General features: G+C 70.1%; 51 protein-coding genes (1 of these 51 running past the window's edge). 30 read left to right on the top strand and 21 right to left on the bottom strand.

Translation table 11 applies throughout. The features are described from left to right. Nucleotides 1-176: 176 nt before the first annotated feature. Together ACIQVI_RS23110 and ACIQVI_RS23115 are read right to left on the bottom strand one after the other, a co-directional pair. Complete coding sequence (locus ACIQVI_RS23110) at nt 177-395, bottom strand: DUF5326 family protein (RefSeq protein WP_351970601.1); 219 nt, start codon at nt 393-395, stop codon at nt 177-179. A gap of 381 nt (nt 396-776) precedes the next feature. Beyond that, entirely contained in the window at nt 777-1094 is a 318-nt protein-coding gene (locus tag ACIQVI_RS23115) for a cupin domain-containing protein (RefSeq protein ID WP_121830674.1), read from the bottom strand. Between the two features lie 51 nt (nt 1095-1145). On the opposite strand from ACIQVI_RS23115, the gene ACIQVI_RS23120 reads away from it, so the two are divergent. The 4 genes from ACIQVI_RS23120 to ACIQVI_RS23135 all read left to right on the top strand — a co-directional run bounded on the left by ACIQVI_RS23120 (nt 1146) and on the right by ACIQVI_RS23135 (nt 4372). Then, nucleotides 1146-1523 carry a phage holin family protein gene (locus ACIQVI_RS23120; RefSeq protein ID WP_121830675.1) on the top strand — a complete coding sequence of 126 codons (378 nt, stop codon included), beginning with the start codon at nt 1146-1148 and terminating at the stop codon, nt 1521-1523. A gap of 9 nt (nt 1524-1532) precedes the next feature. Beyond that, nucleotides 1533-2705, top strand: coding sequence for a cystathionine gamma-lyase (locus tag ACIQVI_RS23125; protein WP_403598904.1), 1173 nt, complete (start codon nt 1533-1535; stop codon nt 2703-2705). Between the two features lie 235 nt (nt 2706-2940). Next, nucleotides 2941-3837 (top strand): LysR family transcriptional regulator, encoded by an 897-nt coding sequence (locus ACIQVI_RS23130; protein WP_351970603.1) that lies wholly within the window; start codon nt 2941-2943, stop codon nt 3835-3837. A 55-nt stretch (nt 3838-3892) separates the two neighbouring features. Next, nucleotides 3893-4372, top strand: coding sequence for an NUDIX domain-containing protein (locus ACIQVI_RS23135; protein WP_030206841.1), 480 nt, complete (start codon nt 3893-3895; stop codon nt 4370-4372). Between the two features lie 79 nt (nt 4373-4451). Here ACIQVI_RS23135 and ACIQVI_RS23140 read toward each other — a convergent pair whose 3' ends face one another. Next, nucleotides 4452-5657 (bottom strand): globin domain-containing protein, encoded by a 1206-nt coding sequence (locus ACIQVI_RS23140; RefSeq protein WP_403598909.1) that lies wholly within the window; start codon nt 5655-5657, stop codon nt 4452-4454. A 366-nt stretch (nt 5658-6023) separates the two neighbouring features. On the opposite strand from ACIQVI_RS23140, the gene ACIQVI_RS23145 reads away from it, so the two are divergent. The 3 genes from ACIQVI_RS23145 (at nt 6024) to ACIQVI_RS23155 (ending at nt 8102) form a co-directional block, all read left to right on the top strand. Then, entirely contained in the window at nt 6024-6887 is an 864-nt protein-coding gene (locus ACIQVI_RS23145; RefSeq protein ID WP_403598912.1) for a GNAT family N-acetyltransferase, read from the top strand. 266 nt (nt 6888-7153) lie between these two features. Next, a complete protein-coding gene (locus tag ACIQVI_RS23150) occupies nt 7154-7612 on the top strand; it encodes a MarR family transcriptional regulator (RefSeq protein WP_351970606.1) in 459 nt (152 codons plus the stop codon). Nucleotides 7613-7649: 37 nt separating this feature from the next. After that, nucleotides 7650-8102, top strand: coding sequence for a GNAT family N-acetyltransferase (locus tag ACIQVI_RS23155; RefSeq protein WP_403598917.1), 453 nt, complete (start codon nt 7650-7652; stop codon nt 8100-8102). Between the two features lie 66 nt (nt 8103-8168). Here ACIQVI_RS23155 and ACIQVI_RS23160 read toward each other — a convergent pair whose 3' ends face one another. Beyond that, complete coding sequence (locus ACIQVI_RS23160) at nt 8169-9551, bottom strand: serine hydrolase domain-containing protein (RefSeq protein ID WP_403598920.1); 1383 nt, start codon at nt 9549-9551, stop codon at nt 8169-8171. 429 nt (nt 9552-9980) lie between these two features. On the opposite strand from ACIQVI_RS23160, the gene ACIQVI_RS23165 reads away from it, so the two are divergent. Then, nucleotides 9981-10274: a DUF6193 family natural product biosynthesis protein gene (locus ACIQVI_RS23165; RefSeq protein WP_403598922.1), complete on the top strand. Its 294-nt coding sequence runs from the start codon at nt 9981-9983 to the stop codon at nt 10272-10274. A gap of 434 nt (nt 10275-10708) precedes the next feature. Then, on the top strand, nt 10709-11959 hold the full coding sequence (locus ACIQVI_RS23170; RefSeq protein ID WP_403598925.1) for a hypothetical protein: 1251 nt from the start codon (nt 10709-10711) through the stop codon (nt 11957-11959). A 190-nt stretch (nt 11960-12149) separates the two neighbouring features. Here the strand turns inward: ACIQVI_RS23170 and dnaB are convergent, their stop codons facing one another. Continuing rightward, nucleotides 12150-13610 carry a replicative DNA helicase gene (gene dnaB, locus ACIQVI_RS23175; RefSeq protein ID WP_063885203.1) on the bottom strand — a complete coding sequence of 487 codons (1461 nt, stop codon included), beginning with the start codon at nt 13608-13610 and terminating at the stop codon, nt 12150-12152. A gap of 439 nt (nt 13611-14049) precedes the next feature. Here dnaB and ACIQVI_RS23180 point away from each other — a divergent pair, with 439 nt between their 5' ends. Beyond that, nucleotides 14050-15387, top strand: coding sequence for an MATE family efflux transporter (locus ACIQVI_RS23180; protein WP_403598928.1), 1338 nt, complete (start codon nt 14050-14052; stop codon nt 15385-15387). Nucleotides 15388-15549: 162 nt separating this feature from the next. Here ACIQVI_RS23180 and rplI read toward each other — a convergent pair whose 3' ends face one another. The 4 genes from rplI to rpsF form a co-directional block, all read right to left on the bottom strand. Beyond that, nucleotides 15550-15996, bottom strand: coding sequence for a 50S ribosomal protein L9 (gene rplI / locus ACIQVI_RS23185; protein ID WP_121830685.1), 447 nt, complete (start codon nt 15994-15996; stop codon nt 15550-15552). A gap of 18 nt (nt 15997-16014) precedes the next feature. Next, entirely contained in the window at nt 16015-16251 is a 237-nt protein-coding gene (rpsR, locus tag ACIQVI_RS23190; protein WP_005315025.1) for a 30S ribosomal protein S18, read from the bottom strand. Between the two features lie 57 nt (nt 16252-16308). Next, the gene (locus tag ACIQVI_RS23195) at nt 16309-16902 is read right to left on the bottom strand and encodes a single-stranded DNA-binding protein (protein ID WP_121830686.1); all 594 of its coding nucleotides are present in this window, start codon (nt 16900-16902) and stop codon (nt 16309-16311) included. Nucleotides 16903-16975: 73 nt separating this feature from the next. Continuing rightward, the gene (gene rpsF / locus ACIQVI_RS23200) at nt 16976-17266 is read right to left on the bottom strand and encodes a 30S ribosomal protein S6 (protein ID WP_015034882.1); all 291 of its coding nucleotides are present in this window, start codon (nt 17264-17266) and stop codon (nt 16976-16978) included. Between the two features lie 295 nt (nt 17267-17561). Here rpsF and ACIQVI_RS23205 point away from each other — a divergent pair, with 295 nt between their 5' ends. The 3 genes from ACIQVI_RS23205 (at nt 17562) to ACIQVI_RS23215 (ending at nt 20325) form a co-directional block, all read left to right on the top strand. After that, nucleotides 17562-17864, top strand: coding sequence for a hypothetical protein (locus ACIQVI_RS23205; RefSeq protein ID WP_121830687.1), 303 nt, complete (start codon nt 17562-17564; stop codon nt 17862-17864). 210 nt (nt 17865-18074) lie between these two features. Next, nucleotides 18075-19193: a peptidoglycan bridge formation glycyltransferase FemA/FemB family protein gene (locus tag ACIQVI_RS23210; RefSeq protein WP_351970613.1), complete on the top strand. Its 1119-nt coding sequence runs from the start codon at nt 18075-18077 to the stop codon at nt 19191-19193. Nucleotides 19194-19293: 100 nt separating this feature from the next. Continuing rightward, nucleotides 19294-20325, top strand: coding sequence for an alanine racemase (locus ACIQVI_RS23215; protein ID WP_351970614.1), 1032 nt, complete (start codon nt 19294-19296; stop codon nt 20323-20325). A gap of 43 nt (nt 20326-20368) precedes the next feature. Here the strand turns inward: ACIQVI_RS23215 and ACIQVI_RS23220 are convergent, their stop codons facing one another. Both ACIQVI_RS23220 and ACIQVI_RS23225 read right to left on the bottom strand, forming a co-directional pair. Continuing rightward, the gene (locus tag ACIQVI_RS23220; RefSeq protein WP_403598934.1) at nt 20369-21895 is read right to left on the bottom strand and encodes a glycosyltransferase family 87 protein; all 1527 of its coding nucleotides are present in this window, start codon (nt 21893-21895) and stop codon (nt 20369-20371) included. A gap of 149 nt (nt 21896-22044) precedes the next feature. Continuing rightward, on the bottom strand, nt 22045-24801 hold the full coding sequence (locus tag ACIQVI_RS23225) for a transglycosylase domain-containing protein (protein WP_403598937.1): 2757 nt from the start codon (nt 24799-24801) through the stop codon (nt 22045-22047). Between the two features lie 367 nt (nt 24802-25168). On the opposite strand from ACIQVI_RS23225, the gene ACIQVI_RS23230 reads away from it, so the two are divergent. The 3 genes from ACIQVI_RS23230 (at nt 25169) to ACIQVI_RS23240 (ending at nt 28314) form a co-directional block, all read left to right on the top strand. After that, complete coding sequence (locus ACIQVI_RS23230; RefSeq protein ID WP_351973811.1) at nt 25169-25849, top strand: helix-turn-helix transcriptional regulator; 681 nt, start codon at nt 25169-25171, stop codon at nt 25847-25849. A gap of 49 nt (nt 25850-25898) precedes the next feature. Beyond that, nucleotides 25899-26981 carry an inositol-3-phosphate synthase gene (locus ACIQVI_RS23235; RefSeq protein WP_351973810.1) on the top strand — a complete coding sequence of 361 codons (1083 nt, stop codon included), beginning with the start codon at nt 25899-25901 and terminating at the stop codon, nt 26979-26981. Between the two features lie 73 nt (nt 26982-27054). Beyond that, nucleotides 27055-28314, top strand: coding sequence for an MFS transporter (locus ACIQVI_RS23240; protein ID WP_403598942.1), 1260 nt, complete (start codon nt 27055-27057; stop codon nt 28312-28314). 89 nt (nt 28315-28403) lie between these two features. Here the strand turns inward: ACIQVI_RS23240 and ACIQVI_RS23245 are convergent, their stop codons facing one another. Further along, the gene (locus tag ACIQVI_RS23245) at nt 28404-29870 is read right to left on the bottom strand and encodes a CCA tRNA nucleotidyltransferase (RefSeq protein ID WP_403598945.1); all 1467 of its coding nucleotides are present in this window, start codon (nt 29868-29870) and stop codon (nt 28404-28406) included. Nucleotides 29871-30129: 259 nt separating this feature from the next. Here ACIQVI_RS23245 and ACIQVI_RS23250 point away from each other — a divergent pair, with 259 nt between their 5' ends. From ACIQVI_RS23250 to trxA, 7 genes are all read left to right on the top strand, one after another. Next, complete coding sequence (locus ACIQVI_RS23250) at nt 30130-32541, top strand: DUF6049 family protein (RefSeq protein WP_403598948.1); 2412 nt, start codon at nt 30130-30132, stop codon at nt 32539-32541. Between the two features lie 45 nt (nt 32542-32586). Further along, nucleotides 32587-34863: a murein biosynthesis integral membrane protein MurJ gene (gene murJ / locus ACIQVI_RS23255; RefSeq protein WP_351971894.1), complete on the top strand. Its 2277-nt coding sequence runs from the start codon at nt 32587-32589 to the stop codon at nt 34861-34863. A 117-nt stretch (nt 34864-34980) separates the two neighbouring features. Next, entirely contained in the window at nt 34981-36672 is a 1692-nt protein-coding gene (locus ACIQVI_RS23260; RefSeq protein ID WP_383410638.1) for a protein kinase family protein, read from the top strand. Further along, the gene (gene sigM, locus ACIQVI_RS23265) at nt 36669-37403 is read left to right on the top strand and encodes an RNA polymerase sigma factor SigM (protein WP_403599762.1); all 735 of its coding nucleotides are present in this window, start codon (nt 36669-36671) and stop codon (nt 37401-37403) included. Before ACIQVI_RS23260 ends, sigM begins: the two co-directional genes overlap by 4 nt. Further along, nucleotides 37400-38326 carry a hypothetical protein gene (locus tag ACIQVI_RS23270; protein WP_403598953.1) on the top strand — a complete coding sequence of 309 codons (927 nt, stop codon included), beginning with the start codon at nt 37400-37402 and terminating at the stop codon, nt 38324-38326. Before sigM ends, ACIQVI_RS23270 begins: the two co-directional genes overlap by 4 nt. Before the next feature lie 136 nt (nt 38327-38462). Beyond that, complete coding sequence (gene trxB / locus ACIQVI_RS23275; protein ID WP_351973837.1) at nt 38463-39446, top strand: thioredoxin-disulfide reductase; 984 nt, start codon at nt 38463-38465, stop codon at nt 39444-39446. Nucleotides 39447-39494: 48 nt separating this feature from the next. After that, complete coding sequence (gene trxA, locus ACIQVI_RS23280; RefSeq protein WP_403598957.1) at nt 39495-39827, top strand: thioredoxin; 333 nt, start codon at nt 39495-39497, stop codon at nt 39825-39827. Between the two features lie 113 nt (nt 39828-39940). Here trxA and ACIQVI_RS23285 read toward each other — a convergent pair whose 3' ends face one another. The 9 genes from ACIQVI_RS23285 to rpmH form a co-directional block, all read right to left on the bottom strand. Further along, nucleotides 39941-40558: a GNAT family N-acetyltransferase gene (locus ACIQVI_RS23285; protein WP_351973839.1), complete on the bottom strand. Its 618-nt coding sequence runs from the start codon at nt 40556-40558 to the stop codon at nt 39941-39943. 165 nt (nt 40559-40723) lie between these two features. Next, nucleotides 40724-41623, bottom strand: a complete 900-nt coding sequence (locus tag ACIQVI_RS23290) for a ParB/RepB/Spo0J family partition protein (RefSeq protein ID WP_351973840.1) — start codon at nt 41621-41623, stop codon at nt 40724-40726. 77 nt (nt 41624-41700) lie between these two features. Beyond that, nucleotides 41701-42795 carry a ParA family protein gene (locus ACIQVI_RS23295; RefSeq protein WP_403599765.1) on the bottom strand — a complete coding sequence of 365 codons (1095 nt, stop codon included), beginning with the start codon at nt 42793-42795 and terminating at the stop codon, nt 41701-41703. Nucleotides 42796-43078: 283 nt separating this feature from the next. Then, on the bottom strand, nt 43079-43819 hold the full coding sequence (rsmG, locus tag ACIQVI_RS23300) for a 16S rRNA (guanine(527)-N(7))-methyltransferase RsmG (protein ID WP_373682704.1): 741 nt from the start codon (nt 43817-43819) through the stop codon (nt 43079-43081). 93 nt (nt 43820-43912) lie between these two features. After that, on the bottom strand, nt 43913-44425 hold the full coding sequence (locus tag ACIQVI_RS23305) for a R3H domain-containing nucleic acid-binding protein (RefSeq protein ID WP_121829134.1): 513 nt from the start codon (nt 44423-44425) through the stop codon (nt 43913-43915). Between the two features lie 30 nt (nt 44426-44455). Beyond that, the gene (gene yidC / locus ACIQVI_RS23310; protein ID WP_403598962.1) at nt 44456-45787 is read right to left on the bottom strand and encodes a membrane protein insertase YidC; all 1332 of its coding nucleotides are present in this window, start codon (nt 45785-45787) and stop codon (nt 44456-44458) included. A gap of 3 nt (nt 45788-45790) precedes the next feature. Then, nucleotides 45791-46117 carry a membrane protein insertion efficiency factor YidD gene (gene yidD / locus ACIQVI_RS23315; RefSeq protein ID WP_053640024.1) on the bottom strand — a complete coding sequence of 109 codons (327 nt, stop codon included), beginning with the start codon at nt 46115-46117 and terminating at the stop codon, nt 45791-45793. Beyond that, nucleotides 46114-46485, bottom strand: a complete 372-nt coding sequence (rnpA, locus tag ACIQVI_RS23320) for a ribonuclease P protein component (protein WP_078489585.1) — start codon at nt 46483-46485, stop codon at nt 46114-46116. The genes yidD and rnpA overlap by 4 nt, the downstream gene beginning before the upstream one ends. A 21-nt stretch (nt 46486-46506) precedes the next feature. Then, complete coding sequence (gene rpmH / locus ACIQVI_RS23325; protein ID WP_015659252.1) at nt 46507-46644, bottom strand: 50S ribosomal protein L34; 138 nt, start codon at nt 46642-46644, stop codon at nt 46507-46509. A 397-nt stretch (nt 46645-47041) separates the two neighbouring features. Here rpmH and dnaA point away from each other — a divergent pair, with 397 nt between their 5' ends. From dnaA to gyrA, 7 genes are all read left to right on the top strand, one after another. Then, the gene (dnaA, locus tag ACIQVI_RS23330; protein ID WP_351969776.1) at nt 47042-48823 is read left to right on the top strand and encodes a chromosomal replication initiator protein DnaA; all 1782 of its coding nucleotides are present in this window, start codon (nt 47042-47044) and stop codon (nt 48821-48823) included. Between the two features lie 933 nt (nt 48824-49756). Next, on the top strand, nt 49757-50887 hold the full coding sequence (gene dnaN, locus ACIQVI_RS23335) for a DNA polymerase III subunit beta (RefSeq protein WP_030205035.1): 1131 nt from the start codon (nt 49757-49759) through the stop codon (nt 50885-50887). 188 nt (nt 50888-51075) lie between these two features. After that, nucleotides 51076-51954 (top strand): phosphogluconate dehydrogenase (NAD(+)-dependent, decarboxylating), encoded by an 879-nt coding sequence (gene gnd / locus ACIQVI_RS23340; RefSeq protein ID WP_351969777.1) that lies wholly within the window; start codon nt 51076-51078, stop codon nt 51952-51954. A 56-nt stretch (nt 51955-52010) separates the two neighbouring features. Continuing rightward, nucleotides 52011-53132 carry a DNA replication/repair protein RecF gene (gene recF, locus ACIQVI_RS23345; RefSeq protein ID WP_351969778.1) on the top strand — a complete coding sequence of 374 codons (1122 nt, stop codon included), beginning with the start codon at nt 52011-52013 and terminating at the stop codon, nt 53130-53132. Nucleotides 53133-53145: 13 nt separating this feature from the next. Continuing rightward, on the top strand, nt 53146-53715 hold the full coding sequence (locus ACIQVI_RS23350; protein WP_351969779.1) for a DciA family protein: 570 nt from the start codon (nt 53146-53148) through the stop codon (nt 53713-53715). Between the two features lie 640 nt (nt 53716-54355). Further along, nucleotides 54356-56386, top strand: a complete 2031-nt coding sequence (gene gyrB, locus ACIQVI_RS23355; protein ID WP_351969780.1) for a DNA topoisomerase (ATP-hydrolyzing) subunit B — start codon at nt 54356-54358, stop codon at nt 56384-56386. Between the two features lie 41 nt (nt 56387-56427). After that, nucleotides 56428-57267 carry the 5' portion of a DNA gyrase subunit A gene (gene gyrA / locus ACIQVI_RS23360; protein ID WP_351969781.1) on the top strand. It continues 1776 nt past the right edge of the window, so only the first 840 of its 2616 coding nucleotides appear in the window; the start codon lies at nt 56428-56430; the stop codon falls past the right edge of the window.

The following is a 57267-nucleotide window of genomic DNA, read 5'->3' on the forward strand; positions in this document are numbered from 1 at the left end:
GCCCGCCGGGCCTGGGAAACCGCTGGTCAGTAAGGAGGTCTACGCCTGTAGTCCCCATCGCGGCGGAGAGATTCCACTGTAGTGGCAGCCCTTGGGCCCCCACCCCGTTTAGCCCGGCCCGTTCCCCCGCCCGGGCTAACACTCCCCCGTCCCGCCATACCGATGAGTAGCTTGTGCTACCAGTCCTCGCGCGACCGGCCGGAGGAGCTGAACTTCCGTACGACGTAGATCAGTCCGGCGACGAGGGCCACGAAGAGCAGCACCTTGAAGAGGAGGCCGATCACGAAGGTCAGGACGCTGGTGATCAGTCCGCCGAAGACGAGCAGGGCGAGGGCGGGTATGGCGACCCACTTCACCCACCAGGGCATTCCCGCGAGCATCTCCTGTACGGCCATCGTCCTACCTCGCTTCCGAAGGTCCGTTCCGCGCACTCCGCGCCGAACACCTTCAAGGCTAGGCGTCCGAAGGGGCCGTGGGGGGCGCTGGGGCCCCCGCTCTCCCCTGATCCGACCCCTAGGGGGATCGAGCTCCGCTTCCCGGATGTGGGGGTGGGGTACTGGGGTTGGCCGGGCCTTCCCGGGGCCGAGTCCTGGGCCCGCGTCCTGGGGGCCCGAGTCCTGGGGCCGGGGTCGACTCGGTCCTGCGGAGTCCCGTGGTCGGCCCGGTCGTCGGGGGGCCTGGGCCCCAGGGTCTGGGGGCGGCCCGGCCCTCCGGGGTCCGAGGTCCCGGGGCCCGGGGTCCCGGGGCCCGCTCGGTCTTCCGGGCCCGCAGTCCGCTCAGCCCTCCGGCGGCGAGAAGACCACCATGACCCGCAGGTCCTCGCTGATGTGGTGGAACTTGTGCTCCACCCCGGCCGGCACATAGACCACGCTGCCGCGCGCCACCTGGGTCGTCTCCGTCCCGACCGTGATCGCCGCCCGGCCGCTCACCACGAAGTACACCTCGTCCTGCCCGTGCGGCCGCTGCGGGTCGAGCTCCCCCGCGTCGAGCGCGTACAGGCCGACCGACATGTTCCGCTCCCGCAGGAACTGGAGGTACGCGCCCTTGTTCGCGGCACGCTCCGCCTCCAGCTCGTCCAGCCGGAATGCCTTCATCGCCCGTCAGCCCCTGCCCTCGGCCCGATCACGTCTGCCACGATCAGACACATGATGAATTTCGTAGTCAAGACGCTCGCGAACGCGGGCGCCCTGGGAGTCGCCATCTGGCTGCTCCAGGACATCACCCTGACCGGTGAGAGCACCGGCAAGAAGGTCCTGACCCTCATTCTCGTCGCACTGGTCTTCGGGCTGGTGAACTTCTTGGTGAAGCCGGTCGTCCAGCTGTTCACGCTTCCGCTCTTCGTCCTGACGCTCGGCCTGTTCACCCTCGTGGTGAACGCCCTGATGCTGCTCCTCACCTCCTGGCTGGCCGACAAGCTCGACCTCAGCTTCCACGTGGAGGGCTTCTGGACCGCGGTCCTGGGCGGCCTGATCATCTCCGTCGTCTCCTGGGCACTGAACGTCGTGCTCCCCGACCAGGACTGAGCGGGCACCGTGACGCACCAGGAACACACCTCAGGACCCGGCCCGAAGGCCGCCGCGCTCGGCGACGGGACCCGCGCGGTGCGGGCCGGACTGCCCGAGCCGGTGAAGTACGAGCCGACCCTCCCGGGTCCGGTCTTCGCCGCGCACTTCCACCTGCCGGGCGAGCCAACCGGCCCGTACACCTACGGCCGTGACGAGAACCCCACCTGGACCCACCTGGAGCGGGCGATCGGCGAGCTGGAGGCGCCGGGGGAGGAGGGCGTCGAGACGCTGGTCTTCGCCTCCGGCATGGCCGCGATCTCCGCCGTCCTGCTCTCCCAGCTGAAGTCCGGCGACGCCGTGGTGCTCCCGACCGACGGCTACCAGGCGCTCCCCCTGCTCCACGAGCAGCTGCGGGCGTACGGGATCGAGGTCCGCACCGCGCCGACCGGGGGCGACGGTCAGCTCGCCGTCCTCGAAGGGGCCCGGCTGCTGTGGATCGAGACCCCGTCCAACCCCGGGCTCGACGTCTGCGACATCCGCCGTCTGGTCCGCGAGGCGCACGCCGCGGGCGCGCTCGTCGCCGTCGACAACACCCTGGCCACCCCCCTCGGCCAGCGGCCCCTGGAGCTGGGCGCGGACTTCTCCGTCGCGAGCGACACCAAGGGCATGACCGGGCACGGCGACGTCCTGCTCGGTCACGTGAGCTGCCGCGATCCCGAGCGGGCGGCGGAGGTGCGGCGCTGGCGCAAGATCGTCGGCGCCATTCCCGGCCCCATGGAGGCCTGGCTCGCGCACCGCTCGCTCGCCACGCTCCACCTGAGGATCGACCGCCAGTGCTCGACCGCGCTGGAACTGGCGCGGACGCTCGCCGGGCGGGCGGACGTCACCGGGCTGCGCTACCCGGGCCTTCCCGGCGACCCCTCGCACGCGGTGGCCGCCCGGCAGATGCGGCGCTTCGGGCCGGTGGTCTCCTTCGAGCTGGCGGACCGGAAGCGGGCCGAGCGGTTCCTGGAGGAGCTGCGGCTCGTGGACGACGCCACCAGCTTCGGCGGGGTGCGCTCCACGGCAGAGCGGCGCGGGCGCTGGGGCGGGGACGCGGTCGCGGAGGGCTTCATCCGCTTCTCCGTCGGCGCCGAGGACCCCGAGGACCTGATCGCCGACGTACTGCGCGCCCTCGACGAGGCCGGTTCGGTCGGCTGAGCGGCGGGTACGGGTCTCCCGTGCGGAGCGGGGCGCTCCGAGCCTCCCCCCTCGTGGCTCGGAACGCCCTCGGTTCCACGTGCGGAAACCGTCTGCACAAGGCTAGTTGACCGAGCGTCAGTGTCCAATCACGGTAGCGACAGAGACCTATCGACTTATTTATAGTTGGACGGTCCTGAGGCGCTGTCAGCCGACCGCCTGAGTCGAACGGCCGCACGGCCGGGAGGGGGCGGACGTGGATCTTGCCCTGCTGCGGACGTTCGTCACGGTGCACCGGGCCGGTTCCTTCACCCGGGCCGCGGCCCTCCTGGGCCTCTCGCAGCCCGCGGTCACCAGCCAGATCCGGACGCTCGAACGGCAGTTGGGCCGGCCCCTCTTCCTCAGACGGGCGCGCGGCGTCACCCCGACCACCATCGGCGACGAGCTGGCGCACCGCGCCGCCCCGCACCTGGACGCCCTCGTCGAGATCACCGAGACCGGGCTCGACGAGGAGAGCGGCGTCCGGACCCTCCACGTCGCCGGCCCCCCGGAGTTCACCGCGCTCCGCGCGCTGCCCGCCCTCACCCCGCTGGTAGGCCGGGGCCTCGCCGTGCGGACCTCCTTCCCCGTCACCACGGAGGAGATCCTCGACGGGCTCGCCGCCGGCCACCACGACCTCGCCATCACCACCGCCCGTCCGCGCGGCGGCCTGCTCGTCTCCACCCCGCTCTGCGACGAGGAGCACGTCCTGGTCGCGGCGCCGCGCTGGGCGGCCCGGCTCTCCCCCGAGGTGCTCCTGAGCAAGGGCGCTGTGGTCCTGGAGCAGCTTCCGGTGGTCGAGGTGCACGAGTCGCTGCCCTTCGTGTCCCGCTACTGGGCGAGCGTCTTCGAGACCAGGCCGGCCGCCGCCGCCACCGTGATCGCCCCCGACCTGCGGGCCGTGCGGGACTCCGCCGCCTCCGGATCCGGGCTCGCCGTCCTGCCGCGCTACCTGTGCGAGGAGGCCCTGGAGCAGGGGCGGCTCGTGGCGCTCCTCGATCCCCCGGTGCCCCCGCTGCGGACCTACTTCCTGGTCGTACGGACGGGAACGCTCGCGCTCGCGCACCTCGCCCGCGCGCACGAGGCGCTGCTGAGCGCCGCCGTGGACTGGTGAGCCCCCACGGGGACCGTCGCGTTTCAGCCCCCTCCGAACGGGCCATTTTCTTCACATGACCGAACGGCCCGTGATCAAGCGCACCGCACGCGCCATCCTGCTCGACGGGGACGACCTCATCCTCATCAAGCGGACCAAGCCGGGGATGGATCCCTACTGGCTCACGCCCGGCGGCGGCGTGGAGCCCACCGACTCCACCGTCGTCGAGGCCCTGCACCGCGAGGTGCTCGAAGAGCTGGGCGCCAAGATCACCGACGTGGTGCCCTGTTTCGTCGACACCGTCGAGCACATCGTGGACGGCGGGATCTCCGGGGTGAAGGTCCAGCACTTCTTCGTGTGCCGGCTCGGCTCCATGGACACCTCTCTACGGCACGGACCCGAGATCGAGGAGCCCGTCGGCGAGTACGAGATCGTCCGGGTGCCCTTCACCCGGGTCGGCATCGCGGCCGTGCACCTCGTCCCGCTCTCCCTGCGCCACTACCTCGACGGCAACATCGAGGGAGTCCGCGCGATGCACGCCCCGGACCTGGGCTGACGGGTCCGAGCCGACGGGCCCGGTACGACCGGGTCCGGGCCGGGCCGGTCCTGGCCGACCCGGGGCGGCCGGGGCCGGGCTAGCCGGAAGTCGCGGGGGCCAGCTCGGCGAGGAAGTCGTGGCGGATGCGCTCCGAGGGGACTCCCGCGCCCCGCAGCGCGTCGACCCCGCGCCGGACCATGCCCAGCGGACCCGAGAGGTAGGCGTCGCGCTCGCCCCAGGGCCCGTAGCGGCAGACCGCGTCCGGGAGGTGTCCCTGCGCCCCGGTGACCGGGTGGACGGAGAGCCACGGGAAGGTCTTCTGGAGCCTCAGCATCGTGTCGATGTCGTAGAGGTCGTGACCGCTGCGCGCCCCGTAGAAGACGTCGACCGGCCGCCGGTCCCCGTGCTCGGCGACGTCCTCGACCAGGGCCTTGATCGGCGCTATCCCCGTGCCGCCGCCCAGACAGAGCAGACCGGTGTCCGTGGAGTGGTCGACCGTCATGGAGCCGCTCGGCGGCCCGAGCCGCAGCACGTCCCCGGGACGCGCCCGGTGGACCAGCACGTTGGACACCCAGCCGGCCGGGACGGCCTTCACGTGGAGGGAGAGCAGTCCGTCCGGCCGCGGCGCCGAGGCGAAGGAGTAGTGGCGCCAGATCCGCGGCCACCACGGGGTCTCCAGCGTCGTGTACTGCCCGGCGAGGAAGGGGTAGGGCTGGTCGGGCCGGAGCGTGACGACGGCGACGTCCGGGGTGCGCAGGTCGTGGGAGACCACCTCGGCGTGCCACTGGGCGGGAGCGGTCCGCTCGTCCTCCGCCGCCGCGTCGATCATGATCTGGGAGATCGTCGTGTACGTGCGCACCCAGGCCGCCTGGGTCGCGTCGTCCCAGGTCGTCGCGTACCGGGCGAGGGCTCCGACGAGGGCCTCGCCGACGGCCGGGTAGTGGGTGGAGTGGGTGCCGTACTTCCGGTGCCCCCTGCCGAGGTTCTGCAGGTACGCGGTGAGGACCGGGGCGTCGTCCATGTGCTCGGCCGCCGTCAGCAGGGCCCTGAGCAGCCGGTCCCGCTGGGTGTCCATGGCGACGGGGAACATGTCGCGCAGCCCAGGATGCCGCACGAAGAGCAGGGCGTAGAAGTACGAGGTCACCCGGTCGGCGATCGGTGCGATCTCCGCCAGGGTGCGGCGGACGAGGACCGCGTCGGCGGAGGGTCCTCGGGAGATCGGGGGTTCCTTCCCGTCCACCGGCGGGGGTTCGTGCTCGTCCGCGTCCTTCGCGTCCGTCGTGGTGGTCGGAGCATCCATCATGTGCCTCGCCTCATGCCGGCCGGGCTTCCGTGAACGCAGCATGAGGGGTCCGACCGCCTTCGGGGACGGAAAGTGGTGTTCTCGGTCCATAGGGCCGGTTTTCTGGCTAGGCTGCGCTGTTTTGGGCCGGGGTTCTTCCGGTGGGCGGTCAGGGCTCCTCCGGTGGGTCGAGGTCTGGGGTCGAGGCCGGGTGGGCCACCGGGGTCGGGGCCGGACGGGCCAGGGTCGGCGCCGGGATCACCCGCTCCGGGTTTCACGTGAAACATCGTCCGTATGCCACGGGACGGGACGAACACACCTCTCGGGGCCGACCGGATCCGGTAAAGCAGTGGACGGAGGATCAAGGCGTCGGAGAGCCTGAAAGACATGCCGATTTCTCCTCCCGCCCTCGCCCAGCTCCCCGTTCGGCGCCTCACCCACGGCGACCTCCTCGCCTGCGCCGACCTCTCCGAGAACCGGGAATGGCCTCGCGAGGAGCACAAGTGGGGCTTCCTGCTCACCGCCGGCACCGGATACGGCATCGACGACCCCGCGGGGAAGGGGCTGCTCGCCTGCTGCGTGGTCACCTCGTACGGGCCGGGGCTCGCCGCGATCGGCATGGTGCTCGTCGCCGAGCGGTACGCGCGCCAAGGGGTGGGACGCCGGCTCATGCGGTACGTCCTGGAGGAGGCCGGGGACATCCCGCTCACCCTGCACGCCACGCCGAACGGGCAGCCCCTCTACGAGCAGCTGGGCTTCACGCAGACGAGTCGTGCGGAGATGGTGCGCGGGCGCTTCACCTTCACCTCGCCCGCCCCGGCCGTCCCGGTCCGCCCGGCGACGGCGGAGGACCTCCAGGCGATCCTCCGGCTGGACCTGGAGGTCTTCGGCCTCGACCGCACCCCCGTGATCACCCGGCTCCCCGCCTTCGCGGACCACCTCCGGGTCGCGGAGGAGGACGGCGAGATCACGGGCTTCGCGGCGGCCTGGCCCAACATGGACACCCATGTCGTCGGACCGCTGATCGCTCGGGACCCGGCCACGGCCAAGGCCCTGATCGCCTCCCTGGCCGCCGCCACCGACCGGCCTCTGCGCACGGACATCGACGTGCGCCACACGTCCCTGCTGAGTTGGGCGAAGGAGAACGGCATCGACTCGATCGCCACGAACGCGGTGATGGTCCGCTCCCTGCCGGACCTTCCCGGCGACTGGCGCCGCCGCTTCGCCCCTCTCACGGTCGCGGCGGGCTAGGCCCCGGCCCGACCACCGGCCCGAAACGACCTGGGGCGGACTGGAACGGCCCGGGAGCCGGGCGGTACGGCCCCGCCCGGCTCCCGACCCCGGGCCTCCGGGCCTCCGGGCCTCCGGGCCTCCGGGCCTCCGGGCCTCCGGGCCTCCGGGCCTCCGGGCCTCCGGGCCTCCGGGGTAGATTTACTTGCAGACGCGCATTATTGCGTTTCATCCTTTACCCTGGGATCCGAGCCACTCCGGTGCCGAGGAGAGACCGAGGAGAGACCATGACCGCGACGGACCCCGCCCTCACCGCGCTCTCCCAGCGCTGGTGCGCCCTCTCCCTGCTGCACGGCAGGATCGAGTCCCACATCGAGCGCGCCCTGGAGTCCCGTCACGGTCTGAGCGTGCGGGAGTACTCGCTGCTCGACGTCCTCAGCCGCCAGCACAGCGGCCCCGGCGGCCACCTCCAGATGAAGCAGGTCGCCGACGCGGTCGTGCTCAGCCAGAGCGCCACCACCCGGCTCGTCACCCGGCTCGAAGACCGCGGCCTGCTCACCCGGTACCTCTGCGCCACCGACCGGCGCGGCATCTACACCGACGTGACCGAGGAGGGCCTGAAGCTCCTCGAAGAGGCCCGTCCCACCAACGACAGCGCCCTGCGCGAGGCCCTCGACGAAGCGGCCACGAACCCCGAGCTGGCCCCGCTGGTCCAGGTCGTGGAGGGCGTGGGCGCCCCCGCCTGACCCCGGCGTGGAAACGGTCGGACGTACCCTGCATCGCATGAGCGATCTTGAGATACGTCCGACCACCGTCGAAGACCTCCCGGCCATTGTCGCCCTGCTCGCCGACGACCCCCTGGGCGCGCAGCGCGAATCCCCCGACGACCTCGCCCCGTACCTCGCCGCCTTCGAGCGTCTGGCGAACGACCCCCACCAGCTTCCCGTGGTGGCCGTCCGCGAGGACAAGATCGTCGGCACCCTCCAGCTGACGATCATTCCGGGGCTCTCCCGCCGGGGGACCACCCGTTCGATCATCGAAGCCGTCCGCGTCCACGCCGACGAGCGCGGCAGCGGCCTCGGGACGCGGCTCATCAAGTGGGCCGTCGAGGAGTCCGGCCGACAGGGGTGCAGCCTCGTCCAGCTGACCTCCGACGTCACCCGTACCGATGCCCACCGCTTCTACGAGCGGCTCGGTTTCGAGGCGTCCCACGTGGGCTTCAAGAAGTCCCTCTGATCCTCCCGCCCCGGCACGCCGTTTCACGTGAAACCGGGCGTTTCACGTGAAACAGCCGTCCGGGGTTCAGAGGCCGCGCCAGCCCGCCTCGTCCACACCTCCCGGCACCGCGTCACCCGGCGCGTACGGCTCGCGCGTGAAGACGAAGGAACCGAGGTCGAGATGGCTCACGCTTCCGTCGGGGCGCCGCACCACCCGGAGCGTCTCCCCCTCGTAGTAGCCGTTCAGACCGACCCAGCCGCCGTCGGGCAGCGCCCGGAACCGGGCCCGCCGTCCGGCGCCCCGCAGGGGTTCGAGCACCACACCCCGCTCGGGACCGAGCCGCAGCCCGTAGGCATACGTGCCCCAGTACCAGGGCCCGGTCAGGGACAGCAGCTCCTCGTCGACCTCCGCCTCGGGAAGGGGGCGCCACGGCTCCGGGAGCCTCGGCTCGGCCTCCGCCACGATCCGTACGAGATCGGCGGCCACGGCCCCTACAGGCGGCCCCGAGGTGGCGTTGGAGAGGGCGATCCCCGCGAGGCCGTCCTCCACGCTCACCCACAGGCAGGCGACGAAGCCCGGCAGGGAGCCGGTGTGGCCGATCAGGGTCCGGCCGTCCCTGCGCAGGAGCTGGAGTCCGAGCCCGTAGCCGCCCTCCCATTCCCCCTCGCCGGCCGGGGAGGCCGGAGCGCGCATCTCCGCCACGGAGGCCGCGCCGAGCACCCGATCGTCTCCCTCCGCGAGGAAGGCGGCGAACCGGGCGAGGTCGGCCGCCGTCGACCAGAGCTGTCCCGCCGGTGCCATCAGACCGAGGTCCTCGGACGGTTCGGGCAGCATCACGTCGGCCCAGGGGTGCACCGCCCAGCCCCCGGCGTGCGGAGCCACCGGATCGACCGTCGTACGGTCCATCCCCAACGGCTCCAGGATCTCGCGCCGCAGCACCTCCTCCCAGGGCTGCCCGCGCAGCTCCTCGATCAGTGAACCGAGCAGGGTGTAGCCGGGGTTGGAGTAGTGATGGCGGCGCCCCGGCGATCGCAGGAAGGGCCGCTCACCCAGGACGTCGGAGAGCTCCGGCCGCAGCGCTGCGGACGAACGCTCCCACCACGCTCCGGGCGTCTCGGCCGCGAGACCGCCGCTGTGGGTGAGGAGTTGAGCGATCGTCACCTCGCCGACGCCCGTCCCCTTGAGGTGCCGCTCCAGCGGATCGTCCAGGCGGAGGACCCCCTCGTCCCGCAGCCGCATCACCAGAACGGCGGTGAACACCTTGGTGATCGAGCCGATCCTGAACTGCGTGTCGGCGTCGGGCGCGTGGCCGTCCACGCAGCTGCGCGATCCGCTCCACACCAGCGCCCCGTCGCGGACCACCGCCCCCACGAAGGAGGGCGTCCGCCCTTCGGCCTGGGCCACCGCGACCCGGTGCAGCAGGGCCCGTTCGGTTCCCGGCAGCAGAGCTTCGAAAGATGTCGTCATGACCCCCATCCCACACGATCCCGCACCCCGGCGGCCCCGGGACAGGACGAGTGGCGTTCTCCCCCGGCCGCGCCAGAGGTCAGGGCAGATGCCCCGTCACGAGAAGCAGACTGCCCCGATGACCTCGAACGCGACACCTTCCGCCCGGCATGAGCCACGCCCGGCCGACGCTTCCCTGTATCCGGACCTGGTGTCCGCCGGCAGCTTCGCCGGAGCACTGGAGGCCGTGGCCGCCGAGCTCGGCCTCTCCCTGGGCGGGGTTCTCGTGGACGCTTCGAACCCGCTCCGGTCGGCAGGCGTCGAGAGCACGGCGCGGCCGACCGGGAGATGTGCTGGATCAGCCTGGGGTCCGAGGAACGGTGCTTCATCTTCAGCGGCTGGTCCAGGGGAGTGCGGTTGGTCTCGGGGGCGACTCGGGACCTGGGCGAGATGGCACGGGCCCTGGAGGCATGGCGGAAGGGCCTGAGCCTCGCGGAGATCCGCGAGGTGAGCCCGTTCGTCGAGGTCGGCGAACTGGCCGAGGCCCATGAGAAAGGCCCGGCCGAGGCGGTCGCGCTGGCCTGGCACCTGCTCGTGGAAAGGCTGCGCCAGGAGTCGGACCGTCTGGGGTTCGCCCCTCGGATGCTGAAGGTCGCCGAGCTCGCGCACGCCGAACCGCGCCTGCGCCGACTGCTTCCGTTCACTAGCCACTGGTCGCTTCACTTCACCAAAGGGAGCGAGTGAGCCTCCCCAAACTCCTCCAGCAGACCCAGGGCGATCTCCCACTCGTCGTGAACAGGTAGTCCCAGACGTCCCCCACCGTGATGTCATTCTCGGTGGCGGTCTCTTCCGGAACCAACAGGAAAGCTGCTTCGAGCAACTCAGGGACATCCATGCGCTCATTGTCGACCGCATGAACCTGCTGCCCGGTCCGGATGTCAGACCCTGCACTTAGAGTGCGATGAGATGGGGCCGGTACCGAGGCCGCCAGCACCGGAAAACGGCAGTCTCCCCGGTCTGCTCGGGGGTAGTTTCGGCCCAACCAGCGTCCAGGCATCGTTGAGGGCCACGAGTGCAGCCTGTCAGCGGCCCCCTTTGAGCACCTAATCGGAGTCAGTATCGAGCGCCCCGGTGCATCGCACCCGCCCCGGGTGCATTCACCGCGATCGGAGAGCATCGTGAAGAACAGCGCGTTGTGGCGAGTGGTTGACAACCAGAGTGGTACCCAGTCCATCGTCAGCACGCCCTCCGAGGCGGTCGCGTTCGTCAACAGCCAGTTCGACACCGATGACGACGACGAACCCTTCAGCATCACCGAGGTCGGCCCTCTCCTTCCGAAGCCGCTCGGGGTCATCACCGCATGGGCCGCCGAGAAGGACGGCGAGCGAGCCGACGGGCGTACTGCCCCGATCACCATCAGGCCGGTTGTGACGGACAACGCCAGCGAGTGCGATGACGTCGTGCTCTGGGGCAACGTGTACGTCTCCTGGGACCACGACATGTACACCGTCGAGGAGCCGGACAGCTGCGAGTACAGCGAGGCTTACAGCGCAGCCGAGTTGAGTGCCATCCTCGACGAATATGCCGACGCCTATGAGTACGCGCCTGAAGGGCCTGAAGTACCCGACAGCCACAGGTGGCCGAAACCGGAAGAGTTGATCACCTACGGCGCCCAGGAGTGTGCCAAGCGGTTCGGGCACCTCGACGACGACGCCCTGCTGTGGCTGGCTGCCACCCGCATCACGCTCGCCGTATGGCGCAACACACCCGTCGAGAACTGGCATGCCGGGAAGAGCCCGCTCCACGACGGCACGATGATGCGGATCAACGTGGCAACCACCCGACTCGTGCGCTCGATGCTTTCGTTCGACCATGTCGACTGGATCGGTCTCGGTCTCGCGATCGTCAACCCGTCTCGAGTTCTACCGACAGGGCAGTCCGTGCTCGAGCTCGGGCTGGCCTGCCACAACCCTGACGACCCGGCGCACGAGGTTGATCCGCGAGAAGAACTCGCGGAGATGGCACAGGTCGCGGTCTCATGGGGGCGACGGTGCTGCCTTCACGAGAAGGAGTTCGGCCTGCGAACCCTGATCGAATCCTTCTGCGCGTCCGACAACGGCTGGTTCGGAGCACCGAGTTGGGGGCGCATCGTCGATCGGTTCCTTACGGCTGTCGACGACCGGGAGAATGCGCACTGGCGCATATACCGGGACAAGCCTTGGTTCGACGAGTGGTTCACCAACCGCCCGGCCGACATTGCGGATACCACGGAATTTCGTCGGCTACTCCTTGCCGGGCCCGACCTGCTGTCCGAGGAGGCCGCCGAATGGTGCGTGGATGGTGCCATCCGGTACGTCTGCCAGGACGACCATGCGAACGACTGCTGGCGGTGCGGTATCCCGCTGGCAACGGAGTCTCCCAAGGAGTGAACGTGGGCAGTCTCCTCCGCAAGCGCTACGTTCGCATCCGCGTGAGGCGCCCACGCCGGACCTGAGGCAAGGCCATCCGAACGAGTGACGGTAGTGGCCAGCGATTCTCAATCCCGTGTCAGTTCGGCCAGTCACATGACATCGCGACTGAGAAAATGACACGGGATCTGAGGATCTACAGCTCGGCCCGTCAGGTCTGGGCCATGTCCACGAAGCGGGAGTAGTGGCCCTGGAAGGCGACGGTGATCGTGGCCGTCGGGCCGTTTCGGTGCTTGCCGACGATGATGTCCGCCTCGCCCGCGCGCGGGGACTCCTTCTCGTAGGCGTCCTCGCGGTGCAGCAGGATCACCATGTCGGCGTCCTGCTCGATCGAGCCGGACTCACGCAGGTCGGAGACCATCGGCTTCTTGTCGGTGCGCTGCTCGGGGCCACGGTTCAGCTGGGAGAGCGCGATCACCGGCAGTTCCAGCTCCTTGGCGAGGAGCTTGAGGTTTCGCGACATGTCGGAGACCTCTTGCTGACGGCTCTCCTGACGCTTCGACCCGCCCGACTGCATGAGCTGGAGGTAGTCGATGATGACGAGCTTGAGGCCGTTGCGCTGCTTGAGCCGCCGGCACTTCGCCCGGATCTCCATCATCGACAGGTTGGGCGAGTCGTCGATGTAGAGGGGGGCCTGGGAGACGTCCGGCATCCGGCGGGCCAGGCGCGTCCAGTCCTCGTCGGTCATCGTGCCGGAGCGCATGTGGTGGAGCGCGACCCGGGCCTCGGCCGAGAGCAGGCGCATCGCGATCTCGTTGCGGCCCATTTCGAGGGAGAAGATGACGCTGGGCAGGTTGTGCTTGATGGAGGCCGCGCGGGCGAAGTCCAGGGCGAGCGTCGACTTACCCATGGCGGGACGGGCCGCGATGATGATCATCTGACCGGGGTGCAGTCCGTTGGTCAGCGAGTCGAGGTCGGTGAAGCCGGTCGGCACACCGGTCATCTCGCCGCTGCGGGAGCCGATCGCCTCGATCTCGTCGAGCGCCCCCTCCATGATGTCGCCGAGCGGCAGGTAGTCCTCGGTGGTGCGCTGCTCGGTGACCGCGTAGATCTCGGCCTGGGCCGAGTTCACGATCTCGTCGACGTCCCCGTCGGCCGCGTACCCCATCTGCGTGATCTTGGTGCCCGCCTCGACGAGCCGGCGCAGGACGGCGCGCTCGTGGACGATCTCGGCGTAGTACGAGGCGTTGGCCGCGGTCGGTACCGACTGGACCAGGGTGTGGAGGTAGGAGGCTCCGCCGACCCGGGTGATCTCGCCGCGCTTGGTGAGCTCGGCGCCGACCGTGATCGGGTCGGCCGGCTCGCCCTTGGCGTAGAGGTCGAGGATCGCCGCGTACACGGTCTCGTGCGCGGGCTTGTAGAAGTCGTTGCCCTTGATGATCTCCACGACGTCCGCGATGGCGTCCTTGGAGAGCAACATGCCGCCGAGGACGGACTGCTCGGCGTCGAGGTCCTGCGGGGGGACGCGCTCGAACCCGGAGAGTCCGCCGTCCCAGGGGCCTTCGCCGCCCCGCTCGTGCTGGTCGTCGCGCCCGCGGCCGCGACCGCGTTCGCCCCGGGTACGGGTGGGCAGCCGGTCGCTCGGTCCGCTGTCGGCCCAGGGGTCGTCCAGGGCCTCGGGAACGCTCACCAAGCCACCTCCTCCGTCCGCTCCGCGGACCTAGCCGTGCCACTCTTTCACGCCACGGACCTGATCAGAGAGTGGCTTCGCGACCGCTTCCGGGACGTCGGGCGACGGACCAGGGTAGGCCTGTGGAGAGCTCCAGCCAATCCAGTTATCCACAGGCCCTGTGGGTGAACGCCCCAATGCTGTGGAGAACTTGCCGGATCCTGTGCACAGAGCGGGGGACAGCCTTGTGGACAAACTCATACCGCTCTCCACACCACCCATGTGACCTGGCCTTTTACCGTCCACCGGCTGTGGGAGAGAAAAACTTTTCCTCCCGGGCCAAGATCAGAACAAACGGCCCACATCCGAAGCCCTCCGTCCTCCACAGGTAAGGGTCATGGATACCTTGTATCTGTTACCTGTGGAAGATTAGATTGCTCCCATGAGTCAGGCTCCCCCGACCCCCAAGGCCGTCCGTCGTCAACACGACCGCGAGATCGTCTCCCTCGCCCTGCCGGCCTTCGGCGCCCTCGTCGCCGAGCCGCTCTTCCTCATGGTCGACAGCGCCATCGTCGGCCACCTCGGCACCCCCCAGCTCGCGGGTCTCGCGATCGCCGCAGCGCTCCTCTCCACCGCCGTCAGCGTCTTCGTCTTCCTCGCCTACGCCACCACGGCGGCCGTCGCCCGGCGCGTGGGCGCGGGCGACCTCCCGGCCGCCATCCGGCAGGGCATGGACGGCATCTGGCTCGCGCTCCTCCTCGGCACCGCCGTCGTCGCCCTGACCCTGCCCACCGCGCCCTGGCTCGTCGACGTCTTCGGCGCCTCCGACACCGCCACCCCCCACGCCGTCACCTACCTCCGGATCTCCAGCCTCGGCATCCCCGCCATGCTGGTCGTCCTGGCCGCCACCGGCGTCCTGCGCGGCCTCCAGGACACCCGTACCCCGCTCTACGTGGCGATCGGCGGCTTCGCGGCCAACGGCGTGCTCAACGTCGTCCTGGTCTACGGAGCCGGGCTCGGCGTCGCCGGCTCCGCCTGGGGCACGGTCATCGCCCAGTGCGGCATGGCCGTCGCGTACCTCACCGTGGTCGTGCGGGGCGCCCGCCGCCACGGCGCCTCCCTGCGCCCCGACGCGTCCGGCATCCGGGCGTCCGCCCGGGCCGGCGTCCCGCTCCTCGTCCGTACGCTCTCGCTCCGGGCGGTCCTGATGATCGCCACGGCCGTCGCCGCCCGACTGGGGGACACGGAGGTCGCCGCCCACCAGATCATCCTGTCCCTGTGGAGCCTGATGGCCTTCGCCCTCGACGCGATCGCCATCGCGGGCCAGGCCATCATCGGCCGCTACCTCGGCGCGGACGATCCCGACGGGGCCCGGCAGGTCTGCCGCCGCATGGTCCAGTGGGGCGTGGTCTCCGGAGTGGTGCTCGGCGCGCTCCTGGTCCTCGCCCGCCCCCTGTTCATCCCGCTCTTCACCGGCGACACCGCGGTCCAGGACACCCTGCTCCCGGCCCTGCTCGTGGTCGCGGTCTCCCAGCCGATCGCCGGGGTGGTCTTCGTCCTCGACGGCGTCCTCATGGGTGCGGGGGACGGCCCCTACCTGGCCTGGGCGATGCTGTTGACCCTCGCCGTCTTCGCCCCGGTCGCCCTTCTGATCCCGGCCCTCGGCGGCGGGCTCACCGCGGTGTGGTGGGCGATGACGCTGATGATGACGGTGCGGATGCTGACGCTCTGGTTCCGGTCCCGCTCGGGCCGCTGGATCGTCACGGGCGCCACCCGCTGACCCCCTGCGCTTCCCCGTTTCACGTGAAACGGGGAAGGCTGCCCGCCGGCACCGGAGAAGGCGCCCACAGCGGCAGAAGGCGCCCGGCACGGCGGAAGGGCCGCACCCCGAGGGGTACGGCCCTTCCTTCCTGCGCAAGTAGACGCACTGCCGGGGGCAGCGTTACGCGGCGACGACCTCGACGCCGAGCTTCGCGGCAACCTCGGGGTGCAGACGCACGGACACCTGGTGCGAGCCCAGGGTCTTGATCGGCGAACCGAGCTCGACGCGACGCTTGTCGACGTCCGGGCCACCCGCGGTCTTGATCGCCGAGGCGATGTCGGCCGGGGTCACGGAGCCGAAGAGACGGCCGGCGTCGCCGGAGCGAACGGCCAGACGGACCTTCGTGCCCTCGAGGCGGGCCTTGATCTCGTTGGCCTGCTCGATGGTCGCGATCTCGTGGATCTTGCGGGCGCGGCGGATCTGCGCCACGTCCTTCTCGCCACCCTTGGTCCAGCGGATCGCGAAACCGCGCGGGACCAGGTAGTTGCGAGCGTAGCCGTCCTTGACGTCGACGACGTCGCCAGCGGCGCCGAGGCCGGAAACCTCGTGGGTCAGGATGATCTTCATTGGTCGGTCACCCTTTCCTTATCGCGCGGTGGACGTGTAGGGCAGCAGCGCCATCTCACGGCTGTTCTTGACGGCCGTGGCGACGTCACGCTGGTGCTGCGTGCAGTTGCCGGTCACGCGGCGGGCACGGATCTTGCCGCGGTCGGAAATGAACTTCCGCAGCATGTTCGTGTCCTTGTAGTCCACGTACGCGGTCTTGTCCTTGCAGAACGCGCAGACCTTCTTCTTAGGCTTGCGCACAGGCGGCTTCGCCATGGTGTTTCTCCTGTGTGATCAAGAAGTTTTGGGTACGAGCTGCTTCGAGGGCGTGCCCTAGAAGGGGGGCTCGTCCGAGTAGCCGCCGCCGGAGTTCCCACCCCAGCCGCCACCGCCGCCACCGGCCTGCTGGCCGCCGCCGGAGGGAGCGCCGGTCGCCCACGGGTCGTCGGCGGGAGCACCGCCGCCACCCTGCTGGCCACCGCCGGAGTTTCCACCCCAGCCGCCACCGCCACCGCCGCCGGCCTGCTGGCCGCCGCCGCCGTATCCGCCCTGGCCGCCGCGACCGGTGGTCTTGGTGACCTTGGCCGTGGCGTTCTTGAGGCTGGGGCCGACTTCCTCGACGTCCAGCTCGTAGACCGTGCGCTTGACGCCCTCACGGTCCTCGTAGGACCGCTGCTTCAGCCGGCCCTGCACGACGACACGCATACCTCGCTGAAGCGACTCGGCGACGTTCTCCGCCGCCTGACGCCAGACCGAGCAGGTGAGGAAGAGGCTCTCGCCGTCCTTCCACTCGTTGGTCTGGCGGTCGAAGGTGCGGGGGGTGGACGCGATACGGAACTTCGCGACCGCCGCACCGGACGGGGTGAAGCGCAGCTCGGGGTCGTCGACAAGATTGCCGACAACCGTGATGACGGTCTCGCCTGCCATGGGGAACCTCTCGGCGGGATTGCTGCTGGCTGCTGTGTTGCTACTCGGACCCGATGACCTCTGAGCTAGAAGCTCAGTGGGTCTCGGGACGGAGGACCTTGGTCCGGAGGACCGACTCGTTCAGGTTGAGCTGTCGGTCGAGCTCCTTGACGACCGCAGGCTCGGCCTGCAGGTCGATGACCGAGTAGATGCCCTCGGGCTTCTTCTTGATCTCGTAGGCGAGACGACGACGGCCCCAGGTGTCGACCTTCTCGACCTTTCCGTTGCCCTCACGGACGACGGAGAGGAAGTTCTCGATCAGCGGGGAGACAGCGCGCTCCTCGAGATCGGGGTCGAGGATGACCATCACCTCGTAGTGACGCATGTGGAACCCACCTCCTTTGGACTCAGCGGCCACGGTCGTTCCGTGGCAGGAGGGTCGTGATGCGTACGCAACGGTATCCGCCGCCACTGACAGTCCCCCTCGCCGAACGGATCGGACGAGGAGCACCGCCGGGATCCCGGGAGGGACCTGGGCAGACACCGGTGCAGACCGTACAGCGTACCCGTACAACCGCTTCCGGTTGAAATTCCCAGGTGAAGGGACGCAATCTGTACACAACGGATGTCGGCGGCGCTACGATGCGCCGCCTTCCGGCAAGCACGCCAGGAGGTGCCCCATGGCACAGGCAATGCGACGCGACCCCGGCCACTCCCTCTTCGCCACCGACGGCAAACCCCACCCGCTCCAGGACACCCTGGTCGGCGTGACGCTGGTGCTCGGCGTCCTCGCCTTCGTCACCGCGCAGTTCCACAGCCTCCACCTGCTCAGCTCCTGGGCGGGCCTGATCGGGATCCTGACCGGCGGATACGGCCAGTTCATCTCCGCGACGACCCGCGAGCGCTTCCTCCTGATCGTCGGCCTCGGCGCGGCGGCCGTCGGCTTCTACCTCGGCATGGCCCACGGCGGCCTCTTCGGCTGACCCTCGACGCCGGAAAACCGCCGGGCGGCCCCGGGAGGGCCGCCCGGCGGAACCGGACCCGTCCGGCGGACACCGGGGGCCGATCGGACGAGCCCCCCGGCACGTCAGGGCCCGTACGGACATCCGGGGCGCTCCCCGGTCACAGTAGGCTTCGGCGCGAGAGCCGGAGCCCCTGACCGATGGGGACACACCTGCCGAGGAGCGCCCCGCATGAGCCTGACCCTGAGGACCATCAGCCGTGAGCAGCATCTGGCGTACATCCAGAGCCAGCCCGCCGCGAGCCACTGTCAGGTCCCGGCCTGGGCCGATGTGAAGACCGAGTGGCGCTCGGAGAACCTCGGCTGGTTCGACAGGAGCGGCGAGCTCGTCGGCGTCGGCCTGGTGCTCTACCGCCAGCTCCCGAAGATCAAGCGCTACCTGGCCTACCTGCCCGAGGGCCCGGTCATCAACTGGCACGCGCCCAACCTCGACGACTGGCTGCAGCCGATGCTGGCGCACCTCAAGCAGCAGGGCGCCTTCTCCGTGAAGATGGGCCCGCCGGTCGTCATCCGCCGCTGGGACTCGGCCGCCATCAAGTCCGGCATCCAGAACCCGGACGTCAAGCGCCTCAAGGACGTCGAGGCCAGCCACATCGAGCCGCGCGCCTTCGAGGTCGCGGACCGGCTGCGGAAGATGGGCTGGCAGCAGGCCGAGGACGGCGGCGCCGGCTTCGGCGACGTGCAGCCCCGCTACGTGTTCCAGGTCCCGCTCGCGAACCGCTCGCTCGACGACGTCCTCAAGGGCTTCAACCAGCTGTGGCGCCGCAACATCAAGAAGGCCGAGAAGGCCGGCGTCGAGGTCGTCCAGGGCGGCTACGAGGACCTGGCCGAGTGGCAGCGGCTGTACGAGATCACGGCCGTCCGCGACCACTTCCGGCCGCGCCCGCTCTCGTACTTCCAGCGCATGTGGACCGTCCTCAACAGCGAGGACCCCAACCGGATGCGGCTGTACTTCGCCCGGCACAACGGGGTGAACCTCTCCGCCGCGACCATGCTCGTCGTCGGCGGGCACGTCTGGTACTCCTACGGCGCCTCCGACAACATCGGGCGCGAGGTCCGGCCCTCGAACGCGATGCAGTGGCGGATGCTGCGCGACGCCTACGCGATGGGCGCGACCGTCTACGACCTGCGGGGCATCTCGGACTCCCTCGACGAGACCGACCACCTCTTCGGCCTCATCCAGTTCAAGGTGGGCACGGGCGGCGAGGCCGTCGAATACGTCGGCGAGTGGGACTTCCCGCTGAACAAGCTCCTGCACAAGGCGCTCGACATGTACATGTCCCGGCGCTGACCGGTCGGGCGCGGCACGGCCCGGCGCCGTGGCGCGCGGTTCCGTACCCTCGTACACACCTGTGACTCATCGCTGCCATCAGAAAGGTTCCGGGCCGGCCATGGCGCTCTCCCTGTACGTCGACACCGCTCGCTGGCGGGCGCACCAGAAGTCGGTCATCGACCGGTTCCCCGGCCTCATCCCCGTCTGCAAGGGCAACGGCTACGGCTTCGGGCACGAGCGGCTCGCGGACGAGGCGGCCCGGTTCGGCGCCGACATCCTCGCCGTGGGCACCACGTACGAGGCCGCGAAGATCAAGGACTGGTTCAGCGGCGACCTGCTGGTCCTCACCCCCTTCCGCCGGGGCGAGGAACCGGTTCCGCTGCCCGACCGGGTGGTGCGCTCGGTGTCCTCCGTGGACGGCGTCCACGCCCTGGTGGGCGCCCGGGTCGTGATCGAGTGCATGAGCTCGATGAAGCGGCACGGCGTGCGCGAGGAGGAGCTCCACCAGCTCCACGCCGCCATCGAGGACGTGCGTCTTGAGGGCTTCGCCCTCCACCTCCCGCTGGACCGCCCGGACGGCACCGACGCCGTCGAGGAGGTCATCGCCTGGATGGACCGGCTGCGGAACGCCCGGCTGCCGCTGCACACCATGTTCGTCAGCCACCTGCGGGCCGAGGAGCAGGCCCGGCTCCAGCAGCAGTTCCCGCAGACGCGTTTCCGCGCCCGCATCGGCACCCGGCTCTGGCTGGGCGACCACGAGGCCACGGAGTACCGGGGCGCGGTCCTCGACGTGACCCGGGTCTCCAAGGGCGACCGGTTCGGCTACCGCCAGCAGAAGGCCGCGTCGGACGGCTGGCTGGTCGTCGTCGCCGGCGGCACCTCGCACGGCGTGGGCCTGGAGGCCCCCAAGGCGATGCACGGCGTCATGCCGCGCGCCAAGGGCGTGGCGCGGGCCGGTCTCGCCACCGTCAACCGGAACCTGTCGCCGTTCGTGTGGGCCGGGAAGCAGCGCTGGTTCGCCGAGCCGCCGCACATGCAGGTGTCGATCCTGTTCGTGCCCGCCGACGCCCAGGAGCCCCGGGTCGGCGACGAGCTCGTGGCGCACCTGCGCCACACCACGACGCAGTTCGACCGGCTCGTCGAGCGCTGATCATCCGGTCCGGGGCCCCGGGCCCCGGACCGGTGACGGCCGTTCAGCCCCGGGATCCCCGCTCTTCGGAAGCATCACCGGGAGCATCCCCGGGAGCGCCCCACCGCACCCGTTGCGCCTCCTCGGAGGCCGGGGCCGCGTGCCGGGCCGCGTGCCCCGCGCCGCCCGCCGCGAAGACGTCCTCCGCGCCGTCCAGGACGCCGCCCGAGGGGTCGTCGGAGCCGTCCTGCCGGACCGGGTCCTTCTCGGGCGCCAGGATGTCGCGCACGACCATCACGCACAGGTACAGGGTGCCGAGCAGGTGCAGGACGATCGCGAACTGGTAGCCCTCCACCGGCAGGCCCTGCTTGTTGCCGCTGGTCGTGAACGCCAGGTACATCCAGACGCCCAGGAAGTACATGACCTCGCACGCCTGCCAGATCAGGAAGTCGCGCCAGCGCGGCCTGGCGAGGACCGCCAGCGGGACGAGCCACAGCACGTACTGCGGCGAGTAGACCTTGTTGACCAGGACGAACGCGGCGACGAACAGGAAGGCCAGCTGGACGAAGCGGGGCCTGCGGGGCGCCGTGAACGCCAGGTAGGCGAGGGCGATGACGGCCATGCCCATCAGGAGCAGCGCGTACAGGTTGGCCCGGTCGGGCGGGATCGAGGCGCCCGTGCGCTGGCTGACGAGCAGCCAGACCGAGCCGAAGTCGACGTTCCGCTGCCTGCTGAAGACGTAGAACTGCTTCCACCCCTCCGGCGCGAGCAGCATCACCGGCAGGTTCACGACCAGCCAGGCCCCCGCGAAGCCGAGCACCGCGGCCCCGTACTCCCGCCACTTCCCGGCCCGGCAGCAGACCAGCAGCAGCGGCAGGAGGAGCAGGACCGGGTAGAGCTTGGCGGCCGTGGCCAGGCCCAGCAGGATCCCGAAGGCCACCGGACGGCTCCGCGCCCACATCAGGACGGCGGCGGCGGTCAGCGCGACGGCCAGCAGGTCCCAGTTGATCGTGGCCGTGAGCGCCACCGCGGGCGCCAGCGCGACCAGGAGGCCGTCCCAGGGGCGCAGGCGGTGCGTCCTGGCCACGCAGACCGCCAGGACGGCCGCGCAGACCATCAGCAGGCCGGCGTTGACCAGCCAGTACGCCTGCTCGCGCTCCGCCATTTCGCCGCCGCCCGGCGTCAGCCAGGCCGCGACCTCCATGAAGAGCCCGGTCAGGACGGGGTACTCCAGGAACGGTATGTCGCCGGCCAGCCGGTCGAAGTAGGGGACCAGGCCGTCCGCGAAGCCCCGCCCGGAGAACAGGTGCGGGATGTCCGAGTAGCAGGCGTGCGTGTACTGGGAGGTCGTCCCCCGGAACCAGGCCCAGTTGTAGCAGGGCAGCTTCTGCACCATGCCCAGGGCGAACATGCCGATGGCCACGAGGGCGATCACCCGTACCGGGGAGGGCTTTCCGGTGCCGGGCAGCGCCCGGCGGCCGTAGGGGCCGCCGATCAGCTCGCTGCCCGCGGCGGCCACCTCGTCCCGGTGGGTGGGGATGACCGTCTGCGAGCGCTCCCGCGGCGCGCTCGTCTTCTGGAGGCTCGGCATGGGGGACATCCTGCCGTACGTCCCCGGGAAAACGGCGGGGGCCGCCGCGGCCGACCCCGTACGGAAGGTACGGAGCGGCCGCGACGGCCCCTGAGGAGCGTCCCCGGCGGAGGCCGGGGCCTGTCCGGCGGATCGGGGTCGGGTAGGCCCTAGGGGACCCAGGACCCGTCGCCGGGCCTGTTCCCTCCGGGCCTGCCGCCGCCGTCGTCCGTCGGCGTGTCGGTCGGCTCCGGCTCGCCGGTGTTCGTCGGCGTGCCCGTGGGCTCCCCGGTGTTGCCGCCCGGGTCACCCGGGTTGTAGCAGTCCGGGTCCCAGATGCTGCACGTCGACTTGGTCGGCTTCGGCGACCTGGTCGGCGTGGGAGGAGTCGTCGACGGGGTGGTCGGGGGAGTCGTCGACGGGGTGACGGTCTCCGTCGGCGTCGGGGAGGCCGACTCCGACTCGGTCGGCGTGGGCGTGGGCGTGGGGCTCGTCGCACCGCCGCCGTAGACCGTCTCGGCGCCCTCCAGCTTCTCCGGCTCGGGGAACTTCACCTTCGGGTCGTTCTTGACGGCCTCGGACATGTAGTCCTGCCAGATCTCCGAGGGGAACGACGAACCGTGGATCGTGTCACGGCCACCGGTGCCGTACATCTCCTCGAACTTGCGGTCCTTCTTGGTGTCGTCGTCGTCGTAGCGGTACATGTCGATCGCCGTCGCCAGCTGCGCGGTGTAGCCCACGAACCAGGCCGAGCGGTTCTCGTCGGTCGTACCGGTCTTGCCGGCCACGGCGCGGCCGGGGAGCCGCGCCTTCCTGCCGGTGCCCTCGTCGTCGTCCACGACGTCCCGGAGGACGTCGGTGACGTTGTTGGCGATGGCCGGGGTGAAGGCCAGGTCGGTCTTCACCTCGTGCTCGTGGATGGTCTCGCCGTTCTTGACCACCTTCCGCACGGAGAAGGGGTCGTTCTGCTTGCCCTGGTTGGCGAAGGTCGCGTAGGCACCGGCCATGCGGATGGCGCTCGGGCTGGAGATGCCGAGGGAGAACGAGGGGACCTCGCCCTTGACGAGCGAGCTCTCCAGCAGGCCGGCGCGGACGGCGGCGTCCCGGACCCTGTCGATGCCGACGTCCATGCCGAGCTGCACGTAGGGCGAGTTGGCGGACTTGATCATGGCCCGGCGCAGGGAGATGTTGCCGTAGTTCTCCTGGCCGTCATTGGTCTGGCGCCACTCCTTGCCCTCTTCGTTGTGCCAGATCTCGCCGTTGTACTTCCGGACCGTCAGCCCGTTCTTGCCGGAGTAGCGGCTCTTGTCCGGGTCCACGATCTTGCGGGTGGAGGCGTCCTGCTCCGGTCCCAGCTCCGGGTTCCGTACGCCGTCCTTCATCGCGGCGGCGAGTACGAAGGGCTTGAACGTCGATCCGACCATGGCGCCGGTGGCGTCGGCGTTGTTGGTGAAGTGCTTGGTGGCGTCGACACCGCCGTAGAGGGCGACGATCTCTCCCGTGTCCGTGTCGACGGAGGCGCCGCCGAACTGGACGTTCGTGTCCGTCTTGGGACGCTTCTTGGGATCGATGTTCTCCTTCAGGACCTTCTGGACCGACTTCTCGAGCGCGGCCACCTTGCGCTTGTCGAAGGTCGTGTAGATCTGGTAGCCGCCGCGCTCCAGTTCCTTCTCGTCGATGCCGAACTGGGTCTTGATGTTCGCCTTGGCGGTCCTGACCAGGTAGCCGATCTGACCGGTCAGGTTGGCGCTCTGGCCCGGCTTCTGGATCTTGGGGAAGGTCGTGTACTTCGCCCGCTCCTCGGCGGTGATCTTCCCGTCCTTCTGCATCTCGTTGAGGATCCAGCTCCACCGCTTGGTGGCCCGCTCGGTGTTCTTCTCGGCGGTGGCGTTGGGGTCGATCTCGGGGTAGCCGGCCGGGTCGTAGTACGTCGCGCCCTTCAGCACCGAGGCGAGCAGGGCCGCCTGGCTGGGGTTGAGACTGTCGGCGTCCGTGTTGAAGTAGGCGCGGGAGGCCGCCTGGATGCCGTAGGCACCGCGCCCGTAGTACGCGGTGTTCAGATAGCCGGCCATGACGTCCTTCTTGTCGACCTCGTTGCCCACCTTCATGGCGATGAAGAATTCCTTCGCCTTGCGGGTGAGGGTCTGCGACTGGTCGTCGAGAAGGTTGTTCTTCACGTACTGCTGGGTGATCGTCGAACCGCCCTGGGTCTGGCCGCCCTTGGCCATGTTCCACACGGCACGTCCCATGCCCTTCGGGTCGATGCCGGAGTCGTCCCAGAAGGTCTTGTTCTCCGCCGAGACCACCGCGTTCTGCATGTGCTTCGAGATCTTCGGAAGGGTGACGATCTGGCGGTTGGTGCCGTCGCCCGTCGCGACCATGCGGGTGCCGTCGGCCCAGTAGTAGATGTTGTTCTGCGACTTCGCGGTGTCGGCCTCGTTGGGGATCTTCACCTGCGAGTACGCGTAGGCCGAGACACCCATCAGGGTCGCCACGAAGAAGAGGAACGTACCCGTCACGAGCCGCCACGAGGGCAGCCAGCGGCGCCAGCCGTACTTGTCGTGGCGCGGGTAGTCGATGAACCGCTTCTTGCCCGGTCCGCGCCCCTCGGGACCGCCCCCGCCGGGTCCACGCCCCCCGCCGCCGCCACCGCGTCGGCCGCCACCGGATCCGCCGGGACCGGAGCCGGCACCCTTCCGGCGGCTGCCGCGCTGGGCGGCACGGCGGGCCTCCGCACGCCCCCCGTAGGGACGCTGCTCACCCCCGTGGGAGGAAGGAGGCCCGTAGGAGGCCGAAGGAGCCCCCGTACCGACGTCTTGAACCGGGGCCGACCTGCGGCCCACCGGCTGCTGGGCAGCGCGCCGTGCCGCCGCGCGTCCACCCGTCGGTGGCTGCTGCTGCGGCGCTTTGCGACGATGCTCGCTCATCGAACGACTACTCCTCGGGCAGGCGAGTACGCCTGGAAGCGGCAGTTGAGTTCCGGTCCCCCCGAAATGCGCACGGCCGGGACCCATCGGAGGTCCCCCCGTACCGCAGCCGGTCACCCGCAGCACTGACGCCCCAGGGCATCGCTCGGTTCCCGGTGATCTGCATCAGCACAGACTACGCACGGCCAAAAACCTCCTAGGGCCGGACTTCACCCCAAATCAGGCAAGTCGACTGCTGTGAATTGAGGATGTGACGCCGGTCACGACGGGTCCACTTGTCGCCACAAGACAGCCGTTCTATCGTGCTGATGTATCGAGCCGATACATCAGCACGGCATAAGGGCACCGGCAGCGGAGGAGGCGACACATGAGCAGACGCTCCGGCATCCTCGAATTCGCCGTCCTCGGCCTCCTGCGGGAGGCCCCGATGCACGGATACGAGCTGCGGAAGCGGCTCAACACCTCGCTGGGCGTCTTCCGGGCCTTCAGCTACGGAACGCTGTACCCCTGCCTCAAGACGCTGGTCACGAACGGCTGGTTGATCGAGGAACCGGGCAGCGCCCCCGAGGACACCCTCGCCGCGTCGCTCGCGGGACGCCGGACCAAGATCGTCTACCGGCTGACCCCGGAAGGTAAGGAGCACTTCGAGGAGCTCCTCTCCCACACCGGGCCGGACTCCTGGGAGGACGAGCACTTCGCCGCCCGCTTCGCCTTCTTCGGGCAGACCGAGCGCGAGGTGCGGATGCGCGTCCTCGAAGGACGCCGCAGCCGGCTGGAGGAGCGTCTGGAGAAGATGCGCGCCTCCCTGGCCAGGACCCGCGAGCGCCTCGACGACTACACGCTTGAGCTGCAGCGCCACGGCATGGAGTCCGTGGAGCGCGAAGTGCGCTGGCTGAACGAGCTCATCGAGAGCGAGCGGGCGGGGCGGGACCGGCGGTCCGGCCCCGGAGCCGCCGCTCTGCACGACAACGATTCTGGAGAAACGGGCGGCCTGCCCCGGCACGGGGGCAGTACCCGGCCGGATCCGTCCGACGACACCACCACGTGAATCCCCGCACAGAGCAGGGCTTCACACGATCACACAGGGAGCAACCGGAATGGGTTCGGTTCGCGTAGCCATCGTCGGCGTGGGCAACTGCGCCGCCTCGCTGGTCCAGGGCGTCGAGTACTACAAGGACGCCGACCCGGCGACCAAGGTGCCCGGCCTGATGCACGTCCAGTTCGGCGAGTACCACGTCGGTGACGTCGAGTTCGTCGCCGCCTTCGACGTCGACGCGAAGAAGGTCGGCCTCGACCTCTCCGACGCCATCGGCGCCAGCGAGAACAACACCATCAAGATCTGCGACGTCCCGAGCAAGGGCGTCACGGTCCAGCGCGGCCACACCCTCGACGGTCTCGGCAAGTACTACCGCCAGACCATCGAGGAGTCCGCCGAGGAGCCGGTCGACGTCGTCCAGATCCTCAAGGACCGCCAGGTCGACGTTCTCGTCTGCTACCTGCCGGTGGGCTCCGAGGCTGCCGCGAAGTTCTACGCGCAGGCCGCCATCGACGCCAAGGTCGCCTTCGTCAACGCCCTCCCGGTCTTCATCGCCGGCACCAAGGAGTGGGCGGACAAGTTCACCGAGGCCGGTGTCCCGATCGTCGGCGACGACATCAAGTCGCAGGTCGGCGCGACCATCACGCACCGCGTGATGGCGAAGCTGTTCGAGGACCGCGGTGTCCGTCTCGAGCGCACCATGCAGCTCAACGTCGGCGGCAACATGGACTTCAAGAACATGCTGGAGCGCGAGCGCCTGGAGTCCAAGAAGATCTCCAAGACGCAGGCCGTCACCTCGCAGATCCCCGACCGCGAGCTGGGCGAGAAGAACGTCCACATCGGTCCGTCGGACTACGTGGCCTGGCTGGACGACCGCAAGTGGGCGTACGTGCGCCTCGAGGGCCGCGCCTTCGGTGACGTTCCGCTGAACCTGGAGTACAAGCTCGAGGTGTGGGACTCCCCGAACTCGGCCGGTGTCATCATCGACGCCCTGCGCGCCGCGAAGATCGCCAAGGACCGGGGCATCGGTGGCCCCATCCTCTCCGCATCGAGCTATTTTATGAAGTCCCCGCCGGTGCAGTACTTCGACGACGAGGCCTTCGCCAACGTCGAGAAGTTCATCAAGGGCGAGGTCGAGCGCTGAGCGCGCAGCACGCCTGACGATCGAGGGCCCCGGGCACTGCCCGGGGCCCTCCTCGTATGTGAGTCTTGCTGCCATGTCCGTCGTACGTGATCTGCGCGTACTCCTGCGCCTGACGAACTTCCGCCGCCTGCTCGCCGTCCGGCTGCTCTCCCAGTGCGCCGACGGCGTCTACCAGGTGGCCCTGGCCACGTACGTCGTCTTCTCCCCCGAGAAACAGACCTCCCCCACCGCGATCGCCTCCGCCATGGCGGTGCTCCTGCTCCCGTACTCGCTCGTGGGGCCCTTCGCCGGAGTGCTCCTCGACCGCTGGCAGCGCCGCCAGGTCTTCCTGTACGGGAACCTCCTGCGCGCCCTGCTCGCGTGCGGGACCGCGGTGCTCGTCCTCGCCTCCGTGCCCGACTGGCTCTTCTACGCCTCCGCGCTCTCCGTCACGGCCGTCAACCGCTTCGTCCTCGCGGGGCTCTCGGCCTCGCTCCCCCGCGTCGTCGACGACGAACGGCTGGTCGTGGCGAACTCGCTCTCCCCCACCGCCGGCACGCTCGCCGCGACCGTCGGAGGCGGTCTCGCCTTCGGCGTCCGCCTGCTCGCCGACGGCTCCGACGCGGCCGTGGTGGCCTTCGGCGCCGTCCTCTACCTCTGCGCCGCCCTCGCTTCCCTGCGGATGCCCCGGGAGCTCCTCGGGCCCGATCCGGAGCTGGTGCCGCAGCACCTCACCGCAGCCCTGCGGTCGACGGTCCGGGGACTGGGCGAAGGGCTGCGGCACCTCGCCGAGCGGCGGCCCGCGCTCCGGGCGCTCACCGCGGTGGGCCTCATACGGTTCTGCTACGGCGCCCTGCTCGTTACCGTGCTGATGCTCTGCCGCTACACCTGGAGCTCCACCGAGTCCGAGGGCCTCGCCCTCCTCGGCCTCGCCGTCGCCCTGTCGGGAGCGGGTTTCTTCGCCGCCGCGGTCCTCTCCCCGTGGGCGGTCCGGCGCTTCGGGCCCTTCGGCTGGATGACGGTGTGCACGGCGACGGCGGCCGTGCTCGAACCGGCGCTCGGCCTGACCTTCGCCCCCGTGCCCTTCCTCGTCGCCGCCTTCCTCCTCGGGCTCATCACCCAGGGATCCAAGATCGCGACGGACACGGTGGTGCAGACGTCCGTGGACGACGCCTACCGGGGCCGGGTCTTCTCGCTCTACGACGTGCTGTTCAACGTCGCCTTCGTCGGCGCGGCCGGGGTCGCGGCGCTGATGCTGCCGCCCGACGGCCGCTCCGCCCCACTGATCGTCCTGGTGGCCGTGGTCTACGGATCGATCGCCGTGGCTCTGCGCGGGGAACGTGCGAAGTGGTGATGTTTCACGTGAAACACCACCCCTCATCGAGCGTCCGGCGGGTGGGCCGCTGTTTCACGTGAAACAGCGGCCGGCCCGACGCGGACGGCTCAGCCCTGAGCCGCCCACCACTCCTTGAGCGCGGTGACGGCCTGGTCGTGCTCCATGGGCCCGTTCTCCAGCCGGAGCTCAAGGAGGAACTTGTACGCCTGGCCGATGGCCGGGCCGGGGCCGATGCCCAGGATCTCCTGGATCTGGTTGCCGTCGAGGTCGGGACGGATCGCGTCCAGCTCCTCCTGCTCCTGGAGCTGGGCGATGCGGTCCTCCAGGCCGTCGTAGGCGCGGGAGAGCGCGGCCGCCTTGCGCTTGTTGCGGGTGGTGCAGTCCGAGCGGGTCAGCTTGTGCAGACGCGAGAGCAGCGGGCCGGCGTCCCGCACGTAGCGCCGCACGGCCGAGTCGGTCCACTCGCCCGTCCCGTACCCGTGGAAGCGGAGGTGCAGCTCCACGAGGCGCGAGACGTCCTTGATCATCTCGTTGGAGTACTTGAGCGCGGTCATGCGCTTCTTGGTCATCTTCGCGCCCACGACTTCGTGGTGGTGGAAGGAGACCCGTCCGTCCTTCTCGAAGCGGCGGGTGCGCGGCTTGCCGATGTCGTGCAGCAGGGCCGCGATGCGCAGCACCAGGTCGGGGCCGTCCTCCTCCAGGTCGATCGCCTGGTCGAGCACGGTCAGCGAGTGCTCGTAGACGTCCTTGTGCCGGTGGTGTTCGTCGCTCTCCAGCCGCAGCGACGGCAGCTCGGGCAGCACGTGGTCGGCGAGGCTGGTGTCCACGAGGAGGCCGAGGCCCTTGCGCGGGTGTGCCGAGAGGAGGAGCTTGTTGAGCTCCTCGCGGATGCGCTCGGCGGAGACGATCTCGATCCGGCCGGACATCTCCGTCATGGCGGTGACGACCTCGGGGGCGACCTCGAAGTCCAGCTGCGCGGCGAACCGCGCGGCCCGCATCATGCGCAGCGGGTCGTCGGAGAAGGACTCCTCCGGCGTGCCGGGCGTGCGCAGCACCCGGGCGGCCAGGTCCTCCAGACCCCCGTAGGGGTCGATGAACTCCTTCTCGGGGAGGGCCACGGCCATGGCGTTGACGGTGAAGTCACGCCGGACGAGGTCCTCCTCGATCGAGTCGCCGTAGGACACCTCGGGCTTGCGCGAGGTCCGGTCGTACGCCTCCGAGCGGTACGTGGTGACCTCGATCTGGAAGCGCTGCACCGTGTCCCCGACGCGGGCGTCCTTCTGGCAGCCGACCGTCCCGAAGGCGATGCCGACCTCCCACACGGAGTCGGCCCACGGGCGGACGATCTTCAGCACGTCCTCGGGGCGGGCGTCGGTGGTGAAGTCCAGGTCGTTGCCGAGCCGGCCGAGCAGGGCGTCCCGTACCGAGCCGCCGACCAGCGCGAGGCTGAACCCGGCCTCCTGGAAGCGGCGGGCGAGGTCGTCGGCGGCAGGGGACACACGCAGCAGTTCACTGACCGCGCGGCGTTGCACCTGACTCAGTGCGGTGGGGGTCTCTTCGTTGGCGTTCGGCACAACAGAAAAGGGTACGTGCCCCGGCTCACCCCGACGTCCTCGTTTTCCCGGGGGCGGCCCGCCCGATTTCCCGGGGGCGGGACAGTCCGGCCTCCCCGGGGCGGAGCCGCCCGGACCCGTACGGCGTGGCCGGTTGAAGATCGCCTGGAGCAGTCCCCGGCACTTGCTCCCAGCGTGCCTCGTTACCATGCCTGGACACAGCAACCGGGAACCACCGACACCACTGGCACCAGAGACAACGACGAGGACGGGCGAACGCGTGGCCGAGGCGGCAGACATCAAGGGGACCGGTCCCTCACCTGCCCGCCGATGGCTGCGGCGCACACTCACCGTCGCCGTCGGGGCGCCGCTCCTCGCCGGTCTGCTCCAGGCTCCGGTCACCGCCTCTCCCGCGGCCGCCGCTCCCTCGGCGACCGCCGCCGTGGACGCCACCGGCTCGAAGACCGTCGATGTGTCGCTCGACACCCTGACCCCGAGCACGCCGGTCGAGGGGGACACCGTCACCGTCACCGGAACGGTGACCAACCGGGGCAAGAAGACCATCACCGACGCGGTCGTCGAACTGCGCGTCGGCCCCCGGATGTCCAGCCGCAGCGAGATCGAGCAGGTGACGGGGCGCACGGGCTACCGGGACGACAGCGACCCCGCTCCCGTGCGGGACGCCCCCACCGCCGAGGTCCCCGCGCTGGGCGCCGGCCTCAGCGCCGACTTCTCGATCTCCGTCCCGGTCTCCGACCTCGGACTCGACGAGGCGGGCGTCTACCAGCTCGGCGTCTCCCTCACCGGACAGACCTCGGACCGCCCCTACGGCCGGGTGCTGGGCATCGAGCGGACCTTCCTGCCGTACCAGCCCGAGGCCACCGAGAAGAAGATCCAGATCACCTACCTCTGGCCGCTGATCGCCTCGGCCCACGTCTCGGCCGAGACGGCCACGGACGACCAGCAGACCCCGGTCTTCGAGGACGACGCCCTGGCCGCCGAGCTGCGTCCCGGCGGGCGCCTCGACCAGATGGTCTCGCTGGGCAAGGACCTGCCGGTCACCTGGGTGATCGACCCGGACCTCCTCGCCACCGTCGACGCCATGGCGAACGGCTACCGCGTCAAGGACGGCTCCCTGCACGTCCCCGGCACGAACAAGGAGCTCGCCGAGCGGTGGCTGGGCGAGCTGGAGAAGGCGGTGCAGGGCCACAAGGTCGTCGCCCTCCCCTTCGCCGACCCCGACCTCGCCTCCCTGGCCCACCGCGGCAAGGACGTCCCCGGCTCCCTGGGGCACCTCCAGTCGGCGACCGCCCTCGCCGGGGTGACGGTCGAGACCGTCCTCCACGTGCAGCCCTCCACCGACTTCGCCTGGCCCGTCGACGGGGCCGTCGACCCCGCCATCGTGTCGGTGGCGACCTCGGCCGGCGCCGACAAGGTGATCGCCCGCAGCGACAGCGTCCGCGACGACCTCTCCTACACGCCCACGGCGGCCCGCCCCCTGGGCAACGGCAGCACCACGGCCGTGGTGAGCGACGCGCTCCTGTCCACCGCCTTCGAGGGCGACATGGTCCGCGCCGAGAGGTCCACGCTCGCCGTCCAGGAGTTCCTCTCCCAGTCGCTCGCGATCACCCTGGAGCAGCCGGAGAAGCAGCGGAGCGTCGTGGTCGCCCCCCAGCGGGTGCCCAGCGTCGCCCAGGCGCAGACCATGGCGACCGCCCTGCGCGGCCTCTCCGGCCGGCGCTGGAGCCAGCCGAGCGACCTCGTCGCGGCGGCCACGGCCAAGCCGGACCCGAACGCCTCCACCTCGGTGCCCGGCAGCTCGCGGTACCCGAAGAAGCTGCGCGACCGGGAGCTGCCGGTCCAGGCCTTCCGGGACATGAAGACCACCCGGGACGAGCTGAACGACTTCAAGGTCGTCCTGACGTTCCCGGACCGCGTCGTGACCCCGTTCGGCAACGCGATCAACCGCGAGATGTCGACGTCCTGGCGCGGTCAGACCAGGGCCGCCACGATCTACCGGGACAACGTCCAGGGCTATCTGCAGCGGCTCACCAAGGGCATCCAGCTGGTCGACAAGTCGGACCTCACGCTCTCCGGCCGCAGCGCGACGATCCCCGTGACCGTCCAGAACAAGCTGCTCCAGGGCGTGGACCACCTGGTGCTGCGCCTCACCTCCAACAACCGGAACCGGCTGGAGATCAACGGCGAGCGGGTCGCCGAGCTGCCCGTGAAGGTCGGCGCCGGACACAGCCAGTCGGTGAAGTTCGACGCCACGGCCAACGTCAACGGCCAGGTGCCGGTGACGGCCCAGCTCTACACCGAGGACGGCACCCCGTACGGGAAGCCGATGTCGTTCACCGTGAAGGTCTCCGAGATCACCCCCACGGTGATGCTGGTGATCGCCGGCGGTGTCCTCCTCCTCGTCCTCGCCGGCGTGCGGATGTACAGCCAGCGCAAGCGGCTGGCGGCCGCCCGGGCCGCCGAAGCCGAAGCGGCCGGGGAGACGGACGGGACAGGGGAGACCGAGGACGCCGAGAAGGCCGGAGAGACGGACGGGGCGGGAGCGGACGGGCCGGACGCGGAACCCGCGCGGGACGACGCGGACGGACCCGAGCAGCCGAGTGACCCGACACCGGACACCGGGCCCGAAAGCGGCGACCCGTCGGCCACGGGTGAGAAAGTGGACCGTTGAGCGATGTCGTGGCCGGTCGGCCGGGGACGATGAGGTGGGGTAACCATGAACGCGCCGTACGACGGTGACCGCGGCCAGGGCGCGGGCGGCACCGCGCCGTCCGGTGGGACGCCCGCGGCACCCTCAGGCCCCGGCCACCCGCCGGCGCCGGCCCCGCAGCAGGGCGGAGACCCCGCGCAGCACCCGCCCGGGCAGAACCCCTACGCGCAGGACCCATACGCACAGGGCTCCCCGGCGCAGGATCCTTACGCCCAGAACCCCTATGCCCAGGACCCCTACGTCCAGGACGCCTTCTCCCACGATCCGTACCGGGCGCAGGACCTCTCCGCGCAGGACCCGGTGACCGAGGCGCTCTACGACCGCGCCGCGCATCCGCCGCCGCCCCCCGGCACCTACCAGGACCCCCAGGCGCTCTACCAGCAGCCGGCCGTGCCCCCGCACGCCCCGGACCCCCGGGTGTGGGCGCAGACCCCGGCGCCGGAACCCGACGGCCCCTCGCGCCACCTGCCGTACGGCGACGACGCGCGCACGGTCCAGTTCACCGGCGTCGACGACCTGGTGACCCGGGCGAGCGAGGAGGCGCCCGAGCCGGACGCCTTCGCGCACCTCTACCGGGACCAGCAGGCGCCCGGCCAGGTGCCCCCGCCCACCCCGGAGCCGGACCCGCTGCCCGCGCCCGCCCCCAAGAAGACCGGCCGCGCCTCCGGACTGCTCAAGTCGAGCGCGGTGATGGCGGCCGGCACCCTGGTCTCCCGGCTGACCGGCTTCGTCCGCAGCCTGGTGATCACCGGAGCGCTCGGCGCGGCCCTGCTCGGCGACACCTTCACCATCGCCTACACCCTGCCGACGATGATCTACATCCTCACCGTCGGCGGCGGCCTCAACTCGGTCTTCGTCCCGCAGCTCGTCCGCTCGATGAAGAACGACGAGGACGGCGGCGAGGCCTTCGCCAACCGTCTGCTCACCCTGGTCATGGTGGCGCTCGCCGCGATCGTCGCACTGGCCGTCTTCGCCGCGCCGCTGCTGATCCGGCTGATGTCGAACACCATCGCCGACGACGCGGCGGCCAACAGCGTGGCCGTCACCTTCGCCCGCTACTGCCTGCCCACGATCTTCTTCATGGGCGTGCACGTGGTGATGGGGCAGATCCTCAACGCCCGCGGCAAGTTCGGCGCGATGATGTGGACCCCGGTCCTCAACAACATCGTCATGATCGTCACCTTCGGCCTGTTCATCTGGGTCTACGGCACCTCCGCCGAGTCCCAGATGGGCGTGCAGACCATCCCGGACGAGGGCATCCGCCTGCTCGGCATCGGCACCCTGCTCGGCCTCGTCGTCCAGGCCCTGGCGATGATCCCGTACCTGCGCGAGACGGGCTTCCGCTTCCGGCCCCGCTTCGACTGGAAGGGCCACGGGCTCGGCAAGACCGTCAAGCTCGCCAAGTGGACCGTCCTCTTCGTCCTCGCCAACCAGGCGGGCGTCCTGGTGGTCACCCAGCTCGCCACCGCCGCCGGCGAGGAGTCCGGGAAGAACGGCGCGGGCTTCCTCGCCTACTCGAACGCCCAGCTGATCTGGGGAATGCCGCAGGCCATCATCACGGTCTCCGTGATGGCCGCGCTGCTGCCGCGGATCTCCCGCGCCGCCCACGACGACGACCCGGGCGCCGTCCGCGACGACATCTCGCAGGGCCTCCGGAACTCGGCCGTCGCGATCGTCCCGGTCTCCTTCGCCTTCCTGGCGCTCGGCGTCCCGATGTGCACCCTGCTCTACGCCTCCAGCGGCATCGAGGCGGCCCAGGGCATGGGCTTCATCCTGATGGCCTTCGGCCTCGGCCTGATCCCCTACTCCGTCCAGTACGTCGTGCTCCGCGGCTTCTACGCCTACGAGGACACCCGGACGCCCTTCTACAACACGGTCATTGTCGCCGCCGTCAACGCGGCCGCCTCGGCGATCTGCTACGTCGTGCTGCCCGCCCAGTGGGCCGTCGTGGGCATGGCCGCCTCGTACGGCCTCGCCTACGCGGTCGGTGTCGGCGTCGCCTGGCGCCGGCTCCGCAACCGGCTGGGCGGCGACCTGGACGGCACCCACGTGCTGCGGACCTACGCCCGGCTCTGCATGGCCTCCGTGCCCGCCGCGATCGTCTCCGGCGCCGTCGGGTTCGGCCTCCTGAAGCTGCTCGGCGAGGGCGCGCTCGGTTCGCTCGTCGCCCTGATCGTCGGCGGGGCCGTGCTCCTCGGCGTCTTCTTCGTCGCGGCCAAGCGGATGCGGATCACGGAACTGAACACCCTGGTCGGCATGGTCCGCGGCCGCCTGGGACGCTGACCCGGAGGTCCCGCACAACCATCGGCGGGGACCGCGTGTCGTGCATAGCGTCCGACTGTGGGCACAATTGGCTTGGCTGTTGGATGTGGCGCAACGGATGGGGAGGCAGGAACGACGGTGGCGGAACGTAGCACGGCTGCCGTCGACGTGGCCGACAACAGCGGTGACGACCCGCTGACCGCCAAGGCGGACAAGGCCGCGACCGACGGGGTGGCGGAAGAACAGAAGACGGCGGAGAAAACCGCCGAGGCCACGGAGAACAAGGCGGTCGAACGACAGAGCGGTGAACAGCCCTCCCTCACGGCTCCGGAACTGCACAGCGGCCACAAACTGGCCCGGCGCTACCGGCTGGAGGAGTGCGTCACTCGTCTGGACGGCTTCAGCAGCTGGCGGGCCGTCGACGAGAAGCTCCGGCGTGCCGTCGGGGTCCATCTCCTGCCCGCCGACCACCCCCGGGCGCGTTCGGTCCTGGCCGCGGCCCGCTCCGCCGCCCTCCTCGGCGACCCCCGGTTCGTCCAGGTCCTCGACGCCGTCGAGGAGAACGACCTCGTGTACGTCGTGCACGAGTGGCTGCCCGATTCCGTCGAGCTGACCGCGCTGCTCGCGGCCGGCCCGCTGGAGGCCCACGACGCCTACCAGCTCGTCAGCCAGGTCTCCCAGGCCATGGCCGCCGCCCACCGCGAAGGCCTCTCCCACCTCCGGCTCACCCCCAGCGCGGTCCTGCGCAGCTCCACCGGCCAGTACCGGATCCGCGGCCTCGCGGTGAACGCCGCCCTGCGCGGCATCACCGCCGAGCGCCCGCAGCGCAGCGACACCGAGGCCATCGGCGCCCTGCTGTACGCCTCGCTCACCCAGCGCTGGCCGTACGAGAACGACGCCTACGGCCTCTCCGGGCTGCCCAAGGGCGTCGGACTGCTTCCCCCCGACCAGGTCCGTGCCGGCGTCCACCGGGGCCTCTCCGAGATCGCCATGCGCGCGCTCGCCAACGACGGGGCCACCGCCTCGCGCCAGGAGCCGCCCTGCACCACGCCGGACGAGCTGGCCAGGGCCGTCTCCTCGATGCCGCGCGTGAAGCCGCCGGAGCCCGAGTTCACCGCCCCGCCGGAGTACCAGCGCACGACGTACCAGCAGGGCACGTACGGGCGTCCGCAGCCGCACCCGGCGGCCACCCAGACGGTCGTCGTCCCCCCGCCCCCGCTCCAGAGCCGCACCGGCAAGGCGTTGAAGTGGGCCGTCTCGGCCCTGCTGATCACCGCCCTGGGCCTGGGCAGCTGGCAGATCGCCGACCGCCTCCTCGGCCCGAAGGAAACCTCCAAGACCCCGGACCCGACCCCGACGATCATCACCGACGAGAAGCCGGCCCCGCTCAAGCCGGTCGCCATCTCCTCGGCGCACGACTTCGACCCGCTGGGCGGCGGTGACGAGAAGCCCCAGGCCATACCGAGGGCCTACGACGGAGACCCCAGCACCTACTGGTACACCGACAGCTACTACAGCGCCCGTTTCGGAAACCTGAAGGCCGGCGTGGGCATGGTCCTCGACCTGGGCAAGGCCCAGAAGATCAGCTCGGTCGACCTGGCCTTCCTGGGAAATACCTCGGTGGAGCTGCGGACCGCCCCCGCGGACGCGGTGTCGGAGCCGACCATGCCCGGCCAGTTCACCACCCGGGCCTCCGGTTCCGGCAGCAACGTGACGCTGAAGACCACCGTCCCCGTCACCACCCGCTACGTTCTGATCTGGCTCACCGAGCTGCCCGCCAATGACGGGGGCTTCCGCGGCAAGCTGACGGAAATCAAGATCCTGGGCTGACGACCGCAGAGGGAGGGGGCTCACCGTTGGACGATCCGATAGACGAGGCCACCGACGACCGGGAGCTCCTGGCCCGTCACGTCGAGGGGGATCCCGACGCCTTCGGTGAGCTGGTGCGGCGGCATCGGGATCGGTTGTGGGCGGTGGCCCTGCGGACCCTGGGGGACCGCGAGGAGGCCGCTGACGCCGTTCAGGACGCCCTTCTCTCGGCCTTCCGGGCCGCCCACACCTTCCGCGGCCAGTCGGCCGTCACGACCTGGCTCCACCGGATCACGGTGAACGCCTGTCTCGACCGGGCGCGCAAGACCGCCTCCCGCAAGACCTCGCCCGTCAACGACGACGATCGTTTCGAGCAGCTCCTCGACCCCCACGAGTCCGCCGAGGCGCCCGTGGAGCGCCGGGACCTCCACCGCGAGGTCCTGGCCGCGCTCGCCTCGATTCCCGCCGACCAGCGGGCCGCCCTCGTCCTCGTCGACATGCAGGGATACCCGGTCGCGGAAGCAGCCCGTATCCTCGGCGTTCCCGCCGGAACCGTGAAGAGCCGCTGCGCGCGGGGCCGGGCCCGTCTCCTTCCGATGGTCACTCATCTGCGTACCGACACCGTGGGTAACGAGGCCGCCGAAGGGGGAAGGAACCGGACGCCGGGGACATCCGTCCCACCGGTGCCGGGGCCGACGGACACCGGACCGACTGATCCAGCTGCTGTGAAGGGCGGAGGTGGGCGCGCGTGACTTCCACGGCCGACAGGGCTGACACCACACAGCACCCGGACGTCTCGGAGATCTCCGACCTGGCCGAGGGACTGCTCTCGCCGTCCCGCTCCGCGGCCGTACGCCGGCACGTGGACGACTGTCCCCTCTGTGCCGACGTACGGTCCTCCCTGGAGGAGATCCGGAGCCTGCTCGGCACCCTACCCGGCCCGCCCCGGATGCCCGCCGAGATCGCGGGCCGGATCGACGCCGCCCTCGCCGCCGAGGCCCTCCTCGACGCCACCTCCCCGGACGGCGAGAGCGACACCCCTGTTTCACGTGAAACATCGCGCCCCTCCGTGGAGACACCGCCCTCCTCCCCGACCCCGGACCGCCCCTCCGGGCGTCCCCGTGCGGCCACCGGCCCGGGTCGCTCCAAGCGGCCCCGCCGCAGGATCGCCCTGCTCTCCACGATCGGCGCCGCCTTCGGTGCCGTGGTCCTCGGGACCAGCCTGTACCTCAGCCAGGCGGGCGGCACGGCCGGCGACGATGTGGCGACCGGCGCGAAGAAGGCCGATGCCGCCGTCACAGCCGCCGCCCCCTTCTCCGGATCACCGGTCGAGGAGAGGGTCCGGGACCTGCTGGTCCAGGACAGGACGCTGAGGACTCCTCAGGGCATCGGGCCCGAATCGATGTCCTCCGACACCGGGGCCGTGACGCCCCGGCGGAGCGGGGACGGCGCCGTGCCCGCCTGCGTCCTCGCCGGCACCGGCCGCACCGACACGGTGCTGGGCCACGAGCGGGGCGAGTACCGGGGGAAGCCCGCCTATCTGCTCGTCCTCCCGGACCCCACCGACACCACACGGGTACAGGCCTATGTGGTCGACGCCTCCTGCGCCGACCGGAAGGAGAGCGGGGCCCCCGCCGCCGAGGTGCTCCTCAGCGAGGACTATCCCCGCTCCTGACCCCTCTTCCCGTCCCGGTCACGTGCCGCGCGGCGGTCTCGGGAATGCACGCCCCTTAGGATCCGTTGGGTGGGGTGAGCGACCGAGACAACCGCCCCGTAGGCAGTGGCAGTCTGCAGAGACGAGGAAGAAACCCGTGAGCGACGTCCGTAACGTGATCATCATCGGCTCGGGGCCCGCGGGATACACCGCTGCGCTCTACACGGCCCGAGCGTCGCTGAAGCCTCTGGTCTTCGAGGGTGCGGTCACCGCCGGTGGCGCCCTGATGAACACGACCGAGGTCGAGAACTTCCCCGGCTTCCGCGACGGCATCATGGGCCCCGACCTCATGGACAACATGCGGGCGCAGGCCGAGCGCTTCGGTGCCGAGCTCGTCCCCGACGACGTCGTCGCCGTGGACCTGACCGGTGAGATCAAGACCGTCACCGACACCGCCGGCACCGTGCACCGCGCCAAGGCCGTCATCGTTACCACGGGCTCCCAGCACCGCAAGCTCGGCCTGCCCAACGAGGACGCCCTCTCCGGCCGCGGTGTCTCCTGGTGCGCCACCTGCGACGGGTTCTTCTTCAAGGACCAGGACATCGCCGTCGTCGGCGGCGGCGACACCGCGATCGAGGAGGCCACCTTCCTCTCGCGCTTCGCCAAGTCCGTCACGATCGTCCACCGCCGCGACACCCTGCGCGCTTCGAAGGCCATGCAGGATCGTGCCTTCGCCGACCCGAAGATCTCCTTCGCCTGGGACAGCGAGGTCACCACGATCCACGGCGAGCAGAAGCTCAGCGGTGTGACCCTGCGGGACACGAAGACTGGCGCGACCCGTGAGCTCCCGGTCACCGGCCTCTTCATCGCCGTGGGTCACGACCCCCGGACCGAGCTCTTCAAGGGCCAGCTGGAGCTGGACGACGAGGGCTACCTCAAGGTCGCCGCTCCCTCCACGCGCACGAACCTCCCGGGTGTCTTCGGCGCCGGTGACGTCGTCGACCACACCTACCGCCAGGCCATCACGGCCGCCGGTACCGGCTGCTCCGCCGCGCTCGACGCCGAGCGCTTCCTGGCCGCCCTCGCGGACACCGAGAAGGTGGCCGAGCCCGAGAAGCTGGCCGAGACCCCCGTCGTCTGACCCCCGTCTGTTCCCCTCCCACACCCCGCGAAGTTCAAGGAGGCCGCTGTGGCCCTGAAGTCTGTGACCGACGCCACCTTCGAAGAGGAAGTCCTCAAGAGCGACAAGCCCGTTCTGGTGGACTTCTGGGCCGAGTGGTGCGGCCCGTGCCGCCAGATCGCCCCGTCGCTCGAGGCGATCGCCGCCGAGCACGGTGAGATCGAGATCGTGAAGCTCAACATCGACCAGAACCCCGCCACGGCCGCCAAGTACGGCGTCATGTCCATCCCGACGCTGAACGTCTACCAGGGCGGCGAGGTCGTGAAGACCATCGTCGGCGCCAAGCCGAAGGCCGCCATCCTGCGCGACCTAGAGGGTTTCGTCGAGCCCACCAAGGCCTGACGCTCCTTCGCTGTTTCACGTGAAACGTTCGAACACGGGAACGTTTCACGTGAAACAGCAGCGGCCCGCTCCCTCGCCGGGGCGGGCCGTTCTCGTATCCGGGACTGGAAGGGCTAGAGGGGACGGAGAGCGGGCTCCTTCTGTACGGCTCCGAGCAGCCGGTCCAGGGCCATCTCGACGTCCTCCTTCCAGGAGAGCGTCGTCCTGAGATCCAGTCGCATCCGGGGGAAGGCGTGGTGCGGCCGGACGGTCTTGAAGCCCACCGCGAGCAGATGATCGGCCGGCAGTAAACAGGCCGGCTCCTTCCACCGGGCGTCCCCGAACGCCTCGATCGCCTTGAAGCCCCGTCTCAGCACGTCCTTGGCCACGGTCTGCACCATCACCCGGCCCAGCCCCTGGCCCTGGTAGTCCGGCATGATCCACGCCGTCATCAGTTGGACGGCGTCCGCCGCCACGGGGCTCGTCGGAAAGGCCGTCGAGCGCGGCACATAGGCCGGGGGAGCGTAGAGGACGTAGCCGACCGGCACCTCGTCGACGTAGACCACCCGTCCGCAGGAGCCCCACTCCAGGAGCACGGCCGAGATCCAGGACTCCTTCTCCGGCTCCGATCGCCCCGCCTTCACGGCGGCCTCGCCACTGACCGGGTCGAGCTCCCAGAAGACACAGGAGCGACATCGCTTGGGGAGATCCGGAAGGTTGTCCAGCGTGAGCGGTACGAGCCGACGCCCCACGGCTGTTCCTCGCTTCCCTCGCCTTCGCGTACGAATATGCCTCTCGGAATCGTATCGATCGGACGATCGCGAGAACACCGCTCACAGGCAAAGGGCGGGCCACGCTCCGGTGGAACCGGATCATGGCCCGCCCTCAGCCCCGTCGAAACGGGGGAAGCACGGGGGTCAGCCCTTGGCGCCCTGTTCGGCACCCTTCTGGTCCAGGACCCGGCCCTCGCCGGGAGCCAGGGTCGAGAGGATCCGCTCCAGGTCGTCCATGGAGGCGAACTCCACGACGATCTTGCCCTTCTTCTGTCCCAGGTCGACCTTCACCCGGGTCTCGAAGCGGTCCGAGAGGCGGGTGGCCAGGTCCGTGAGGGCGGGCGAGACCCGAGCGCCGGCACGCGGCTTCTTCGGCTTGACCGCACCGGTGGACTCCTCGGAGTCCATGAGGCTCACGATCTCCTCGACGGAACGCACCGAGAGGCCCTCGGAGACGATCCGGGCCGCCAGCTTGTCCTGGGCCTCCATGTCCTCCACACCGAGCAGGGCCCGGGCGTGGCCGGCGGAGAGGACCCCGGCGGCGACCCGGCGCTGCACCGGGGGAGAGAGGCGCAGCAGCCGCAGCGTGTTGGAGATCTGCGGACGGGAGCGTCCGATCCGGTCCGCGAGCTGGTCATGGGTGCAGCCGAAGTCCTTGAGCAGCTGCTCGTAGGCGTGCGCCTCTTCGATCGCGTTCAGCTGCGCCCGGTGAAGGTTCTCCAGGAGGGCGTCCAGGAGCATCTTCTCGTCGTCGGTCTCCCGGACGATCGCGGGGATCCGCTCCAGGCCCGCCGTCGTGGAGGCCCGCAGACGACGCTCACCCATGACGAGCTCGTAGCGGTCGCCGTCGACCTTGCGCACGACCACGGGCTGGAGCAGACCGACCTCCTTGATGGAGGTGACCAGCTCCGCGAGGGCGTCCTCGTCGAAGATCTGTCGCGGCTGGTGCCGGTTGGGCACGATGGCGTCGAGCGGGATCTCGGTGAAGTACGCCCCGGCGGGGGCCTGCGGCTCGGCCGCCTTCACGGCCTCGGCCCAGGCCACCGCCGATTCGGGAGACGGAGCGCTCTGCGGGATCAGCGAACCGAGCCCACGCGGCCCCAATCCCCTACGTCGCTCACTCACTGAATTCCCTCCGACATGCTGCGCTGATGGTTCTGGTGCCCCACACGTGCGTGCTGGGCGTCATAGTTCACGGTGACGCCCCGAAGGGCGATCTCACGAGCCGCTTCGATGTACGACAGAGCACCGCTGGAGCCCGGATCGTACGTGATCACCGTCTGGCCGTAGCTCGGAGCCTCCGAGATGCGGACGGAGCGGGGGATGCTGGTGCGCAGCACCTCTTCGCCGAAGTGGGTGCGCACCTCCTCGGCGACCTGGGAGGCGAGCCTCGTCCGGCCGTCGTACATGGTGAGCAGGATGGTCGAGACGTGGAGCGTGGGGTTGAGGTGCCCACGGACCAGGTCGACGTTCTTCAGGAGCTGACCGAGGCCTTCGAGGGCGTAGTACTCACACTGGATCGGGATCAGCACTTCGGCCCCCGCCACCAGGGCGTTGACCGAGAGGAGTCCGAGCGAGGGCGGGCAGTCGATCAGGATGTAGTCCAGCGGCTGCTCATAGGCCTGGATCGCCCGCTGGAGACGGCTCTCGCGCGCCACCAGCGACACCAGCTCGATCTCCGCACCGGCGAGATCGATGGTGGCGGGGGCACAGAAGAGGCCTTCCACGTCCAGGACGGGCTGCACCACTTCGGAGAGCGGCCGGCTGTCCACCAGGACGTCGTAGATCGAGGGGACGCTGGCGTGGTGGTCGATGCCGAGCGCCGTGGAGGCGTTGCCCTGCGGGTCCAGGTCGATGACCAGGACACGGGCGCCGTGCAGGGCGAGGGAGGCGGCGAGGTTGACCGTCGTGGTCGTCTTGCCCACGCCGCCCTTCTGGTTGGCCACCACCATGACGCGAGTCTGGGCCGGGCGAGGAAGCCCCTCACCGGCACGTCCCAGGGCCTCTACTGCCAGCTGGGCAGCACGGCCGATGGGGGTGTCGTCCATGGGGGGCGGCGTTTCCATGGGAGGCGATGTTTCACGTGAAACATCGCCTCCCGCCGATTCGGTTCGGGGACCGGGGACCGGATCGGTCATCGGTCCCGCGATGTTGGCGTCGGACCGCAAGGATTCACTCTCCTCGACTTCGGGCTCGCGATGAGGAGAGCCTGCCATGCTTTCGGGGTCGCGAACCAGCGAGGTCGGTGGTTCTGTGGATGAATCCACCTCTGTGGACATCTCCGTAACCCTCGCGGGTGGATTCACGCGAGGCCTACGGTCCCGGGGTGTGGCGGCCGCACGACCGCGACTGATGATCCCCTGCAGCAGTGAGCGATGTTTCACGTGAAACACCATGCCCGTGCTGCTCCGCCGGGACCGGTCGACACTCCGAAATGGGACGTATGCGACGCCCGGCGGCGTCAGTGTCGTCCTGTGATCCCCTGTCGACGGCGTCCCGTCAGCGGCGCCGACGGGTCTTGCTCGTCCGGGCGGCCTTGGCCCGCTTGGCCGCGAACCGCACACCACCGGGGCTCTCGCCGACCTCCACCCGGACGACCGTGGACAGGGGATCCACGATCCCCTCACCCACCTGGAGCACCGAGGTCTCCACCACGCCGAGGCGGGAGAGGGCGGCACGAGCGCCGTCGATCTCCTCCTGCGCGGTGTCGCCCTTGAGCGCCAGCATCTCTCCGTACGGACGCAGCAGGGGAACGCCCCAGCCGGCCAGCCGGTCCAGCGGAGCCACCGCGCGCGCGGTCACCACGTGTACGGGGGTGATCTTGCCGAGCATCTCCTCCGCGCGCCCCCGGACCACGGTGACGTGGTCGAGGCCGAGCAGTTCGACGACCTCCTGGAGGAAGTTCGTGCGGCGCAGCAGCGGTTCCAGGAGCGTGATCTTCAGGTCCGGCCGGACCAGGGCCAGGGGAATGCCGGGCAGACCGGCCCCCGAGCCGACGTCGCAGACGGTGACGCCCTCGGGGACGACCTCCGAGAGGACGGCGCAGTTCAGCAGATGGCGTTCCCAGAGCCTCGGGACCTCGCGCGGACCGATCAGACCGCGCTTCACGCCCGCGTCCGCTAGGAGCTCGGCGTACCGCACGGCCTCCGGGAAGTACTCACCGAAGACTGTCCGTGCCTGCTCCGGCGCCTCGGCGAGCTCCGCTGCCTCCGTCACGGGAACCGTCCTTCCGTACCGCACGCATGACGTGCGAGCGCACTGTGGTGGCTGACTATCAGGCTGACAAAGATCGGCCCCGCCTGCGAACAGACGGGGCCGAGACTACGTGAGGGGTCAGGCCGGGAGCACGACGACGAAGCGCTGCGGCTCCTCGCCCTCGGACTCGCTGCGCAGACCGGCGGCGGCGATCGCGTCGTGGACGACCTTGCGCTCGAACGGCGTCATCGGGTCGAGCTTGACCGGCTGGCCGCCGGCCTTCACCTCGGCCGCGGCCTTGGCACCCAGCTCGGCGAGCTCGGAGCGCTTCTTGGCCCGGAAGCCGGCGATGTCGAGCATCAGGCGGCTGCGGTCCCCGGTCTCCCGGTGCACGGCCAGGCGGGTCAGCTCCTGGAGCGCCTCCAGGACCTCGCCGTCGCGGCCGACGAGCTTCTGGAGGTCACGGCTGCTGGAGTCGCTGATGATCGAGACCGCTGCCCGGTCCGCCTCGACGTCCATGTCGATGTCGCCGTCGAGGTCGGCGATGTCGAGCAGGCCTTCGAGGTAGTCGGCCGCGATCTCGCCCTCCTGCTCCAGGCGGGTCAGGGTGTCGCCACCCTCGGCGGCGGCGGAGGTGGTGCCTTCCGTCACGGACGGGCTCCTTCTTGCGTCGGGGGAGGCTTACTTCTTGGAGGACGGGTGCTTGGGCCGCTGCTGGCCCTTGCGCTGGCCGGTCTTGCCCTGCTGGCGGGAACCACCGGAGTTGGCACGGCTCGGGCGCGCGGGCTTGTCGCCCTGGGCCTCGCCCTTCGCGTCGGCGGCCTCGGAAGCACCGGTCTTGGCCAGGCCCTGGGGCTTCTTCTCGAGCGAGGGGGCCGCCTTCTCGGCGGTCGGCTCGGATTCGCCCTCGGTGTCCTTGGCCAGGCTCTGCTGGACCGCGGCGGCCTGGCGCTGGGCCTTGGTCTGGCGCTTGGGCTGCTGGCGCTTGGCGGCGGCACCGCCCTCGGCCTCGGCCGCGATGGTGTCGCTCTTGACCACGGTGCCGTCGGCCTGGGCGGCGAAGCCGGCCTTGGCGAGGCCTCCGAAGAAGCGGCGCTCGTTCTCGTTGCGGTCGCTGCCCTTGGCGACGACGATCTTGACGACGCTCTTCCGGCGACGGCCGCGGACCTCACCGTGGTGGGTGATGCTCTTGAGCAGGCGCTGGAGGTAGGCGTCCTGGGCCTTGCTGCCCGGCGTCGGGTTCTGGTTGATCACGTACATCTGCTGGCCCATGGTCCACACGTTGGTGGTCAGCCAGTAGACGAGGACGCCGACGGGGAAGTTGATGCCCATGACGGCGAAGATCACCGGGAAGATGTACATGAGCATCTTCTGCTGCTGCATGTACGGGGTCTTCACCGAGAGGTCGACGTTCTTCATCATCAGCTGGCGCTGGGTGAAGAACTGCGAGGCCGACATCATGATGATCATGATCGCGGTGACGATGCGGACGTCGGTCAGCGAGGCGTTGAGGGCCTCGACCTTCTCCGGGGTGTCCATGAACTTCGCGGCGATCGGGGCGCCGAAGATGTGGGCCTGCCGGGCGCTGTCGACCAGCGTCTGGTTCATGGCGCCGATTTCCTTGCCCGACGCGATGTTGGACAGCACGTGGTAGAGGGCGAAGAAGAACGGCGACTGGGCCAGGATGGGAAGGCACGAGGAGAGCGGGTTGGTGCCCGTCTCCTTGTACAGCTTCATCATCTCTTCGGACTGACGCTGCTTGTCGCTCTTGTAGCGCTCCTGGATGGCCTTCATCTTCGGCTGGAGCGCCTGCATGTTCCGCGTCGACTTGATCTGCTTCACGAAGAGCGGGATCAGACAGATGCGGATCAGGACCACGAGGGACACGATGGACAGACCCCAGGCCCAACCGGTGTCGGGGCCGAAGATCGCTCCGTACACCTTGTGGAACTGGACGATGACCCAGGAAACGGGCCAGGTGATGAAGCTGAACAGACTGGCAATCGTGTCCACTAATCAGGCTCCTTGAGCATTGGGCGAGGTCTCTGCGGCCGGGCTCGTCTCGGCGGTGGACCCGCCCTTGTCGCCGCGCAACGCGTTCCTCAGCATTTCGTGCCAGCGGGGGCGCTTCCTCGGGGGAACGTGGTCCACACCGCCGGGCGACCACGGGTTGCACCGCAGGATGCGCCAGGCGGTCAGGGCCGTGCCCTTGATCGCGCCGTGCCGGTCGATGGCCGTGAATCCGTAGCGGGAACACGACGGGTAGTACCGGCAGACGGGGCCCAGCAGGGGGCTGATCGTCCACTGGTACAGCTTGATGAGAGCCAGCAGCGGGTACTTCATCGCGTGCCCCCTCCCAGGAGCCGCTGAAGAGCGGCGTCCAGGTCTCGGGCCAGCTGTGCGTGATCGGCGTCGCCGGCTCCGGGCAACGCCCGTACCACCACCAGGCTACCGGGGGGCAGGGCGGAGAGGCGGTCGCGGACGAGGTGACGCAGACGACGCTTCACCTGGTTGCGTACGACCGCACCGCCCACGGCCTTGCTCACGACGAAACCCGCACGCGTCGGGGGAGCGCTCTCCCCAGGCGCGTGCGGGTCCGTTGCACCGCTGCGTAGGTGGACGACGAGGAGCGGGCGACCGGCCCGGCGCCCTCGGCGTACCGCGGTTGCGAAGTCCTCGCGCCGCCTCAGCCGATTCTCGGTAGGCAGCACGTCATGACCTGTTTAAGTGGATCAGGCGGACAGGCTCGCGCGACCCTTGGCACGGCGGTTCGCCAGGATGGCGCGGCCGGCACGGGTGCGCATGCGCAGGCGGAAGCCGTGGGTCTTCGCGCGACGACGGTTGTTCGGCTGGAAGGTGCGCTTGCTCACTCGGGGGCTCCAGAAATGATTCGGGTGGTGGCGGGACATCGCCTGGCTGTCACCGTGCGCCCACGAGTAGCTCGCAATACGCCCGAGTGCACCGCTTCGTGATCACGGAGAGTGATCTTTGCCCATCGGAGGCAGGCGGCAGCAGCCATCGACAACTCGACCTGGTTACGGTACGCGCGGCTACGCCATCCGGTCAAACCGACCTGTCGCCACCCCCCATTGTGCACAGGCTGTGGACAACAACTTGAACCGCGTCAGTCCGCCCGACTACCGTGGGCGGACTCCACAATCTTTTCCGTTCTGTCCTCACCTGTCCTCAACGGGCCGGTCTTCCGGACTTCGATCCACCGTCCCCCGAGAACCACACCTTCGTGGGACCTGCGAGAAAGCGTGCCCTGTGGCTGACGTACCTGCCGATCTTGCCGCAGTGTGGCCGCGGGTCCTCGAACAGCTCCTCGCCGAGGGCCAGCAGGGGATCGAGCCCAAGGACAAGCAGTGGATCGAGCGCTGCCAGCCGCTCGCCCTGGTCGCCGACACGGCCCTCCTGGCCGTGCCCAACGAGTGGGGCAAGCGCGTCCTGGAGGGCCGGCTCGCCCCGCTGATCAGCGAGACCCTCAGCCGCGAGTGCGGCCGGCCGATCCGGATCGCGATCACCGTCGACGACTCCGTCGGCGAGCAGGCGCCGCCCGCACCCACCGTGCCGCAGCCGCAGCAGCCCCGCTACGACGAGCGCGACCGGTCCGACTCGTACGACAAGTACGACGGCTACGGGCACCGGCCGATGTCCGACGACGGGCTGCCGACCGCGCGCCCGGCCTATCCGGACTACCAGCAGCCGCAGCGGCCCGACCCCGGTTCCTGGCCGCGCACCCAGGAGGACCTCTCCTGGCAGCAGCCGCGCCTCGGCGGCTACCAGGAGCGGGCGCCGTACACCGGGCCCGAGCAGTCCCGGCAGACGCGCTACGACGAGCCCCCCCACGGCTACGAGCAGCAGCGGCCCGAGCGCGCCGAGCTGCCCGACCCGCCGAGCCACTCCGCGCGCCCCGGCCCCCGCCCGGGCGGCGGTCCGGTGCCCGGCCCCGGGGGCGTCCACGGCTCCTCGTCCTCCGGCTCCTCCGGGCAGGGCTCCGGCGCGCCGGGCGAGCAGCACGCGCGGCTGAACCCGCGGTACCTCTTCGACACCTTCGTGATCGGTTCCTCGAACCGGTTCGCGCACGCGGCCGCGGTCGCGGTGGCCGAGGCGCCGGCGAAGGCGTACAACCCCCTCTTCATCTACGGGGAGTCGGGGCTCGGCAAGACCCATCTGCTGCACGCGATCGGACACTACGCGCGGAGCCTCTACCCGGGCACGCGCGTGCGGTACGTGAGCTCCGAGGAGTTCACCAACGAGTTCATCAACTCGATCCGTGACGGCAAGGGCGACACCTTCCGCAAGCGCTACCGCGACGTGGACATCCTGCTCGTCGACGACATCCAGTTCCTGGCGAGCAAGGAGTCGACGCAGGAGGAGTTCTTCCACACCTTCAACACCCTGCACAACGCGAACAAGCAGATCGTGCTCTCCTCGGACCGGCCGCCCCGGCAGCTGGTGACCCTGGAGGACCGGCTCCGCAACCGCTTCGAATGGGGCCTCACCACCGACGTGCAGCCGCCGGAGCTGGAGACGCGCATCGCGATCCTCCGCAAGAAGGCGGTGCAGGAGCAGCTCAACGCCCCTCCGGAGGTACTGGAGTTCATCGCCTCGCGGATCTCGCGGAACATCCGCGAGCTGGAGGGCGCGCTGATCCGGGTGACGGCCTTCGCGAGCCTCAACCGGCAGCCGGTCGACCTCGGGCTGACCGAGGTGGTCCTCAAGGACCTGATCCCCGGCGGTGAGGACAGCGCGCCGGAGATCACCGCTCCCGCGATCATGGCGGCCACCGCGGACTACTTCGGCCTGACGGTGGAGGACCTCTGCGGATCCTCGCGCAGCCGCGTCCTGGTGACGGCCCGCCAGATCGCCATGTACCTGTGCCGCGAGCTGACGGACCTGTCGCTGCCGAAGATCGGCGCGCAGTTCGGCGGCCGGGACCACACGACGGTGATGCACGCGGACCGGAAGATCCGGGCCCTGATGGCGGAGCGGCGCTCCATCTACAACCAGGTCACCGAGCTGACCAACCGCATCAAGAACGGCTGACACGACGCGCTCCACGGGCGCCCCGGGACTCTTCCCGGGGCGCCCTTAGGCGTTCCCGGGGGCTCTCAGCAGGCGGCCCGGTGCCGTGTCTCCAGGGCTGTCCCCAGGGCTGTCCCCAGGGCCGTTCGCGGTGCCGTTCGGGCTCTCCCGGCGGCCGAAGCAGGCTCCGCGGGCGTTGAACACAGGCTGGGGACGGGCCGGCGGCGAGGCGGCCCTGTTCGATTGCGCCGTTCCGCTGGCGGGTTCTCCACAGATTGCGGGATGATCACCCGTCCACAGGGTGGGGACTGCGAAGTTATCCGGATTTTGTCCACAGGGCTGGCTGGTGACAGGGCATCACCCCAGTTCAGACCCTTGGGGAATTGTTGGCAAACGTTATCCACAGGTTGTGGACGGAACTTTCGTCCACAGGGTGCCTCGACGGTTGTCCACCGGCCGCCCACAGGGGACGGTCTGTTGCCCACAGCTTCTCCACAGCGCTGTCCACTGTTCGGCAACGAAACACCCGTCCTCACCTCGAAGAGTGAAAGCCGTCACACCAAGGGAGACGATTGGCCTGTGGGGAACCTGGGTAAAGCTGGGGACAGCGCTGGGGAGAACTCCCTGTGTCCTGTGTATGGGGTGTGCAGAACTTTCGGGTGTCCACAGAGACCCCCGGTTTTCCACTGGTTCCGCCCACAGGCACGGTGGACAAAAAACTGGGTCTGACCTGCACGGACGGGGTTATCCACCGTTTCCACAGGCCCTACTACTACTCCCACCTAGAGTTAGCTCGGAATCCGCTTTGAAGCAGGGCCTGTGCACAACTCGGCGCCGGAGCTCCGACCGCCCCTCGTCCCGACTTGACCCCGAGCAGCACCGAGTGTCGGCGGCGTACGTCAGACTGGTTCCCGCAGTCGACGAAGAGCCAGCAACAAGCAGGAGGCGGTTCCGGTGAAGATCCGGGTGGAGCGCGACGTACTCGCCGAGGCGGTGGCCTGGGTGGCCCGCAGCCTCCCGGCCCGTCCGCCGGCGCCCGTACTCGCGGGCCTTCTGCTGAAGGCCGAGGACGGCGCCCTGAGCTTCTCGAGCTTCGACTACGAGGTCTCCGCGCGGGTCTCGGTCGAGGCGGAGGTCGAGGAGGACGGCACCGTCCTCGTCTCCGGCCGCCTGCTCGCCGACATCTGCCGCGCCCTCCCCAACCGTCCGGTGGAGATCTCCACAGACGGTGTACGGGCGACCGTGGTCTGCGGCTCCTCCCGCTTCACCCTCCACACCCTGCCTGTGGAGGAGTACCCGGCGCTGCCGGAGATGCCCACCGCGACGGGCACCGTCCCCGGCGAGGTCTTCGCCTCCGCCGCCGCGCAGGTGGCCATCGCCGCCGGCCGTGACGACACGCTCCCCGTCCTCACCGGCGTGCGCATCGAGATCGAGGGCGACACGGTCACCCTGGCCTCCACCGACCGCTACCGCTTCGCGGTCCGCGAGTTCCTGTGGAAGCCGGAGTCCCCGGACGCCTCCGCGGTCGCCCTGGTGCCCGCGAAGACCCTCCTGGACACCGCCAAGGCGCTCACCAGCGGCGACACGGTCACCCTGGCGCTCTCCGGCTCCGGCAAGGGCGAGGGCCTCATCGGCTTCGAGGGCGCGGGCCGCCGCACCACCACCCGCCTGCTCGAGGGCGACCTGCCGAAGTACCGGACGCTCTTCCCCACCGAGTTCAACTCGGTCGCGGTGATCGAGACCGCGCCCTTCGTCGAGGCCGTCAAGCGCGTGGCCCTGGTGGCCGAGCGCAACACCCCGGTCCGGCTGAGCTTCGAGCAGGGCGTGCTGATCCTGGAGGCGGGCTCCAGCGACGACGCACAGGCTGTGGAGAGGGTCGACGCGCAGCTGGAGGGCGACGACATCTCGATCGCCTTCAACCCGACCTTCCTGCTCGACGGTCTGAGCGCGATCGACTCCCCGGTCGCCCAGCTCTCCTTCACGACCTCCACCAAGCCGGCGCTGCTCAGCGGCAAGCCCGCGGTGGACGCCGAGGCGGACGAGGCCTACAAGTACCTGATCATGCCGGTGCGCCTGAGCGGCTGATGCCCGTCGGGTCCTGCCGGGGGTCCGGGGGTCGTCCCCCGGGAGACCGCAGTATGCCGGTGCGCCTGAGCGGCTGACGCCTTGGTGCGGGGCTTCGCCTGAGCGGCTGACCCCACAGGTGTGCACCCGCGTCCGGGCGTAGGCTCGGACGCGGGTACGAACCGCACACGACGCTTAAGGAATCTCTGATGGAGCTCGGTCTCGTCGGTCTCGGCAAGATGGGCGGCAACATGCGCGAGCGCATTCGCCGCGCAGGCCACACCGTCATCGGATACGACCGCAACCCGGACCTCGCCGATGTCCACAGCCTCGAAGAGCTTGTGGGCAAGCTCAAGGCTCCGCGCGTCGTGTGGGTCATGGTCCCGGCCGGTGCCGCGACCCAGTCCACCATCGACGAGCTGGCCGACCTGCTCTCCCCCGGCGACGTCGTCGTGGACGGCGGGAACTCGCGCTGGACGGACGACGAGAAGCACGCAGAGGAGCTGGCCGCCAAGGGCATCGGCTTCGTCGACTGCGGCGTCTCCGGCGGCGTGTGGGGCCTGGAGAACGGCTACGCGCTGATGTACGGCGGCGACGCCGAGAACGTGGCGAAGGTCCAGCCGATCTTCGACGCGCTCAAGCCCGAGGGCGACTTCGGCTCGGTCCACGCGGGCAAGGTCGGCGCCGGCCACTTCGCGAAGATGGTCCACAACGGCATCGAGTACGCGATGATGCAGGCGTACGCCGAGGGCTGGGAGCTCCTGGAGAAGGTCGACTCCGTCACCGACGTGCGCGAGGTCTTCCGCTCCTGGCAGGAGGGCACGGTCATCCGCTCCTGGCTGCTCGACCTGGCCGTCAACGCCCTGGACGAGGACGAGCACCTGGACGGGCTGCGCGGCTACGCACAGGACTCCGGCGAGGGCCGGTGGACCGTCGAGGCCGCCATCGACAACGCCGTACCGCTGCCGGCGATCACCGCGTCCCTGTTCGCGCGGTTCGCCTCCCGCCAGGACGACTCCCCGCAGATGAAGATGATCGCCGCGCTGCGCAACCAGTTCGGCGGCCACGCGGTCGAGACGAAGAAGTAATCCACAGGCTGTGCACCCGGCGGTGCACAGCAGCCGGGGAAGGTCGGCGCCCAACCATGCACGTCACGCATCTGTCGCTGGCCGACTTCCGTTCCTACGCCCGGGTCGAGGTCCCGCTCGACCCGGGCGTCACCGCTTTCGTGGGCGCGAACGGCCAGGGCAAGACCAATCTGGTCGAGGCCGTCGGCTATCTCGCGACCCTCGGCAGCCACCGCGTCGCCTCCGACGCCCCGCTCGTCCGGATGGGGGCCGAGCGCGCGGTGATCCGGGCCGCCGTCACCCAGGGCGAGCGCTCCCAGCTGATCGAGCTGGAGCTCAACCCGGGCCGGGCCAATCGCGCCCGTATCAACAGGTCCTCGCAGGTCAGGCCGCGTGACGTACTGGGGATCGTACGGACCGTGCTGTTCGCGCCCGAGGACCTCGCCCTGGTGAAGGGCGACCCCGGCGAGCGCCGGCGCTTCCTCGACGAGCTGATCACGGCGCGCGCGCCGCGCATGGCGGGCGTGCGCGCCGACTACGAGCGCGTGCTCAAGCAGCGCAACACGCTCCTGAAGTCGGCCGCGATGGCCCGGCGGCACGGCGGGCGGGGCATGGACCTGTCGACCCTGGACGTCTGGGACCAGCACCTGGCGCGGGCGGGCGCCGAGCTGCTCGCCCAGCGGCTCGACCTCATCGGCGTGCTGCAGCCGCTCGCGGACAAGGCGTACGAGCAGCTCGCGCCCGGCGGCGGGCCGATCCTCCTGGAGTACCGGCCCTCCGCGCCGGGCCCCGGAAGCACCCGCGAGGAGCTGTACGAGCAGGTGCTCGCCGCCCTCGCCGAGGTCCGCAAGCAGGAGATCGAGCGGGGCGTCACGCTCGTCGGACCGCACCGGGACGAGCTGCTGCTCAAGCTCGGGGACCTGCCCGCGAAGGGGTACGCGAGCCACGGCGAGTCCTGGTCGTACGCCCTGGCGCTGCGGCTCGCCTCGTACGACCTGCTGCGGGCCGAGGGCAACGAGCCGGTCCTCGTCCTCGACGACGTCTTCGCCGAGCTGGACGCGCGCCGGCGCGAGCGGCTCGCGGAGCTGGTGGCGCACGGCGAGCAGGTCCTGGTGACGGCCGCTGTGGACGACGACGTGCCGGGCGTGCTGGCCGGGGCGCGGTACGGGGTGGCCGGCGGGACGGTGGAACGCGTATGACCGGGGAGCGCGCATGAGCGAGGAAAACTTTCCCCAGCCTGTGGACGGTCCGGCGGCCTCCGGAACCCCGGTCCCCGAGGCCTCGGGCGTCGACCTCGCCCGGGTGGCACTGCGTGCCGCCAAGGAGCAGGCGAAGGCGCGGGGCGCGGCCGCTCAGCAGAAGAAGCAGGCCCGGCGCGGGGGCGGGCTGCGGTCCGGCGCGCGTGCCGACGGGCGCGATCCGATGGCGCTCGGCGCCGCGATCAACCGGCTGATCACCGAGCGGGGCTGGGAGACGCCGGCGGCGGTCGGCGGGGTCATGGGCCGCTGGCCGCAGATCGTCGGCGAGGACCTGGCGAAGCACTGCGTACCGGTGCGGTTCGACGACGAGCCGGACGCGCGGGTGCTGACCGTGCAGTGCGACTCGACCGCGTGGGCCACGCAGCTGCGGCTCCTCGCGCCGAAGCTCGTCGCACGGCTCAACGAGGACCTGGGGCACGGGACGGTACGGCTGATCAAGGTGCTGGGACCGGGGGCGCCGAGACGGGGGTACGGACCGCTGCGGGCGCCGGGATCGGTGGGCCCCGGCGACACGTACGGCTAGGGCGCCGGGCGGCCGGTTCTCCTCCGCGCGGGGCCCTTCGGGGCCTCGTTCCCGTGACGCGGGTACGCGGGTACGCGCGGGCGCGTGTACAGGTACAGGGGAAGGGCGCCGCACCGGTGATGCCGTGCCCACCCGTTCCACCCTGCGGAACGTATGCCCACGACGGGCCGGGGCGCGTCCCGGTGTCGGGAACGGAGAGCCTCCCCGCGACGGGAACAGATCGTGTGCCCGCGACGGGCAGGCGGGCAGCGCATCGCCCACGCACGACGGGCGGATCGTGCGCCCACGACAAGGGGCCCCACAGCGAGGCCGGCCGCGCCTCCGCGGCCGCAGCGGATCACACCCCCGCCCCGGAACCACCCCCCGCCCCACGACGTCCAAGATCACGCGTTGACAACGTTGGGCCACCGTCGCCCACGCCCCGCTACGGGCCGAAGCGCTGGGTGGCCGTCAGAGGGCTCTGGAGCCCCTATCCGGATATGGGGAGTCGTCTCGCTCCCGCTCAGGGCGGCACATGCGGACTCAGGTACCGGCAAACCCCCATGAGTGTCGGCGCTACCGGTAGACTGGAAGACAATCCCGCCACCCTGCGGAACATGTCGAACGACGCAGCCGCTCCCGTATGCCCGGAGAACGGCCTGTGCTGTGCCAGAAAGGGCGCTTCGTGGCCGATTCCGGCAACCCCAACGAGAACAACCAGTACACCGCCAGCAACATCCAGGTCCTCGAAGGCCTGGATGCGGTGCGCAAGCGCCCTGGCATGTACATCGGCTCGACCGGCGAGCGCGGTCTGCACCACATGGTGCAGGAGGTCGTCGACAACTCGGTCGACGAAGCCCTGGCCGGCCACGCCGACACCATCGACGTGACGATCCTGCCCGACGGCGGCGTCCGCGTCGTCGACAACGGCCGCGGCATCCCGGTGGGCATCGTGGCCTCCGAGGGCAAGCCAGCCGTCGAGGTCGTCCTGACCGTGCTGCACGCGGGCGGCAAGTTCGGCGGCGGCGGCTACGCCGTCTCCGGCGGTCTGCACGGCGTCGGCGTGTCCGTCGTGAACGCCCTGTCCACCAAGGTCTCCGTCGAGATCAAGACGGACGGCCACCGCTGGACGCAGGACTACAAGATGGGCGTCCCGACCGCCCCGCTCGCCCAGCACGAGGCGACCTCGGAGACCGGCACGTCGGTGACCTTCTGGTCCGACCCGGACATCTTCGAGACCACCGAGTACTCCTTCGAGACGCTCTCGCGCCGCTTCCAGGAGATGGCCTTCCTCAACAAGGGCCTCACCATCACGCTCACCGACGAGCGCGAGTCCGCGAAGGCCACGGTCGGCGCCGACGACCCGGACGCCGAGGCCGCCGCCGAGGCGCCCGCCCGTACGGTCGCGTACCACTACGAGGGCGGCATCGTCGACTTCGTGAAGTACCTCAACTCGCGCAAGGGCGAGCTGATCAACCCCACCGTCATCGACATCGAGGCCGAGGACAAGGAGCGCCTGCTCTCGGTCGAGATCGCGATGCAGTGGAACTCCTCGTACAGCGAGGGCGTGTACTCCTTCGCGAACACGATCCACACCCACGAGGGCGGTACGCACGAGGAGGGCTTCCGCGCCGCGCTGACCACGCTGGTCAACAAGTACGCGCGCGACAAGAAGCTGCTCCGCGAGAAGGACGACAACCTCACGGGCGACGACATCCGCGAGGGTCTGACCGCGATCATCTCGGTCAAGCTCGGCGAGCCGCAGTTCGAGGGCCAGACGAAGACCAAGCTCGGCAACACCGAGGCGAAGACCTTCGTGCAGAAGGTCGTCCACGAGCACCTGACGGACTGGTTCGACCGCAACCCGAACGAGGCCGCGGACATCATCCGCAAGGGCATCCAGGCCGCCACCGCGCGCGTGGCCGCCCGCAAGGCGCGCGACCTGACCCGCCGCAAGGGCCTCCTGGAGTCGGCGTCCCTGCCGGGCAAGCTCTCCGACTGCCAGTCGAACGACCCGTCCAAGTGCGAGATCTTCATCGTCGAGGGCGACTCCGCCGGCGGCTCGGCCAAGTCCGGCCGCAACCCGATGTACCAGGCCATCCTGCCGATCCGCGGCAAGATCCTGAACGTCGAGAAGGCCCGCATCGACAAGATCCTGCAGAACACCGAGGTCCAGGCGCTGATCTCCGCCTTCGGCACCGGCGTGCACGAGGACTTCGACATCGAGAAGCTCCGCTATCACAAGATCATCCTGATGGCGGACGCCGACGTCGACGGCCAGCACATCAACACCCTGCTGCTGACCTTCCTCTTCCGTTTCATGCGCCCGCTGGTCGAGGCCGGTCACGTCTACCTCTCCCGTCCGCCGCTCTACAAGATCAAGTGGGGCCGGGACGACTTCGAGTACGCCTACTCGGACCGGGAGCGGGACGCGCTCGTCGAGCTGGGCAAGCAGAACGGCAAGCGGATCCGCGAGGACTCGATCCAGCGCTTCAAGGGCCTCGGCGAGATGAACGCCGAGGAGCTGCGCGTCACCACCATGGACGTCGAGCACCGGGTGCTCGGCCAGGTGACCCTGGACGACGCGGCCCAGGCCGACGACCTGTTCTCGGTGCTGATGGGCGAGGACGTCGAGGCACGCCGCTCGTTCATCCAGCGGAACGCCAAGGACGTCCGCTTCCTCGACATCTGAGTCGGTCCCCGCTGACCGTACGAAAGGACTGACGACCAGCAATGGCCGACGAAAACACCTCCGGTACCACCGAAGAGCAGGAGCCCGTGCTGCGGATCGAGCCCGTCGGGCTCGAGACCGAGATGCAGCGCTCGTACCTCGACTACGCGATGTCCGTCATCGTGTCCCGCGCGCTGCCCGACGTGCGGGACGGCCTCAAGCCCGTCCACCGGCGCGTGCTCTACGCGATGTACGACGGCGGCTACCGGCCGGAGAAGGGCTTCTACAAGTGCGCCCGCGTCGTCGGTGACGTCATGGGCACGTACCACCCGCACGGCGACACCTCGATCTACGACGCGCTCGTCCGCCTCGCCCAGCCCTGGTCGATGCGGCTGCCGCTCGTCGACTCCAACGGCAACTTCGGCTCCCCGGGCAACGACCCGGCCGCCGCCATGCGCTACACCGAGTGCAAGATGGCGCCGCTGTCGATGGAGATGGTCCGGGACATCGACGAGGAGACCGTCGACTTCCAGGACAACTACGACGGCCGCAACCAGGAGCCGACGGTCCTGCCGGCCCGGTTCCCGAACCTGCTCGTCAACGGCTCGGCCGGCATCGCGGTCGGCATGGCGACCAACATCCCGCCGCACAACCTGCGCGAGGTCGCCGAGGGCGCCCAGTGGTACCTGGCCCACCCCGAGGCCTCGCACGAGGAGCTGCTCGACGCGCTCATCGAGCGGATCAAGGGCCCCGACTTCCCCACCGGCGCGCTCGTCGTCGGCCGCAAGGGCATCGAGGAGGCGTACCGCACCGGTCGCGGCTCCATCACGATGCGCGCGGTCGTCGAGGTCGAGGAGATCCAGAACCGCCAGTGCCTGGTGGTCACGGAGCTGCCGTACCAG

This window comes from Streptomyces sp. NPDC098101 (assembly GCF_044760185.1).
GTDB lineage: Bacteria > Actinomycetota > Actinomycetes > Streptomycetales > Streptomycetaceae > Streptomyces.

Bases quoted from the DNA above. Each gene is read 5' to 3' on its own strand.
- ACIQVI_RS23110 (WP_351970601.1), bottom strand. From the start codon at position 395: ATGGCCGTACAGGAGATGCTCGCGGGAATGCCCTGGTGGGTGAAGTGG.
- ACIQVI_RS23115 (WP_121830674.1), bottom strand. From the start codon at position 1,094: ATGAAGGCATTCCGGCTGGACGAGCTGGAGGCGGAGCGTGCCGCGAAC.
- ACIQVI_RS23120 (WP_121830675.1), top strand. From the start codon at position 1,146: ATGATGAATTTCGTAGTCAAGACGCTCGCGAACGCGGGCGCCCTGGGA.
- ACIQVI_RS23135 (WP_030206841.1), top strand. From the start codon at position 3,893: ATGACCGAACGGCCCGTGATCAAGCGCACCGCACGCGCCATCCTGCTC.
- ACIQVI_RS23140 (WP_403598909.1), bottom strand. From the start codon at position 5,657: ATGATGGATGCTCCGACCACCACGACGGACGCGAAGGACGCGGACGAG.
- ACIQVI_RS23145 (WP_403598912.1), top strand. From the start codon at position 6,024: ATGCCGATTTCTCCTCCCGCCCTCGCCCAGCTCCCCGTTCGGCGCCTC.
- ACIQVI_RS23150 (WP_351970606.1), top strand. From the start codon at position 7,154: ATGACCGCGACGGACCCCGCCCTCACCGCGCTCTCCCAGCGCTGGTGC.
- ACIQVI_RS23155 (WP_403598917.1), top strand. From the start codon at position 7,650: ATGAGCGATCTTGAGATACGTCCGACCACCGTCGAAGACCTCCCGGCC.
- ACIQVI_RS23160 (WP_403598920.1), bottom strand. From the start codon at position 9,551: ATGACGACATCTTTCGAAGCTCTGCTGCCGGGAACCGAACGGGCCCTG.
- ACIQVI_RS23165 (WP_403598922.1), top strand. From the start codon at position 9,981: ATGGCACGGGCCCTGGAGGCATGGCGGAAGGGCCTGAGCCTCGCGGAG.
- ACIQVI_RS23180 (WP_403598928.1), top strand. From the start codon at position 14,050: ATGAGTCAGGCTCCCCCGACCCCCAAGGCCGTCCGTCGTCAACACGAC.
- rplI (WP_121830685.1), bottom strand. From the start codon at position 15,996: ATGAAGATCATCCTGACCCACGAGGTTTCCGGCCTCGGCGCCGCTGGC.
- rpsR (WP_005315025.1), bottom strand. From the start codon at position 16,251: ATGGCGAAGCCGCCTGTGCGCAAGCCTAAGAAGAAGGTCTGCGCGTTC.
- ACIQVI_RS23195 (WP_121830686.1), bottom strand. From the start codon at position 16,902: ATGGCAGGCGAGACCGTCATCACGGTTGTCGGCAATCTTGTCGACGAC.
- rpsF (WP_015034882.1), bottom strand. From the start codon at position 17,266: ATGCGTCACTACGAGGTGATGGTCATCCTCGACCCCGATCTCGAGGAG.
- ACIQVI_RS23205 (WP_121830687.1), top strand. From the start codon at position 17,562: ATGGCACAGGCAATGCGACGCGACCCCGGCCACTCCCTCTTCGCCACC.
- ACIQVI_RS23210 (WP_351970613.1), top strand. From the start codon at position 18,075: ATGAGCCTGACCCTGAGGACCATCAGCCGTGAGCAGCATCTGGCGTAC.
- ACIQVI_RS23215 (WP_351970614.1), top strand. From the start codon at position 19,294: ATGGCGCTCTCCCTGTACGTCGACACCGCTCGCTGGCGGGCGCACCAG.
- ACIQVI_RS23220 (WP_403598934.1), bottom strand. From the start codon at position 21,895: ATGCCGAGCCTCCAGAAGACGAGCGCGCCGCGGGAGCGCTCGCAGACG.
- ACIQVI_RS23225 (WP_403598937.1), bottom strand. From the start codon at position 24,801: ATGAGCGAGCATCGTCGCAAAGCGCCGCAGCAGCAGCCACCGACGGGT.
- ACIQVI_RS23230 (WP_351973811.1), top strand. From the start codon at position 25,169: ATGAGCAGACGCTCCGGCATCCTCGAATTCGCCGTCCTCGGCCTCCTG.
- ACIQVI_RS23235 (WP_351973810.1), top strand. From the start codon at position 25,899: ATGGGTTCGGTTCGCGTAGCCATCGTCGGCGTGGGCAACTGCGCCGCC.
- ACIQVI_RS23240 (WP_403598942.1), top strand. From the start codon at position 27,055: ATGTCCGTCGTACGTGATCTGCGCGTACTCCTGCGCCTGACGAACTTC.
- murJ (WP_351971894.1), top strand. From the start codon at position 32,587: ATGAACGCGCCGTACGACGGTGACCGCGGCCAGGGCGCGGGCGGCACC.
- ACIQVI_RS23295 (WP_403599765.1), bottom strand. From the start codon at position 42,795: ATGGCAGGCTCTCCTCATCGCGAGCCCGAAGTCGAGGAGAGTGAATCC.
- yidD (WP_053640024.1), bottom strand. From the start codon at position 46,117: ATGAAGTACCCGCTGCTGGCTCTCATCAAGCTGTACCAGTGGACGATC.
- gnd (WP_351969777.1), top strand. From the start codon at position 51,076: ATGGAGCTCGGTCTCGTCGGTCTCGGCAAGATGGGCGGCAACATGCGC.
- recF (WP_351969778.1), top strand. From the start codon at position 52,011: ATGCACGTCACGCATCTGTCGCTGGCCGACTTCCGTTCCTACGCCCGG.
- ACIQVI_RS23350 (WP_351969779.1), top strand. From the start codon at position 53,146: ATGAGCGAGGAAAACTTTCCCCAGCCTGTGGACGGTCCGGCGGCCTCC.